Annotated in this window: 40 protein-coding genes; 24 read left to right on the forward strand and 16 right to left on the reverse strand. The window is 64.3% G+C overall.

Features of this window, described 5'->3' with window-relative positions; genetic code table 11:
- Positions 1 to 1,303: 1,303 nt before the first annotated feature.
- The gene (locus ACT9T4_RS22575; protein ID WP_499119040.1) at positions 1,304 to 3,346 is read right to left on the reverse strand and encodes a PhoX family protein; all 2,043 of its coding nucleotides are present in this window, start codon (positions 3,344 to 3,346) and stop codon (positions 1,304 to 1,306) included.
- Between the two features lie 242 nt (positions 3,347 to 3,588).
- Here ACT9T4_RS22575 and ACT9T4_RS22580 point away from each other — a divergent pair, with 242 nt between their 5' ends.
- The 12 genes from ACT9T4_RS22580 (at position 3,589) to ACT9T4_RS22635 (ending at position 14,493) form a co-directional block, all read left to right on the forward strand.
- Positions 3,589 to 5,220 carry a bifunctional UDP-sugar hydrolase/5'-nucleotidase gene (locus tag ACT9T4_RS22580; protein WP_042551974.1) on the forward strand — a complete coding sequence of 544 codons (1,632 nt, stop codon included), beginning with the start codon at positions 3,589 to 3,591 and terminating at the stop codon, positions 5,218 to 5,220.
- Positions 5,217 to 5,642 (forward strand): pilus assembly protein PilZ, encoded by a 426-nt coding sequence (locus tag ACT9T4_RS22585; RefSeq protein ID WP_042551973.1) that lies wholly within the window; start codon positions 5,217 to 5,219, stop codon positions 5,640 to 5,642. The genes ACT9T4_RS22580 and ACT9T4_RS22585 overlap by 4 nt, the downstream gene beginning before the upstream one ends.
- A 21-nt stretch (positions 5,643 to 5,663) precedes the next feature.
- On the forward strand, positions 5,664 to 7,598 hold the full coding sequence (gspD, locus tag ACT9T4_RS22590; RefSeq protein WP_373565153.1) for a type II secretion system secretin GspD: 1,935 nt from the start codon (positions 5,664 to 5,666) through the stop codon (positions 7,596 to 7,598).
- A gap of 5 nt (positions 7,599 to 7,603) precedes the next feature.
- Positions 7,604 to 9,052 carry a GspE/PulE family protein gene (locus ACT9T4_RS22595; protein ID WP_082045693.1) on the forward strand — a complete coding sequence of 483 codons (1,449 nt, stop codon included), beginning with the start codon at positions 7,604 to 7,606 and terminating at the stop codon, positions 9,050 to 9,052.
- Between the two features lie 2 nt (positions 9,053 to 9,054).
- Entirely contained in the window at positions 9,055 to 10,257 is a 1,203-nt protein-coding gene (gspF, locus tag ACT9T4_RS22600) for a type II secretion system inner membrane protein GspF (RefSeq protein WP_499119042.1), read from the forward strand.
- Between the two features lie 14 nt (positions 10,258 to 10,271).
- On the forward strand, positions 10,272 to 10,706 hold the full coding sequence (gene gspG, locus ACT9T4_RS22605; protein ID WP_499119044.1) for a type II secretion system major pseudopilin GspG: 435 nt from the start codon (positions 10,272 to 10,274) through the stop codon (positions 10,704 to 10,706).
- Between the two features lie 246 nt (positions 10,707 to 10,952).
- Entirely contained in the window at positions 10,953 to 11,402 is a 450-nt protein-coding gene (gspH, locus tag ACT9T4_RS22610) for a type II secretion system minor pseudopilin GspH (protein ID WP_042551968.1), read from the forward strand.
- Complete coding sequence (locus ACT9T4_RS22615; protein ID WP_499119046.1) at positions 11,399 to 11,764, forward strand: type II secretion system protein; 366 nt, start codon at positions 11,399 to 11,401, stop codon at positions 11,762 to 11,764. The genes gspH and ACT9T4_RS22615 overlap by 4 nt, the downstream gene beginning before the upstream one ends.
- Positions 11,761 to 12,351 (forward strand): prepilin-type N-terminal cleavage/methylation domain-containing protein, encoded by a 591-nt coding sequence (locus ACT9T4_RS22620; RefSeq protein WP_499119047.1) that lies wholly within the window; start codon positions 11,761 to 11,763, stop codon positions 12,349 to 12,351. Before ACT9T4_RS22615 ends, ACT9T4_RS22620 begins: the two co-directional genes overlap by 4 nt.
- Positions 12,348 to 13,454: a type II secretion system protein GspL gene (locus ACT9T4_RS22625; RefSeq protein WP_499119049.1), complete on the forward strand. Its 1,107-nt coding sequence runs from the start codon at positions 12,348 to 12,350 to the stop codon at positions 13,452 to 13,454. Before ACT9T4_RS22620 ends, ACT9T4_RS22625 begins: the two co-directional genes overlap by 4 nt.
- Entirely contained in the window at positions 13,451 to 13,837 is a 387-nt protein-coding gene (gspM, locus tag ACT9T4_RS22630; RefSeq protein ID WP_499119051.1) for a type II secretion system protein GspM, read from the forward strand. Before ACT9T4_RS22625 ends, gspM begins: the two co-directional genes overlap by 4 nt.
- Entirely contained in the window at positions 13,834 to 14,493 is a 660-nt protein-coding gene (locus ACT9T4_RS22635; protein ID WP_499119052.1) for a hypothetical protein, read from the forward strand. Before gspM ends, ACT9T4_RS22635 begins: the two co-directional genes overlap by 4 nt.
- Before the next feature lie 10 nt (positions 14,494 to 14,503).
- Here the strand turns inward: ACT9T4_RS22635 and ACT9T4_RS22640 are convergent, their stop codons facing one another.
- The 3 genes from ACT9T4_RS22640 to ACT9T4_RS22650 all read right to left on the reverse strand — a co-directional run bounded on the left by ACT9T4_RS22640 (position 14,504) and on the right by ACT9T4_RS22650 (position 16,976).
- The gene (locus ACT9T4_RS22640) at positions 14,504 to 15,007 is read right to left on the reverse strand and encodes a L,D-transpeptidase family protein (protein ID WP_042551962.1); all 504 of its coding nucleotides are present in this window, start codon (positions 15,005 to 15,007) and stop codon (positions 14,504 to 14,506) included.
- A gap of 229 nt (positions 15,008 to 15,236) precedes the next feature.
- Positions 15,237 to 15,959, reverse strand: coding sequence for a pirin family protein (locus ACT9T4_RS22645; RefSeq protein WP_179538774.1), 723 nt, complete (start codon positions 15,957 to 15,959; stop codon positions 15,237 to 15,239).
- Positions 15,960 to 16,088: 129 nt separating this feature from the next.
- A complete protein-coding gene (locus ACT9T4_RS22650; RefSeq protein WP_499119054.1) occupies positions 16,089 to 16,976 on the reverse strand; it encodes a LysR family transcriptional regulator in 888 nt (295 codons plus the stop codon).
- Between the two features lie 97 nt (positions 16,977 to 17,073).
- Here ACT9T4_RS22650 and ACT9T4_RS22655 point away from each other — a divergent pair, with 97 nt between their 5' ends.
- Positions 17,074 to 18,222: a pyridoxal phosphate-dependent aminotransferase gene (locus tag ACT9T4_RS22655; RefSeq protein ID WP_499119055.1), complete on the forward strand. Its 1,149-nt coding sequence runs from the start codon at positions 17,074 to 17,076 to the stop codon at positions 18,220 to 18,222.
- Between the two features lie 171 nt (positions 18,223 to 18,393).
- Entirely contained in the window at positions 18,394 to 19,176 is a 783-nt protein-coding gene (locus ACT9T4_RS22660) for an amidohydrolase (protein WP_499119056.1), read from the forward strand.
- 215 nt (positions 19,177 to 19,391) lie between these two features.
- Here ACT9T4_RS22660 and ACT9T4_RS22665 read toward each other — a convergent pair whose 3' ends face one another.
- The 3 genes from ACT9T4_RS22665 to ACT9T4_RS22675 all read right to left on the reverse strand — a co-directional run bounded on the left by ACT9T4_RS22665 (position 19,392) and on the right by ACT9T4_RS22675 (position 23,108).
- On the reverse strand, positions 19,392 to 20,339 hold the full coding sequence (locus ACT9T4_RS22665) for an aldo/keto reductase (protein WP_499119058.1): 948 nt from the start codon (positions 20,337 to 20,339) through the stop codon (positions 19,392 to 19,394).
- A 161-nt stretch (positions 20,340 to 20,500) separates the two neighbouring features.
- The gene (locus ACT9T4_RS22670; protein ID WP_499119060.1) at positions 20,501 to 21,565 is read right to left on the reverse strand and encodes an NAD(P)-dependent alcohol dehydrogenase; all 1,065 of its coding nucleotides are present in this window, start codon (positions 21,563 to 21,565) and stop codon (positions 20,501 to 20,503) included.
- Between the two features lie 652 nt (positions 21,566 to 22,217).
- Positions 22,218 to 23,108 (reverse strand): LysR family transcriptional regulator, encoded by an 891-nt coding sequence (locus ACT9T4_RS22675; RefSeq protein WP_179538768.1) that lies wholly within the window; start codon positions 23,106 to 23,108, stop codon positions 22,218 to 22,220.
- A gap of 143 nt (positions 23,109 to 23,251) precedes the next feature.
- On the opposite strand from ACT9T4_RS22675, the gene ACT9T4_RS22680 reads away from it, so the two are divergent.
- The 5 genes from ACT9T4_RS22680 (at position 23,252) to ACT9T4_RS22700 (ending at position 29,934) form a co-directional block, all read left to right on the forward strand.
- Complete coding sequence (locus ACT9T4_RS22680; RefSeq protein WP_042551954.1) at positions 23,252 to 24,634, forward strand: glutamine synthetase family protein; 1,383 nt, start codon at positions 23,252 to 23,254, stop codon at positions 24,632 to 24,634.
- Positions 24,635 to 24,647: 13 nt separating this feature from the next.
- Positions 24,648 to 26,141 (forward strand): aldehyde dehydrogenase, encoded by a 1,494-nt coding sequence (locus ACT9T4_RS22685; protein ID WP_499119062.1) that lies wholly within the window; start codon positions 24,648 to 24,650, stop codon positions 26,139 to 26,141.
- Positions 26,142 to 26,253: 112 nt separating this feature from the next.
- Positions 26,254 to 27,531, forward strand: coding sequence for an NAD(P)/FAD-dependent oxidoreductase (locus ACT9T4_RS22690; RefSeq protein WP_179538766.1), 1,278 nt, complete (start codon positions 26,254 to 26,256; stop codon positions 27,529 to 27,531).
- Positions 27,532 to 27,582: 51 nt separating this feature from the next.
- Entirely contained in the window at positions 27,583 to 28,338 is a 756-nt protein-coding gene (locus tag ACT9T4_RS22695) for a gamma-glutamyl-gamma-aminobutyrate hydrolase family protein (RefSeq protein ID WP_499119063.1), read from the forward strand.
- Positions 28,339 to 28,404: 66 nt separating this feature from the next.
- Positions 28,405 to 29,934 (forward strand): APC family permease, encoded by a 1,530-nt coding sequence (locus ACT9T4_RS22700; RefSeq protein ID WP_499119065.1) that lies wholly within the window; start codon positions 28,405 to 28,407, stop codon positions 29,932 to 29,934.
- Between the two features lie 70 nt (positions 29,935 to 30,004).
- On the opposite strand, the gene leuA is transcribed toward ACT9T4_RS22700, so the two are convergent.
- Complete coding sequence (gene leuA / locus ACT9T4_RS22705) at positions 30,005 to 31,681, reverse strand: 2-isopropylmalate synthase (RefSeq protein WP_499119067.1); 1,677 nt, start codon at positions 31,679 to 31,681, stop codon at positions 30,005 to 30,007.
- A 335-nt stretch (positions 31,682 to 32,016) separates the two neighbouring features.
- Positions 32,017 to 33,267, reverse strand: coding sequence for a mechanosensitive ion channel family protein (locus ACT9T4_RS22710; RefSeq protein WP_042551948.1), 1,251 nt, complete (start codon positions 33,265 to 33,267; stop codon positions 32,017 to 32,019).
- A 170-nt stretch (positions 33,268 to 33,437) separates the two neighbouring features.
- Between ACT9T4_RS22710 and ACT9T4_RS22715 the strand changes: the two genes are divergently transcribed.
- A complete protein-coding gene (locus tag ACT9T4_RS22715; RefSeq protein WP_499119068.1) occupies positions 33,438 to 33,845 on the forward strand; it encodes a DUF6491 family protein in 408 nt (135 codons plus the stop codon).
- 61 nt (positions 33,846 to 33,906) lie between these two features.
- On the opposite strand, the gene ACT9T4_RS22720 is transcribed toward ACT9T4_RS22715, so the two are convergent.
- From ACT9T4_RS22720 to xseA, 6 genes are all read right to left on the reverse strand, one after another.
- Positions 33,907 to 36,387 (reverse strand): TonB-dependent siderophore receptor, encoded by a 2,481-nt coding sequence (locus ACT9T4_RS22720; protein WP_499119070.1) that lies wholly within the window; start codon positions 36,385 to 36,387, stop codon positions 33,907 to 33,909.
- A 149-nt stretch (positions 36,388 to 36,536) separates the two neighbouring features.
- A complete protein-coding gene (locus ACT9T4_RS22725; RefSeq protein WP_499119071.1) occupies positions 36,537 to 37,508 on the reverse strand; it encodes a FecR domain-containing protein in 972 nt (323 codons plus the stop codon).
- On the reverse strand, positions 37,505 to 38,023 hold the full coding sequence (locus ACT9T4_RS22730; RefSeq protein WP_042551944.1) for a sigma-70 family RNA polymerase sigma factor: 519 nt from the start codon (positions 38,021 to 38,023) through the stop codon (positions 37,505 to 37,507). Before ACT9T4_RS22730 ends, ACT9T4_RS22725 begins: the two co-directional genes overlap by 4 nt.
- Before the next feature lie 175 nt (positions 38,024 to 38,198).
- A complete protein-coding gene (locus ACT9T4_RS22735; RefSeq protein WP_179538762.1) occupies positions 38,199 to 38,867 on the reverse strand; it encodes a glutathione S-transferase in 669 nt (222 codons plus the stop codon).
- A gap of 101 nt (positions 38,868 to 38,968) precedes the next feature.
- Positions 38,969 to 39,790 carry a peptidoglycan DD-metalloendopeptidase family protein gene (locus ACT9T4_RS22740; protein ID WP_499119074.1) on the reverse strand — a complete coding sequence of 274 codons (822 nt, stop codon included), beginning with the start codon at positions 39,788 to 39,790 and terminating at the stop codon, positions 38,969 to 38,971.
- Positions 39,791 to 39,965: 175 nt separating this feature from the next.
- Positions 39,966 to 41,345, reverse strand: coding sequence for an exodeoxyribonuclease VII large subunit (gene xseA, locus ACT9T4_RS22745; RefSeq protein ID WP_042552067.1), 1,380 nt, complete (start codon positions 41,343 to 41,345; stop codon positions 39,966 to 39,968).
- 183 nt (positions 41,346 to 41,528) lie between these two features.
- Here xseA and ACT9T4_RS22750 point away from each other — a divergent pair, with 183 nt between their 5' ends.
- Together ACT9T4_RS22750 and ACT9T4_RS22755 are read left to right on the forward strand one after the other, a co-directional pair.
- Positions 41,529 to 42,281: a response regulator transcription factor gene (locus ACT9T4_RS22750; RefSeq protein ID WP_042551941.1), complete on the forward strand. Its 753-nt coding sequence runs from the start codon at positions 41,529 to 41,531 to the stop codon at positions 42,279 to 42,281.
- A 29-nt stretch (positions 42,282 to 42,310) separates the two neighbouring features.
- On the forward strand, positions 42,311 to 43,636 hold the full coding sequence (locus ACT9T4_RS22755) for an ATP-binding protein (protein ID WP_499119079.1): 1,326 nt from the start codon (positions 42,311 to 42,313) through the stop codon (positions 43,634 to 43,636).
- 644 nt (positions 43,637 to 44,280) lie between these two features.
- Here ACT9T4_RS22755 and ACT9T4_RS22760 read toward each other — a convergent pair.
- Entirely contained in the window at positions 44,281 to 45,177 is an 897-nt protein-coding gene (locus ACT9T4_RS22760) for a LysR family transcriptional regulator (RefSeq protein ID WP_042551939.1), read from the reverse strand.
- A 181-nt stretch (positions 45,178 to 45,358) separates the two neighbouring features.
- Here ACT9T4_RS22760 and ACT9T4_RS22765 point away from each other — a divergent pair, with 181 nt between their 5' ends.
- Together ACT9T4_RS22765 and ACT9T4_RS22770 are read left to right on the forward strand one after the other, a co-directional pair.
- Positions 45,359 to 46,387, forward strand: a complete 1,029-nt coding sequence (locus ACT9T4_RS22765; RefSeq protein ID WP_499119081.1) for an SDR family oxidoreductase — start codon at positions 45,359 to 45,361, stop codon at positions 46,385 to 46,387.
- 22 nt (positions 46,388 to 46,409) lie between these two features.
- Positions 46,410 to 47,747, forward strand: coding sequence for an NTP/NDP exchange transporter (locus ACT9T4_RS22770; RefSeq protein ID WP_499119076.1), 1,338 nt, complete (start codon positions 46,410 to 46,412; stop codon positions 47,745 to 47,747).
- Positions 47,748 to 48,334 lie beyond the last annotated feature (587 nt).

A 48,334-nucleotide genomic window follows, 5' to 3' on the forward strand; every position in this document is an offset into this window, starting at 1 on the left:
TCGATCGCGGCCTGCGCACCGGGTATTCAGATGAATTGACGGCACGTCCGCGGATCGCCGGCAAGCCGGCTCCTACAAGATCGGTGTGCCTGCAAGCTGGGCGCCCGGCACTGCATTCGTAGGAGCCCGCTTGCGGGCGATGCGGTCGTGTTCATCCTGCGGATGGGCATGCCGTTGCCATCGATCGCGGCCTGCGCACCGGGTATTCAGATGAATTGACGGCACGTCCGCGGATCGCCGGCAAGCCGGCTCCTACAGGATCGGTATGCCTGCAAGCTGGGCGTCCGGCACTGCATCCGTAGGAGCGTCGCCCCCGGCGCGAATGCGCTGGTAGCCAGCTCTGACGATACGTGGTGATCTAATCCGTAGGAGCCCGCTTGCGGGCGATGCGGTCGTGGTCATTCAGCGGATGGGCATGCCGTTGCCATCAATCGCGGCCTGCGCACGGATATTCAGATGAATTGACGGTACGTCCGCGGATCGCCGGCAAGCCGGCTCCTACAAGATCGGTGTGCCTGCAAGCTGGGCGTCCGGCACTGCATCCGTAGGAGCGTCGCCCCCGGCGCGAATGCGCTGTTAGCCAGCTCTGACGATACGTGGTGATCTAACCCGTAGGAGCCCGCTTGCGGGCGATGCGGTCGTGCTCATCCAGCGGATGGCATGCCGTTGTCAGCAATCGCAGGCTACAAAGTGGCTGTTCAGATGAATTGACGGTACGTCCGCGGATCGCCGGCAAGCCGGCTCCTACGGGATCGGTGTGCCTGCAAGCTGGGCGCCCGGCACTGCATTCGTAGGAGCATCGCCCCCGGCGCGAATGCGCTGGTAGCCAGCTCTGACGATACGTGGTGATCTAATCCGTAGGAGCCCGCTTGCGGGCGATGCGGTCTTGCTCATCCAGCGGATGGCATGCCGTTGTCAGCAATCGCAGGCTACAAAGTGGCTGTTCAGATGAATTGACGGTACGCCCGCGGATCGCCGGCAAGCCGGCTCCTACAGGATCGGTGTGCCTGCAAGCTGGTCTTCCGGCACTGCATTCGTAGGAGCGTCGCCCCCGGCGCGAATGCGCTGTTAGCCAGCTCTGACGATACGTGGTGATCTAACCCGTAGGAGCCCGCTTGCGGGCGATGCGGTCCTGCTCACCCAGCGGATGGCATGCCGTTGTCAGCAATCGCAGGCTACGCACCGGGTGCTTTGGTAGCCGGTGTCGAGCGTGGCGATACACGGAAAGAAGGGCCTGGATGTCGCGGTGCTCGATCCAGGCTAAGAGATACGGCGCGAGATGACCCCGTGCCGCGTGGGCAGGTCAGACGCCGATTTCGCCGCCGTCGTTGCGCTGGATCACCACCGTGGAGGCGCGTGGGCGGACGCTGGTGCCGGCTGGCGTTTCGTCCGTGGCGACGTCGGTGGATGGCCAGTTACCCGGGTGCTGGATGTTGACGAAGATGGTCTTGTTGTCCGGCGTGAAGGCGATGCCGGTCACTTCGCTGCCGTTCGGGCCAACGAAGAAACGGCGCAGATCCACCTGATTCTGAGCGTTGACCGGTACCTGCTTGCCGCTGGCATCGACCAGGTTGGTGGGGATTACCGCCAGCATCTGGTCGTTGGTGTAGCTGGTCACGCTCGATTCGCCGTTGTCGGTCTGGATCCAGAGAATCCCGCGGCTGTCGAAGCTCATGCCATCCGGGCTGGCGAACTGGTTGAGTTCGGTCAGGCCGGAGCGGTTGATGTCGGGGGTGCCCGAGGCGTTGGCGCCGAACACGAAGATATCCCAGGCAAAGCTGAGCTGATCGTCGCTGTCATGCCAGCGGATCACGTGACCGTGACGGTTCGGGCCGCGTGGGTTGGCAGCGTCGACCGCGGCCGCAGTGCGCGCGCTGTTGTTGGTCAGGGTCAGGTAAACGTCGCCATTGAGCGGGTTGACGGCGGTCCACTCCGGGCGGTCCATCGGCGTCGCGCCGACGGCATCGGCCGCGCCGCGGGTGTTGAGGATGATCCCCGGCAGGTCGGTGAACTTGGTGCCCAGGGTGCTGCCGTCGGTGGTCTGGGTGGCCGCTACCAGAGGGATCCAGGCACCGGTGCCGTCGGCATCGAAGCGGGCGACGTACAGGGTGCCGCTGTCCATGTACTTGGCACCGGTGGCCAGGCGGTCGCTCGGGTTGGCATCGGCAGCGTCCCACACCGCGTCGGAGACGAACTTGTACAGGTACTCATTGTTCGAGTCATCACCGGTGTAGAACACCACCGGCTTGCCGACTACCGGCAGCGCCGGCCAGCAGCCTTCGTGGCGAATACGGCCCAGGGCGGTACGCTTCACGGCACGGGTGCTGGAATCGTACGGATCGATCTCGACGATGTAGCCATAGGTGCTGGCTTCGTTGCGGTAGTCGTCGGTCGCCGACGCACCGCTCGGGGTGATGTTGAAACGGGTGAATTCGTCGTTCTGTTCCGAGGCATCCCCGGCAGCGGTTTCCCAGCCATAGCGGCCAGTGCTGGTACCGACACCGATACGTGACTGATCGGCAGGACGGGGGGAGGTGTTGATGAAGATCGACGGCCAGTTCTCTTCGCAGGTCAGATACGTGCCCCACGGGGTGTAGCCGTTGCCGCAGTTGTTGTTGGTGCCGCGGGTTTCGGTGCCGTTGATCGAGAACTTGGTCTTGACGTGGTCGGTGCCGCGCAGCGGGCCGGAAATATCCATCACGGTGGCGGTGGTGAAGCGACGGTTCAGCGGATCGTTATCGACGACCTGCCAGCGGCCGCTGACCTTGCTGATGCGGATCACACCCGCGCCATGGGCGTTGATCTCCTTGCGCACTTCTTCGGCTGGGCGCCGGCCGTTGACCGTGGTCTGGCCGTTCGGGTGCAGGGCGTCTTCGTCGATGTATTCGTAGTTGATCGCCAGCAGGCCATCATCGGAGCTGCCGTTGATGGGGAAGAAGTGCATGCCGTCGTGGTGCATGCCTGCCGAGTTTTCCTGCTCGGTGGAGGTGTTGCTGCCATCCGCTTTCCAGGTGCCACCGGCGCTGTTGAACGGCGTTCCCCAAGGGGCCAGCACATAGGCGCTGTAACCGGCAGCTACCACGCAGGCATCGGTGCGCGAGCCGGCAATCGACTGGAAGCCGAGAGCCAGTTTCGGCTCGGCGGGTGGCTCGGTGGAAGGGCTGTCATTGCTGGAACCGCCGCTGTCGAAACAGCCGGTGAGGCCGGTGCCCGCGATCATGGCGATCGCGGCGCCCAGGCCACCGCGCATCACGCTGCGGCGGCTCAGGTACGAATCCAGAACCGATGCCATCGGCAGGTTGCCACTGGGGTTGCGGTCCAGGTTATCGCCGGTATCTCGACTCATCAGGTCATGTCCTTTTTCTGTTGAAGCGGCTTGAGGAAACCGGGACTTTAGAGACCGAATGTGATGATTTTCTGGCAGTTCTGTTAACGGCTATTGAAAGCTTTGTGACGCTACCTTTCTGATTTATCTGATTTTTTCGATTGATGACCGAGGTATGGCTGTCGAATAACCGCCATTAAACTGTCACATAAGCTGCCCAGTATCCCGCCCCGACAATGCATAAAGATGAGGCGAGCGGGGCGATGACGAACATCGGCAGACGTGAAGTGATGAGCTGGATGGGCATCGGTGCAATGGCCCCGATGCTCAGCGCCTGCTCGGGCTTCGCAACCCCGCGGCAGAATGGCCAATCCGAACTGGAATTGCTGTATTTCGCCGATACCCTGGATGCCCGCCAGCCGGGTCAACCGGTGGTGCCGGCCACTCGGCTGGGGCCGGTTTCCCACCTTGGGCGAGCGCCCTGGCTCAGTGGCAGCAATGCCCACCAGGCCCGCAGCGAACTCAATCCGCTGCTCGATGCGCGCCTGGCCGAAGGCGTCAGCACCGGTGGTTACGCCGTACTGGGTGCCTTGCTGGAAGAGCTGCGTCAGCGCCACGGCGTCGAGCGCTGCCTGACCCTGGAGAACGGCCAGGGCTGGAACGGCAGTGGGCTGGCCTATCTGACCCAGGGAGAGAGTGGCGCGCAGGGTAGCCAGTTGCTGGGCAGCGAGGTGCGGGTCAGCAGCGATGAGCGCGTGCTGTGGCCACAACGCTGTGCCGGCCTTTATCGGCATTTCGCTCGGCCCGTCGTCGGTGCCGGCCTTGCAGACGCCGAGGCGCTGGGTAGCGAGCCTTTCACCATCATCCGGCGCGCCGGGGTGCGGATCGCGGTAGTGGGGATTACCGACCCTTATGCCGGGGATCAGAATGCCTCACTGAAACAGTGGTACCAATCGCTGCTACCGGCCTTCAGGGAAGCACGTGCCCAGGCCGATCTGGTCATCGCCCTGGCCGATGTGGGGACCGGTCCCGGCCTGTGGCTGGCCGAACGACTGAGCGATGCCGATCTGCTGTTGTGTGCCCGTGGTCAGGACTTCTGGCCGGCGCCGATCGAGGTGCTGCAGAGCAGCGGCAGACGGGTGCCGGTGGTGCTGGGCGGCTGCCGGGCCAGCGGTGCCTTTCATATCGCTTGCCAGCGGCAGGCGGGGCAATGGACCTTCGTCGCGCGCTTTCACCCAGCGTTCGAACATCTGCTGTCCCCGGCAGGTCAGGCGCATGCGGCGCGCCTGCGGACGCAGTTGCAGGGCCAGCGAGCGCCTCACGCCGCCTGGCTCGATCAGCCCCTGGCCAAGGCGCCGCAGGCGCTGTGGCGTCGCGACACCCGGGGTGGCAGCTGGGACCGCCTGCTGCATCAGGCGCTCTCCGATGACGGCCAGATGCAGGTGTTGCTGCCTGGCCTGCGTTACGACAGCCCGGTAGCCGCTGGCCAGGCGATTACCCGAGAACAACTGATCAGCCTGACTGGCGGCTATCCGGCCCCCGTCGTGGAGGCGCCGGTAAAGCCGCTCGAAAGCGTGCTGGAAAACGCAGCCGATCAACTGTTCGGCGATCCCCTGTTGCTCGACAACAGCCAGGATCTGCCGCGCTGGCAGGGGCAGGCCTGGCAGGTCAACTACAGCCCGACCGGCAAGCGGGTTTCCGGTCTGGCTCCACTCGACGGCCTGTGCCGCAGCGTGTCACTGACCGATGACGCCAGCCCAGGCGAACCCCTCTGGCAGCGTGTGGAGGCCTGGCTGACCAGGCAGCCAAGCGACTGGCAGCTACCTGCGCTGCATCTGCCCAGCGTGCGTTACGTACAGGGCCATCCCGGCTGGCATCCCAGAGGCGTCAGTTGATCAGCGCACAGCGACTGTGGAGCGGCTTTTGGCTGACCCTCGGTGCCTGGCTGGCGGCGCAGTGCGTATTGCAGCTCAGCCGTGAACCGCAACCGGCCCGTGCCGCTGCCGTCGATGTGGCAGCGCCCCCTGGCCTGCTGGTGGGCCACTGGCAACTGAATGCCGATGGCGACGCACTGCCGCTCACGCGCCTGCCGATCCAGTACCTGGGCGGGCTGCGCGCGGTGCCGCTGAGCGCCACCGTGGTGGTGTTGCGCTACGGCGAGCAGGTCCGCAGCTTCAGCCGTGGGCAACGCCTGGGGCCCGGCATCGTGCTGCAGGACATCGACGAAACAGGGCTTATTTTCGATAACCAGGGGCGGCGCGAGCGCCTGCCCTGGCCGCCACGGCCTGCCGTGACCGGCTTCAAGCGGCAAGGATAAGAGATGATCGTTCGCTACTGCCTGGCCGCTCTGCTGGCCTTGGGCTCGACCCAGTCTCTGGCCGATGACGTGCTGGATCTGCCGGTCGCCGAGTCGCCGCTGTACGAGGTGAATTTCGTCGACACCGAGCTCAGCGAGTTCATCGACAGCGTGTCGCAGATCACCGGGACGACCTTTATCGTCGACCCGCGGGTCAAGGGCAAGGTCACCGTACGCACGGTCGAGCGCCATGACAGCGAAGCGATCTACGACATCTTCCTCGCGCAACTGCGTGCCCAGGGTTTCGCCGCGGTCAATCTGCCCAACGGCAGCGTGAAGATTCTCCCCGATCAGGCGGCGCGCCTGGAGCCGGTGCCCGTGGACCCCAGCGGCGGGCAGCAGGCGGGCGGCGATGGTATCGCCACCCGGGTATTCAGCGTACGCAACGCTGCCAGCGAACAGCTGCTCGGCATCCTCAAGCCGCTGATCGACCCTCGGGTGGGTGTCATCACACCGTATCCCGCCGCCAACCTGCTGGTGGTCACCGACTGGCGCAGCAATCTGGAACGTATCGATCGTCTATTGGCCGAGCTCGATCAGGTCAGTGACGAGCCGTTGCAGGTGATGCCCCTGCAGCATGCCAGCGCTGCCGACACCAGCGTGCTGATCACTCGCCTGCTGGCCAGCGAGAAGGGCGGCGACAGCGCCCAGGTGATCGCCGATCCGCGCAGCAACGCCTTGCTGGTACGAGGCAGTGCCGATAGCCGCGAAAGGGTGCGCGCCCTGCTGACACAACTGGATCGGCCGGGTGGCGAACTGCGCAGCTCCAATACCCAGGTGATCTACCTGCGCCATGCCAACGCCAGTGAGGTGGTGAAGGTGTTGCGCGGTCTCAGTCAGGAGGCCCCCCAGGCCCCCGGCGAGGGCACGGAGGGCGTCCAGGCTGCGCGCCTGCCGATCAGTGATTCGGGGGTACGCCTGGAGTACGAGGAGGGCACCAACGCAGTGGTGATGGTCGGCCCGGACAGCGAGCTGGCAGCCTACCGCTCCATCGTCGAACAACTGGACATCCGCCGTGCTCAAGTGGTGGTCGAGGCGATCATCGCCGAGGTCTCCGATTCCCGTGCCGAAGAGCTGGGCGTGCAGTGGCTGTTCGCCGACGAGAAACTTGGCGCCGGGGTGGTCAACTTCAGCGCGGGCGGCGCGAACATCGCGGGTATCGCCGGTGCGGCGGCCAGTGGTGACAATGCCGCCCTTGGTGAGCTGCTTTCGGGGGTCAACGGCGCGACCGCCGGCATCGGCCATTTCGGTGGCGGGTTCAATTTCGCCGTGCTGCTCAACGCGTTGAAGAGCAAGAGCGGCTTCAACCTGCTGTCCACGCCGACGCTGCTGACCCTGGACAACGCCGAGGCGTCGATTCTGGTTGGCCAGGAAGTGCCTTTCGTCACCGGTTCGGTGACCCAGAACAACAGCAACCCGTACCAGACCATCGAGCGCCGCGAGGTCGGTGTGAAGTTGCGCATCAAGCCGCAGATCAATATCGACAACAGCGTGCGTCTGGATATCGTTCAGGAAGTGTCTTCGATCGCCGACTACGCCTCGGCCAGCGATGTGATCACCAACAAGCGCGAGATCAAGACCAAGGTGATGGTCGAGGACAATGGCCTGATCATTCTCGGCGGGCTGATCAGCGATGAAGTCAGCAATACGGATCAGAAAGTACCGCTGCTCGGTGACATTCCCGGGCTCGGCCGGCTGTTTCGTTCCTCCGGCAAGAGCGGCGTCAAACAGAACCTGATGGTGTTCATTCGTCCGCGCATCCTGCGTGACGGGCCAAGCATCGCCAGTTTCAGTGCCGACAAATACCAGAATCTGCAGCGCGAGACGGCGCTCAAATTACCCGCGCTGGATGGCGATGCCCGGCTGCAGCAGCTCTTCCCGGCAAGCCGCGCACGCCTCGATGGGGGCGCCTGGTAATGAGCCTGTTGCCCTATCGTCTGGCCCGTCAGGCCGGCCTGGCCTGGGTGCCCAGCGAGGGTAGCTGGAGCCTGTGGCTGTGCGATGACGCCGACAGCGACCAGTTGCAGGAACTGTTGCGTGTCGAAGGTGCGCCCGGCGCGGTGTGTCACTTGCCGCGGGCCGAGTTCGAACGGCGTCTGGGCCAGCTGTACCAGGCCGGCGAGGGGGCGAATGCGGCGCTGATCGAGGGCATTGGCGAACAGGTCGATCTCGACAGCCTGATGAATGACATGCCACGCATCGAGGACCTGCTCGAGAGCGACGACGAGGCGCCGGTGATCCGCCTGATCAATGGCCTGTTCGCCCAGGCGCTGCAGTTGCAGGCCTCGGATATCCATATCGAGACCTTCGAGCAGAGCCTGGTGGTGCGCCTGCGCATCGACGGCCACCTGCGCGAGGTTCTGCGCCCGCCACGGGCGTTGTCAGCCATGCTGGTGTCGCGGATCAAGGTCATGGCACGGCTGGACATCGCCGAAAAACGCCAGCCCCAGGATGGCCGCATCACCCTGCGGGCCGCCGGCCGCGAGGTCGACGTGCGGGTTTCCACGCTGCCGGGCATTCATGGCGAGCGGGTGGTGATGCGCGTGCTCGACAAGCAGGCCAGCCTGCTGGCGCTGCCGAACCTGGGCATGCCGCCTGCCGTGGAGCAGGGCTTGCGTGCCTGTCTGGGCCGCCCCAACGGCATCGTGCTGAGCACCGGCCCGACCGGCTCGGGCAAGACCACCACCCTCTACGCCAGCCTCAACAGCCTGAATGACGGCAGCCGCAACATCCTCACCGTCGAAGACCCGGTGGAATACGCCATCACCGGTATCGGCCAGACCGCCATCAACCCGCGTGCCGGGCTGACATTCGCCAGTGGCCTGCGGGCGATCCTGCGCCAGGACCCGGACGTGATCATGCTTGGCGAAATCCGTGATCGGGAAACCGCGCAGATTGCCGTGCAGGCCAGCCTCACCGGGCATCTGGTGTTGTCGACCCTGCATACCAACAGTGCAGTGGGCGCCGTGACGCGGCTGCGCGACATGGGTATCGAGCCCTTCCTGATCGCCTCCTGCCTGCGTGGCGTGCTCGCCCAGCGCCTGGTGCGCCGCCTGTGCAGTTGCGCCGAGCGTAGACCCTTGCAGGCCGCCGAACGGCAGTTGATGCCGGAGCTGGCCGGCCTCGAGTACAGCTTTCATCCGGTCGGCTGCGAAGAGTGCCAGGGTTGCGGTTATCAGGGCCGCCTGGGGCTCTACGAATTCATCGAGCTGGATGCCGGGCTGATCGCGCTGCTGTACAGCGGCGCCAGCGAGGTGAGCATGCAGGCCTACCTCGAGGATCGTCGGCAGAGCCTTTCGGCCATGGCCTGCGACTGCCTGGCACGCGGCGACACCAGCCTCGCTGAAGTGCTGCGTGCGGTGCAGGGCTGAGTATGCCGACCTATCGCTATCAGGCCGTCGACCTGGCTGGCAAGCCGCACAAGGCCAGTCTGCAGGCGGACAGCGAGCGCCACGCCCGGCAGCTGCTGCGCGAGAGCGGCTTGTTCGCCCGCGAGTTGCATCGTCACGACCCGCAAAGCCGGCAGCCGCGCCGCCAGCGGGTCAGCCGTGCGCAACTGTGCGAGCTGACCCGGCAACTGGCGACCCTCACCGGCGCAGGCATTCCGCTGGTCGACGCACTGGGTACTCTGGAGCGGCAGCTGGTCCAGCCAGCGCTGCGCAGCCTGCTGGTGGCGGTGCGCGGCTCCCTCGCCGAGGGCGTTGGCCTGGCCCGCAGCCTGGCGCGTCAGGGCGGCGTGTTCTCGACGCTGTATTGCGCGCTGGTCGAGGCGGGCGAGCGCTCCGGTCGCCTGGCCCAGGTGCTCGAGCGCCTGGCCGAGCACCTGGAACAGGTCCAGCGGCAACAGCACAAGGCCCGCACCGCGCTGATCTATCCGGCCGTGCTGATGGGCGTTTCCCTGGCCGTGGTGATCGGCCTGATGACCTTCGTGGTGCCCAAGCTCACCGAACAGTTCACCCATGCCGGGCAGAGCCTGCCGTGGATCACCACGCTGCTGATCGGCATCAGCAATACGCTGGTGCTGCTCGGCCCCTGGCTGCTGGGAGCGGCACTGCTGGCGGCATTGGTCGGCAAGCTGCTGCTGCGCAAGGCGCACTGGTGCCTGCGCCGCGATGACCTGCTGCTGCGCCTGCCCCAGGTCGGCGTGCTCCTGCAGGTCCTGGAGAGTGCCCGGCTGTCGCGCAGCCTGGCGATCCTCGCCGGCAGTGGCGTGCCATTGCTCGAAGCCCTGCAAGTGGCGACCGCCACGGTCAACAACCGGCGCATCCGCCTGGCCCTGGAGCGGGTCGGCAGCGAGGTGAAGGGCGGCGTCAGCCTGCACCGCGCTCTGGAGGCCAGCGGCCATTTTCCACCGTTGCTGCTGAACATGGTCGCCAGTGGCGAAGCCAGCGGCACCCTGCCGGACATGCTCGAACGCGTGGCGGACAACCAGGAGCGTGGCTTCGCCCGCCAGGTGGACACCGCCATGGCGCTATTCGAACCCCTGATGATTCTGGTGATGGGCGGCGTGGTGCTGTTCATCGTAATGGCCGTGCTGCTGCCGATCATGCAGCTCAATCAGGGCCTGACACTTTGAAGAGGAAAGCCATCATGCGCAGCAATCGTTTCACTCAACGGGGCTTCACCCTGATGGAAATCATGGTGGTGATCTTCATCATGGGGCTGTTGATCGCCGTGGTTGCGCCCAGCGTGCTGGGTAGCCAGGACAAGGCCATGAAGCAGAAGGTGATGGCCGATCTTTCGACCTTCGAACAGGCCCTGGACATGTACCGCCTCGACAACCTGCGCTTCCCCAGTAACGAGCAGGGGCTGTCGGCCCTGGTGATCAAACCCACCGTCGAACCGCTGCCGCGCTCCTGGCGCGCTGACGGTTACATCCGCCGCTTGCCGCAGGACCCGTGGGGCAATTCCTACCAGTACCGCAGCCCGGGCGAGCATGGTCGGGTCGATGTCTATTCGTTGGGCGCCGATGGCATCGCGGGCGGCGAGGGCATCGATGCCGACCTGGGCAACTGGGAGCTTTGAGACGTTGCCATGAACCGGAATGACAGCGGGGTGGAAGGCCCTTACGTAGGATGGACAACGCCGTTTTTTTCCACCGTTGCGATCGTGAGCGGTGGACGGGTGAAGCGTCGTCCATCCTGCGTGGCTGATGCCATTGTGGATGAACCGGTACGTTGGGTGGACAACGCTCTTTTTGTCCACCATTGCGATCGTGAGCGGTGGGCGGGCAAAGCGTCGTCCACCCTACATGGCCGGGAGCTCTGGTAGGTGTCCAGGCAGCGCGGTTTCAGCCTGCTGGAGCTGCTGGTCGTGCTGTTCATCGCCGGCTTGCTGACCAGCCTCAGTGTGGCCTGGCTCGACAGCGGTCAGGCGCCGGCACAGCAGGCGCTGGAGCGCCTTGCCGCGGCCAGCCGCGCTCAGGCCGCAGTGGCGCTGCATGCCGGACAGATTCATGGCCTGCGCTGGAATGGCCAGCGCCCGGAGTTCGTGCGCCAGGTACGCGACAACGATCAACTGCACTGGCAGGTCGAGGCGGTCGCGCTGGGGGAGTGGCCGGCAATGTTGCGACCTGACTGGCCGGCTGCCGGTGAGCCGCGTCTGGTCTTCACGCCAAACGGGGTCGGTCGTCCGCAGGCACTGCGCTGGCATTGGCCCGATGGAGGCGAACGGTGGCAGTGGGACAGCGCCGGTCGCTTGCAGCGGACGTCGCTGCCATGAAGCGCCAACGGGGTTTCACCCTGCTTGAAGTGACGGTCGCCCTGGGTATCGCCGCCACGCTGGCGGTCATGACCAGCCAGGTGCTGCGCCAGCGCCTGGCCGTACAGCAGAGCGTCCAGCAGCATCAACTGGGGGCGTTGTGTGCTCGTGAGCTGGAGGCACGCTTCGCGGTCGAGCAGCTCTGGCCTGCGCAGAACAGCCTCGCTGGCGTTCTTGCCCAGGGCCACGAGAACTGCCACTGGCAACTGCAGATGCAGGGCACCGGTGTGCGGGACCTGCGGCGTGCCGAGTTGAGCCTGTTCGCTGATGGCGATCGCCGCGAGTCGCTGGGGCAGTATCAACTGTTTCTGGTGCGCCCATGAGGGGCAGGCAGTGCGGTTTGACCCTGGTGGAGCTGCTGGTCGCCCTGGCGCTGACGGCGTTGCTGGGTGTGCTTCTGGCGGCCCTGGTCAATGGCTGGATCAACGTTCGTGAGCGCTTGGCGCAAGGTTCTGCAGGGATGCCGGTTCTGGATTTCTGTCTGGCACTGGAGCGTCGTTTCGATACCACCGTGTTGCGTCAGCTCCATGAGCGGCGGTTACCGCTGGCCTTGAACTGGCTGGACTGGCGGCCGGACGAGCTGCAACTGCAGTGGGTCGCGCTGGGTGCCTGGCCGAGTGCCGAGAGCGGTGCCCGTCTGCAGCGTCAGCGTCTTGATTACGACCGCCGCAGCCAGCGTCTGCTGCTGCACACCTCCAGCGATCTGTACGCCGCAGCCGCACCTGTCTGGGCACTGCGCGAGCAGCTGGATCGGGTGGAAGCGGTGAGTTTTACCTTTCGTCAGGACAGCCGCTGGCTGGCCTGGCCATCGACGGACAGGTTGCGACCCGACAGGGGCGTGCGCCTGACTTTTCAGTGGGATGGAGCACCCTATGTCTGTACGTTCGCCCTGCCGTGGGGCCGTTCATGAAGCGTGAGCGCTGGCGCCGCCGCGCGGCACGGCCCTGGCTGTTATTGCGCCCGGGCGCGGATGCCCAGGCCTGGCAATGGGCGCGGGTAGAGCAGGGGCGCGTGCAGGCGTCAGGTTGTGGTGCGCCGCCGACGATCACGGGCGCACGGGTGGCGCTGGTGCTGCCGGGTGAGCTGTGCAGCCACTTTCAGGTGCCCGCGCCGCCTGGGCTGAAGCGTCACGAGTGGCCGTTGTTGCTCGAGGATCGCCTGCTGCAGAGCGCTCAGGATCTGGCCTGTGGCTGCCTGGCCCGCGAGCCCGGCTCCATGCAACTGGTCTGCGTCGAACAAACGCTGCTGGATGGCTGGCTGGCCCAGTGCGCCGAGTGGCAACTCGATGTGCAGCGTTGCTGGGCGCAGTTCCAGCTATTACCGGTGCCGGTCCCTGGCTCGGCATGGTGCTGGCGACAGGACGCCGGCGCGAGCCTGTTCGTCGGTCGCAGTGCCGAGGCGCGCCTGCACTGGCTGGCCTGGCCAGTCGCGCTTCAGGCGGCAACGCCTGCCGGTGTTTGGCGCGAACTCGAGATGCACACGGTCGAGGGCGATTGGCCCGAGCCTCTCGCCGCGCTGGATGGCATGCCCAGCCTGTTCGAACGGCGCCGGGGTAAACGTCAGGTCCGCCAGATGAGCCCTGGCCTCTGGCGCCTGCCTGCTGCCTGTCTGGCCGTGGCCGTGCTTTGGGCTGGCCTGTGGTCCAGCCAGCAGTGGCGGCAGCAGGGCGTCTATCAGGCGCAGGTGGAAGCGCTGGTCGGGCCGGTCGCATCATTGCGCGAAGCCGCGCAGCGGGTGAGGCAGCAGCGTCTGGGCGCGGATGAGCGACAGCTTCGTTTGCGGCAACTGGAACATCTGCAGACCGAACTCGATGGCTGGTTGCGGGCCAACGGGAGCTGGCAATTGAGCGCTGCGCGGTTCGATGGTCAGCGCTGGGCACTGCGTCTGCAGGGGCATGAGGTCATCGACGATGCACCCTGGCAAGCGATGGCCAGCGCCATAGGCGTGGCGGTGCAGGTGACTCAAGCAGGCGACGCGCTCAATCTGACCTTCGACCTGGGAGCCGCATCATGAGGCTGAATCTCGAAGGACGCGGCGTACGAATACTGGCGGTGGCGATCATCGCCGTGTTGCTGGGGCTGCTGGCCTGGCGTGAAGGCCAGCAGCGCTGGCAGACGTTTGGCCAATGGCAGGCGCTGGCCCAGTCGGCCCAGGCCCTGCGGGCCGCCAGGACACTGACCGTCGATGACCTGCAGCAGGCCGCCAAGGCCCGTGTAATCAGCATCGAAACGCTGGAGCCTGGCAGTGAAGAGTGGCTGGTGCGCGGGCGGTTGAAGGATGAGCGCGTGCTACAGGACTGGCTCCAGCAGTTGGAGCGAGAGGGCGCACGACCGTTGCGCTGGGGGCTGCGGCGTGACGACTCGGCGTTGCACTTCGAATTGGCGTTGCAACGATGACGCGGCGTCGTTGGCTGTGGGCATTGCTGGTCTTTGTCATGACGCTGCTGGTCGAGCTGCCCGCCCGCTGGCTGTTGGCGCCGCTGCCCGTCCCGCTGGCAGGCATCAGCGGCAGTATCTGGCAGGGGCAGGCCGAGCGCCTGGGCGATCTCGGCCCGTTGCGCTGGAATTGGCAACCCTGGCGGCTCAGCGCACAGGCGAGCGCTGGCTATCAGGGGCAGCGCTGGCAACTGCAGGTGTCCGGCTGGCCCTGGGCCTGGCATGCCTCGTTGCAACCCGCCAGCGATCCACATACGTTCGTGACCGGTTACCGCTTGGCAGGGCAATGGCAGGGCAGCATCGAGTTGAAAGGCCGTGGAACACGCTGCCTGTCAGCCAACGGGAATTTACAGGGTGATGGTCTGGCGCTGCTCGCACCCTGGCAGCTGGACCTGGGACGTGCGCGTGTGGCGCTCGATTGCAGCGCTGGCTGGAAATTGGCAGGGCAGTTGAGCCTGGCTGGGCAGCATCATGCCGACCTGGCGGCCGATCTGCTCGCCAGGCAAGCCAGGTTGACGGGGCGAGTCGAGCCTGGCGCGGCACTGCAACCAGTGCTGGTCAGTGCGCAGTGGCTGGCGCCTGGCGGCAGTGAGGTGGCGCGCAGTATCCGTTGGTAATCACGCCCTTTCAGGGACGAATCTCGATCAGCGTGCCGTCTTTCACCAGGCCCCAGACCTCGCGCATGTCGGCGTTCTTCATGGCGATGCAGCCTTCGGTCCAGTCCAGCGTGTGGAAGAACCACTCAGGGTATTCGTCGTCCACTGGCGTACCGTGGATCATGATCATGCTGCCCGGCTTCACCCCGGCGGCTTTGGCCTGGGCCTGATCGCGGGCGTTGGGGTAGGAGATGTGCATGGATAGCTGGTAGTTCTCGCTCTTGCGGCGCCAGTCGATCCAGTAGAAGCCTTCCGGCGTGCGCAGGTCGCCTTCGCGCTGCTTGGCACCGAGCGGCTGCTTGCCCAGGGAAATGCGATAGGACTTGAGCGTTTCACCCTGGCCGATCAGGTGCAGCCGACGCTGGGACTTTTCCACCAGGATCTTGTCGACGGTCGCGGCGGGGGAGGCAGGCGCGGTGGCAGCCTGACCAGCGAAGGTCAGAGAGAGCAGGGTGAAGGCGAGCAACCAACGCATGGGATTTCGACTGAGCGGATGGCCGGCGGGCGGCGGAGGCTCATTCTAAGGCAGGCGTATAGGGGCGCCTAGGGGATCGCGACAAGAGCCGCCATTGGTATCGGTAGCCTGGCGTAGAGCGAAGCGAAACCCGGGAGGCGGTATCTGGTCTGCCCAAGGCTACCGAAGCGGGCAGCGACACCCAGGGGAATCCCCCAGGTATCGCCGCTCGACGCCGGGCTACTGCCTGTCAGTACAGCGACGGCAGTTCGTTGGGGCGCAGATCGAACACCAGCACTTCGGCCTGTTCGCCGTTGCTCAGGTGCAGATCACGCACATCGCGCAGCCGTACGCCATCGCCTGCCTGCAGCGGCTGGCCGTTCAGTTCGACGCTGCCGCGAGCGACGTGAACGTAGGCATAGCGGTTCTCGTCGAGCTGCAACTGAGCCTGCTCGGCGCCGTCGAACAACCCGGCATACACCCGCGCACTCTGCCGCACGGTCAGCGAGCCATCGGCGCCGTCCGGCGAGATGATCAACTGCAGGCGGCCGCGTTTCTGCGCCTCGCTGAAGTGCTCCTGCTGGTAGCGTGGCTCGGCCTGGCGCTCGCTCGGCACTATCCAGATCTGCAGAAAGTGCACCGAGTCGCTGCGCGAGTGGTTGAACTCGCTGTGCGAAACACCGGTTCCTGCGCTCATCAGTTGCACGTCGCCAGGGCGGATCACCGAGCCGGTACCCAGGCTGTCCTTGTGCTCGAGAGCACCTTGCAGCACATAGGAGAAGATCTCCATGTTGCGGTGCGGATGCTCGCCGAAGCCCTGACCGGCAGCCACGGTGTCATCGTTGATGACCAGCAGGTCCGAGAAACCTCTTTCTTTCGGGTTGTTGTAACTGGCGAAAGAGAAGGTGTGAAAGGAGTTGAGCCAGCCATGGTTGGCGTGGCCACGATCGGTCGATTTACGGATAGCCAGCATGATGAATCCTCCTGTTGATGATCGCTGCCTGATTCGGCTGCATGGGGGAAGTCTACTGACTATCTGTGGATTGATTAACTTGCTGTAAATGGACTTATTGTCTTCTTTGGGTTGACTATTGCGTCAGGGTCAGCCGCCCATGTGCTGAATCTGTTCCTTGATGAAATCCGAGAACACCTGCACCGCTCTGGCAGTCTGCCGGTGTTGCGGGTACACCGCGTAGACCGCCGCCGGCGCCGGCCAATGCGTCTCGAGTATGGGAACCAGTGCGCCACTTTCCAGCGCCTGCCCGATGATGAAGGTGGGCAGGTAGGCGATGCCCATGCTGGCGATGGCTGCATCACGGATCAGTTCGCCGTTGTTGGCGCGCAGCTGACCACGCATGGTCAGGTTGCGAGCCTTGCCCTGATCGCGCAGGCGCCATTCGACATGCCGGCTATGGCCGTAGAGCAGGCAGGCATGCCGCTGCAGATCATCGAGGTTCTCCGGCGTGCCGTGCTCGTCGAGATAGGCCGGGCTGGCGCAGAGAATGGTCTGCATGTCGGTCAGGCGCTTGGCGATCAGGCTGGAATCTTCCAGGGTGCCGATGCGGATCGACATGTCGTAGCCGTCGGCGAGCAGGTCGACGGCGCGGTCATTGAGGTCGATTTCCAGATTGATGTGCGGATGCTGCTGCATGAACTGCGGCAACAGGTGGCTCAGATGCAGGGTCGCGAAGGTCATCGGCGCGCTGACCCGCAGGGTACCGCGCAGCGAAGCTCCCTGGGCCGACACCAGTTCCTGAGCGTCACGCAGGTCGGCCAGGATGGTGGTGGCCTTGTCATGCAGCAGCACGCCCAGCTCGGTGGCCTGCAAGCGCCGCGTGGTGCGGTTGAGCAAGCGCACGCCGAGCAGCGCCTCGAGCGCGGCGACACGGCGGCTGACGTACTGCTTGGTGACGCCGAGGGCATCGGCGGCTGCGGTGAAACTGCCGGTGTCGAGGGTGGTGACGAACAGGCGCAGGTCTTCGACGTTCATGGGCTTCTCATCGGTTGGCCTGCGATTATTACCGGGTGCGTGGGCTTCACGCCATCGGCTATCCTCGGCGTCTGCCTCAATTGCCCAGGACGCTGCGATGTTCACCAGCAAGTTGCCGTCGATCGGCACCACCATCTTCACCACCATGTCCCAGCTCGCCACCCAGACCGGCGCCATCAACCTGTCCCAGGGCTTTCCCGATTACGACGGCCCCGAGGCGCTGCGCGAGGCCGTCAACCGGCACATCGCTGCCGGGCACAATCAGTACGCGCCGATGACCGGCCTGCCGGCGCTGCGCGAGCAGATCGCCCTGAAGATCGCGCGCCTGTATGGCCGCCAGGTCGGTGTGGACAGTGAGGTGACCGTCACGCCCGGCGCGACCCAGGCGATCTTCTGCGCGATCCAGGCGCTGATTCATCCCGGCGACGAAGTGATCGTCTTCGACCCGAGCTACGACAGTTACGACCCGGGCGTCACCCTGGCCGGCGGCCGCTGCGTGCACGTCCCGCTGGCCAGCGGCGATTTCGCCATCGACTGGCAACGGCTGGAAGCGGCGCTGAGCCCGCGTACCCGGCTGATCATCCTCAATACACCGCACAACCCCAGCGGTGCGCTGATCAGCCGTGAAGAGCTGGATCGTTTGGCCGCGTTGATCCGCGACCGCGACATCTATCTGATCAGCGACGAAGTCTACGAGCACCTGGTGTTCGATGGTCGCCAGCACGCCAGTGTGCTGAGCCATGACGAACTCTATGCCCGCGCCTTCGTGGTCAGCTCGTTCGGCAAGACCTATCACGTCACCGGCTGGAAGACCGGTTACGTGGTGGCGCCAGCCGCGCTGAGCGCCGAGCTGCGCAAGGTTCATCAATACGTCAGTTTCTGCGGCGTGACCCCGCTGCAGTGGGCGCTGGCCGACTTCATGGCCGCCTGCCCCGAGCATGTGGACGAGCTCCCCGGCTTCTACCAGGCCAAGCGCGATCTGTTCTGCGACCTGCTGGGGGGCTCGCGCTTCACCTTCAGCCGCACGCCGGGCACCTATTTCCAACTGGCCGACTATTCGGCGATCCGCCCTGATCTGGACGACGTGGCCATGGCCCAATGGCTGACCCGTGAGCATGGCGTGGCGGCGATTCCCGTGTCGGTGTTCTGCCAGACGCCGGATCCGGCGCAGCGTCTGGTGCGTTTCTGTTTCGCCAAGCGTGAAGAGACCTTGCGCCAGGCAGCGGAAAAACTACGGCAGATATAGTTGCGCCGCGGGGAAGACGAACGGTAGGAGCGTCGCCCCCGGCGCGATGGTGGTGGCCATCACGCAGAATCGTGGGCGTGACGATAATCGCTGCGGGGTCGCAGCTCCTACAGCTGGGCAACGCAGCTTTATTCACATCGCACGGATCCGCATCCAGCAAGAGAGGCATTGATGAGCGAAGCAACCAATCTGCAACTGGCGCTGATCCAGAGCGACCTCGCCTGGCACGATCCCGAGGCCAATCGCGCACATTTCGAAGCGCAACTGCAGCAGGCTGCTGGCGCCGAACTGGTGATACTGCCGGAGATGTTCAGCACCGGGTTTTCCATGCAGTCGGCCGAGCTGGCCGAGCCGGAAGATGGCCCCACCAGCCGCTGGCTCAGCGAGCAGGCAAGGCGGATCGGCGCGGTGATCACCGGCAGCCTGATCATCCAGGCCGCCGATGGCAGCTATCGCAACCGCCTGCTGTGGGCGCGACCCGATGGTTCGCTGGCGCATTACGACAAGCGCCACCTGTTTCGCATGGCCGGTGAACACGAGCACTATGCGGCGGGTGACCGCCAGGTGGTGTTCGAGGTCAAGGGCTGGCGAGTGCGGCCACTGATCTGCTACGACCTGCGTTTCCCGGTCTGGAGCCGTGATCCCCAGGGCACCGACCTGCTGCTCTATACCGCCAACTGGCCCGCGGCGCGGCGCCTGCACTGGAACCGGCTACTGCCGGCCCGAGCCATCGAGAACCTGTGCTACGTGGCCGCGGTGAACCGCATCGGTGTGGATGGCAAGAATCACCCCTACAGCGGCGACTCCCAGGTGCTGGACTTCCAGGGCGACAGCCTGCTCGATGCTCACGACAAGGCCGGCGTGTTCCATCAGCGCCTGGATGGCGCCGCATTGGCTGCCTATCGCGAGCGTTTTCCAGCTCATCAGGATGCCGACCCGTTCGAGTTTCGCTGAATCAGGAAGGTTGCACGCAACGCCCGGAAATGGCTCCTGCGCAGAGCGTGGGAACGATCGTCAAAAGCGCATCGAATCGACCATCCGCAGGCTGGGTCGGGCCGCGTAGATCGAGTAGCGAAGCGACGATACCCATCAGGCCTTGCAAGTAGCCCTTGATGGGTATCGCTTCGCTCGACGTCATCCTACGGCAACGGCGCGTTTACTTTATTGCCTCAGTACGCGCTGGCCTGGTTGAGCATGGTCACTTCGTCGGCGCTCAAGTGCAGGCGGGTGGCGGCAACCAGATCGGCCAGTTGCCTGCTCGATGTGGCACTGGCGATGGGCGCGGTGATGCTCGGGCGGGCGATCAGCCAGGCGAGGGCAACCTGGGCCGGCGTCGCGTCACGGGCTGCGGCGACCTCATCGAGCGCGGAGAGGATGGTGACGCCGCGTTCATCCATGTAGCCCTTGACCATCTCGGCGCGGGCGCCAGCGATATCGTCGCGGGTGCGGTACTTGCCGGTGAGAAAGCCGCTGGCCAGGGAAAAGTAGCTGATCACCCCGATGCCGAGTTCCTGCACCACCGGCTCCAGTTCCTCTTCATAGGTCTTGCGTTCGTGCAGGTTGTAGTGCGGCTGCAGGCTCTGGTAGCTCGGCACGCCCAGGCGCTGCGCCACCTGATGCGCTTCGCGCAAGCGCTCGCCGCTGTAGTTGGAGGCGCCGATCACCCGCACCTTGCCTTGTTCGATCAGGCGGGAGAAGGCGCCCAGGGTTTCTTCCAGAGGGGTGTCGGCATCGTCCTGATGGGCCTGATACAGGTCGATGTAGTCGGTCTGCAGGCGCTTGAGCGAGTCCTCCACCGCTTTCTGGATGTAGTCCGCCTTGAGGCCTTTGCCGCCGTGGCCCATTTCCATCCCAACCTTGGTCGCCAGCACGATACGTTCGCGCTTGCCGCTGCGTTTCAGCCATTTGCCGATGATGCTTTCCGACTCGCCACCCTGATGGCCGGGGGCCCAGGCCGAGTACATGTCGGCGGTGTCGATGAAGTCCAGGCCGTTGTCGACGATGGCGTCGAGCATGGCGAAGGACTGGGCTTCGTCCAGCGTCCAGCCGAATACGTTGCCACCGAAGGCGATGGGCGAAACCTGCAGGCCGGACTGACCGAGAGTGCGTTTGGACATCGAATGCTCCTCGAGTTGATGGGGCGTCAGCGTGTGACCGCCCGACCGTCTGCGTGGTTCGCCTGGTAAACGCCCTGGCCGCACGCGCATACCGCAGAAACGCGACCGGCCCGGTTCGCGAGGGCGAAACCGGGCCGGTGGCGGGTGGCGATTGGCCTGTGTTACGCGGCGTGCTCGTCCTTGGCCAGGGAGGCCATGTCGATCACGAAGCGGTACTTCACGTCACTCTTGAGCATGCGCTCGTAGGCTTCGTTGATGTTCTGGATATCGATCATCTCGATTTCCGAAACGATGCCGTGTTCGGCGCAGAAATCCAGCATCTCCTGGGTCTCGGCGATGCCGCCGATCAACGAGCCGGCCAGGCGGCGGCGCTTGAAGATCAGCCCGAACACTTCCGGCGACGGGTGCGGTGAGTCGGGGGCGCCGACCAGGGTCATGGTGGCGTCGCGCTTGAGCAGCCCGAGGAAGGCGTCAAGGTTGTGCGGCGCGGCGACGGTGTTGAGGATGAAGTCGAAGCTGTTGGCGTGGGCGGCCATCTCGTCGGCGTTCTTCGACACCACCACTTCGGCCGCGCCAAGGCGCAGGGCATCTTCACGCTTGTTCGGCGAGGTGGTGAACAGCACCACATGAGCGCCCATGGCGGCAGCGATCTTCACGCCCATGTGGCCAAGACCACCAAGGCCGACCACACCGACCTTGTCGCCGGGCTGGACGTTCCACTGGCGCAGCGGCGAGTAAGTGGTGATGCCCGCGCACAGCAGCGGTGCGACCGCAGCCAGGTTGTCGCTGTGGCTGATGCGCAGGACGAATTTCTGGTCGACGACGATGTTGTCGGAGTAGCCACCAAAGGTGTTTTCGCCACCGAATACCGGGCCGTTGTAGGTGCCGGTGAAGCCGTTCTCGCAGTACTGCTCAAGGCCTTCGGAGCAGGACGAGCAGCTCTGGCAGCTGTCGACCATGCAGCCGACGCCAGCCAGATCACCGACCTTGAAGGTCGTTACCGCGCTGCCCACTGCGGTGACCTTGCCGACGATCTCGTGGCCCGGTACCGATGGGTAGAGGGTGTTCTTCCACTCGTTGCGCGCGGTGTGCAGGTCGGAGTGGCAGACGCCGCAGTAGAGGATGTCGATCTGCACGTCGTGGGTACCGACGGCGCGGCGCTGAAAGCGATGGGGCGCGAGAGGTTTGCTGGAGTCCTGGGCGGCGTAGCCGAGAATGGTGGTCATGGGCAATTCCTATCGTTTGCAATGCGGCTGCGTATGCTGCGGGGGGTGACAAGCGTAGCGCTGGACGCTCGAATGTCGATTGCACAATCCTGCTGCGCTCTGTCCTGATCCTCCATCGAATGCCGTTCGGATCGTTCCTCACGTGAGTATGGTTGCCCCGTTCTCGTTGGCGCGCCGCGCGCGCGAATCGCGGGCATGGCCCGCTCCCACAGAGTGGTTTGAGTTGTTGAGTGCGCGATATTCAATCCAGGCCGCGTCTTTGAAATCGGCGCGTTCCTTCCGCTCTGGATGGGAATGCCGCGTCCGGTAAGCGATATCCCGTGGCAAGGGCGAGGAGGGGGGAGATCGATAAAACCGTGTGGGCGCGCGCAGTGCGCGCGAATCGCGGGCATGGCCCGCTCCCACGGGATGGTTTGCGTTGCAGAGTGCGCGATATTCAATCCAGGCTGCGTCTTTTGCTTTGGTTCGTTCCTCCCGCTCTGGATGGGAATGCCGCGTCCGGTAAGCGATATCCCGTGGCAAGCGGAGGGGGTGGAGAGCGATAAAGCCGTGTGGGAGCGCGCCGTGCGCGCGAATCGCGGGCATGGCCCGCTCCCACGGGGTGGTTTACGTTGCCGAGTGCAGGGTTTCAACACGGGCTAGGTCTTTGGGTTTATCGCGTATTGAGCCGTGCGCGCAGCAGTGGGGTGAGTTGGTCGAACAGGGTCTGTACCGAGCGCAGGGCCAGGCAGTCGGGGCGGGTCAGCAGCCATAGGTCGGTGTCGCAGTCGGCCAAGGCGTCACTCAGGCGCTGCACGCCTTCCAGGCTGCGGGCCATGAAGTCGGGCAGGGCGGCGACACCCAGGCCTGCCTGTACCAGCGTGGCCACCGCCGACATGCTGCTGCAGCGGTAGCGCGGCACCAGGCTGGGGTGCACCTGATGCCGCCAGGCCACGGTGATGTGGTCGGGCATGGAGTCGTCGGGGGCGATCCACGGCACCGAGGTGGGTGCCTGCACGAATGCTTCGCGGTGCTCGGGACGGCCGCAGATGTAATAGGCGGTGTGCCCCAGTTGCCGACCAACCAGATGCTCGGGCGGTGCGTTGGACAGGCGCAGTGCGATGTCGGCGTCGCGGCGGCTGAGGTTGGCGAAGGTGTTGGTGGTCGCCAGCTCCAGCGCCAGCGCCGGATAACGCGGCATCAGCTCGGCCAGGCTGGGCAGTAGCAGGTTCTGCAGCACGGCGTCGGTGCAGGTCAGGCGAACGGTACCGCTGATCACCTTCTCGCCATGTTGCAGGGCGATGCGCGCCGCATCCAGGGCCTGTTCCGCACGTTCTGCCTGTTCCGCCAGGGCCTGGGCGCTCTGAGTCGGCATGTAACCGCGGCGGCTTTTCTCGAACAGCGCCACGCCCAGGCTGGCCTCCAGCTTGCGGATGGCGCGAAATACCGTTGATACGTCGACATGCAACTGCTCTGCGGCTCGCGCCAGGGAGCGTCCGCGCACTAGAGCGAGTACGAGAGCGAGGTCGGCATGGCTGATCTGGTATTGCGTCGATGCAATCATGAATTGTCTGAATGCCAGTATCGGTTGCGTATGCGCCCACTTATACTCAGGGCGTTGCCTAGAATCAATTACCCAGAATAATGAGGCGCCAGGCTCGTGAGATGTCTTCCGCGGGCGCGCCGAGCCAAAAGGAATGATTTTCCATGACTTCGGTAACCCCACGTGTCGTCCAGCTCAACGAGGCGAACACTTTCCTCAAGGATCATCCGGAGATCCAGTACGTCGATCTGCTGATCACCGACATGAACGGCATCGTGCGTGGCAAGCGTGTCGAACGCGCCAGCCTGCACAAGGTGTATGAGAAAGGCATCAACCTGCCTGCCTCGTTGTTCGCGCTGGACATCAATGGTTCGACCGTCGAAAGCACCGGCCTTGGCCTGGATATCGGCGACTCCGACCGCATCTGCTACCCGATCCCCGACACCCTGTGCAAGGAACCCTGGCAGAAGCGCCCGACCGCGCAACTGCTGATGACCATGCACGAACTGGACGGCAAGCCGTTCTTCGCCGACCCCCGTGAGGTATTGCGTCAGGTGGTGGAGAAGTTCGACGAACTGGGCCTGACCATCTGCGCCGCCTTCGAACTGGAGTTCTACCTGATCGACCAGGAGAACGTGAACGGCCGTCCGCAGCCACCGCGTTCGCCGATTTCCGGCAAGCGCCCGATCTCCACGCAGGTTTACCTGATCGACGACCTCGACGAGTACGTCGACTGCCTGCAGGACATGCTCGAAGCCGCCAAGGAGCAGGATCTGCCGGCCGATGCCATCGTCAAGGAAAGTGCCCCGGCGCAGTTCGAGGTCAACCTTCACCACGTCGAAGATGCCATCAAGGCCTGCGACTACGCCGTGCTGCTCAAGCGCCTGATCAAGAACATCGCCTACGACCACGAGATGGACTCGACCTTCATGGCCAAGCCCTACCCGGGCCAGGCGGGCAACGGTCTGCACGTGCACATCTCGCTGCTCGACAAGAAGACCGGCCAGAACATCTTCGCCACCGATGACCCGGAACAGCACGCACCGCTGCGCCATGCCATCGCCGGCATCCTGGAAACCATGCCGGCTTCGATGGCCTTCCTGTGCCCGAACGTCAACTCGTACCGCCGCTTCGGCGCCCAGTTCTACGTGCCGAATGCGCCGAGCTGGGGTCTGGACAACCGTACCGTGGCGGTACGCGTGCCGACCGGCAGCAGCGACGCCATCCGCATCGAGCACCGGGTAGCCGGCGCCGATGCCAACCCGTACTTGATGATGGCGTCGATCCTCGCCGGCATTCACCACGGCCTGACCAACCAGCTGGAGCCGGGCGAGCCGATCGAGGGCAACTCCTACGAGCAACTGGAGCAGAGCCTGCCGAACAACCTGCGTGATGCCCTGCGCCAGCTCGACGACAGCGAAGTGATGAACAAGTACATCCGCCCGGAGTACATCGACATCTTCGTCGCCTGCAAGGAAGCGGAAATGCACGAGTTCGAGACGACCATCTCCGACCTCGAATACAACTGGTACCTGCACACGGTCTGACGGAGCGGCGAGCATGACAATCACTACCCGCCAGGACTGGGAGCAGCGCTACCGCAGTCTGGACATCGAGGCGCGTGCCTTCATCGACGGCGCCTACCGCGACGCCGTGGGCGGCGCGACCTTCGACAGCGTCAGCCCGGTGGACGGTCGTCACCTGGCCCGCGTGGCCAGTTGCATGGCCGAGGACGCCGAGCTGGCCGTCAAGGCTGCCCGCGCGAGTTTCGAGCGTGGCGACTGGGCCCATCAGGCCCCGGCGCAGCGCAAGCGTGTGCTGATCGCCTTCGCCGACGCGTTGCTGGCCAATGCCGAGGAGCTGGCGCTGCTGGAAACCCTCGACATGGGCAAGCCGATCAGCGACTCGTTGAGCATCGACGTGCCGGCGGCGGCCAACGCCATCCGCTGGAGCGCCGAGGCGATCGACAAACTGTATGACGAGGTGGCGCCGACGCCCCGTGACCAGCTTGGTCTGGTTACCCGCGAAGCGGTCGGCGTGGTGGCGGCCATCGTGCCGTGGAATTTTCCGTTGATGATGGCCTGCTGGAAGCTAGGGCCAGCCTTGGCTACCGGTAACTCGGTGATTCTCAAACCGTCCGAGAAGTCGCCGCTGACCGCTATTCGTATCGCCCAGCTGGCGCTGCAAGCCGGTATTCCTGCTGGCGTGTTCAACGTGTTGCCCGGTTATGGCCATACGGTTGGCAAGGCGCTGGCGCTGCACATGGACGTCGACACCATCGTGTTCACCGGCTCCACGAAAATCGCCAAGCAACTGATGATCTACGCCGGCGAGTCGAACATGAAGCGCGTGTGGCTGGAGGCGGGCGGCAAGAGCCCGAACATCGTCTTCGCCGATGCACCGGATCTGCAGGTCGCCGCCGAGGCCGCTGCCGCTGGCATCGCCTTCAACCAGGGCGAAGTATGCGTGGCGGGCTCGCGGCTGCTGGTCGAGCGCTCGATCAAGGAGCGCTTCCTGCCGATGGTGGTCGAGGCCCTGCAACGCTGGAAGCCCGGCCATGCGCTGGATCCGCAGACGCGTGTCGGCGCCCTGGTCGATGACGGCCATCTGGACACCGTGCTCGGCTTCATCGAGGCCGGTCGCCAGCAAGGTGCGGTGATCATCAGCGGCGGTGAGCGTGCCCTGCAGGAAACCGGCGGCAGCTATGTGCAGCCAACGATCTTCGACGGCGTGGACAACGCCATGCGCATCGCCCAGGAAGAGATCTTCGGCCCCGTGCTGTCGGTGATCACCTTCGACAGCGACGAGGAAGCGGTACGCATCGCCAACGACACGCCTTATGGCCTGGCCGCTGCCGTTTGGACGCGCGACATCTCCCGGGCGCACCGCACCGCGCGGGCACTGCGGGCCGGCAGCGTGTGGGTGAACCAGTACGACGGTGGCGACATGACCGCACCGTTCGGTGGTTTCAAGCAATCGGGCAACGGGCGTGACAAGTCGCTGCATGCCTTCGACAAGTACACCGAACTTAAAGCCACCTGGATCAAGCTCTAGCGACCTCGGGTGACCTGCCTCGCGCCTGTTTCTGCAAACAGATGCGCTGGTATCGGCGCCCGATGGGATGGCTATGCGGAGCGGAAACTTTGGAGTTCCTAGGGAGTTTCACATGACTCAACACGTCGACAGTTACTACGCCGCCTCGCGCAATCCGCGAGTCGATTACCCCGCGCTCGGCGAATCCGTCGAGACGGATGTCTGCGTCATCGGCGCCGGTTATACCGGCCTGTCCACGGCGCTGTTCCTGCTCGAGCATGGTTTTCGCGTGATCGTGCTGGAAGCCGCCAAGGTCGGCTTCGGCGCCTCGGGGCGCAACGGTGGGCAGATCGTCAACAGCTACAGCCGCGATATCGACGTCATCGAACGCCAGGTCGGCGCACGCCAGGCACAGCTGCTCGGCGAGATGGCCTTCGAAGGCGGGCGCATCATCCGTGAGCGGGTCGCCAAGTACGGCATCCAGTGCGACCTGAAGGATGGTGGCGTGTTCGCCGCCATCACCGACAAGCAGATGGGCCATCTCGAGTCGCAGAAGAAGCTGTGGGAGCGCTACGGCCATACCCAGCTGGAGCTGATGGACGAGCGCCGCATTCGCGAAGTGGTCGGCACCGAGCGCTATGTCGGCGGCATGCTGGACATGAGCGGCGGTCATATCCATCCGCTCAACCTGGCTTTGGGTGAGGCCGCTGCGGTGGCATCCCTGGGCGGTGCGATCTACGAGCAGAGCCCGGCGACCCGCATCGACCGTGGCCCGCAGCCGGTGGTGCACACACCGAACGGGCAGGTGAAGGCCAGGTTCGTGGTGGTGGCGGGCAACGCCTACCTGGGCGGGCTGATGCCGGAACTGGCAGCCAAATCCATGCCCTGCGGCACTCAGGTGCTGACCACCGAGCCGCTGTCGGACGAGCTGGCCCATAGTCTGTTGCCGCAGGATTACTGCGTGGAAGACTGCAACTACCTGCTCGACTACTACCGCCTCAGCGCCGACAAGCGCCTGATCTACGGCGGCGGCGTGGTCTACGGCGCCCGCGACCCGGCGGACATCGAAGCGATCATCCGACCCAAGCTGCTCAAGACCTTCCCGCAGCTCAAGGACGTGAAGATCGATTACACCTGGACCGGCAACTTCCTGCTGACCCTGTCGCGCCTGCCGCAGGTCGGTCGCATCGGCGACAACATCTACTACTCCCAGGGGTGCAGTGGCCATGGCGTGACCTACACGCACCTGGCCGGCAAGGTGCTGGCCGAAGCACTGCGCGGCCAAGCCGAGCGTTTCGACGCGTTCGCCGGCCTGCCGCATTACCCGTTCCCAGGCGGGCAGCTGCTGCGGGTGCCGTTCACGGCCCTGGGCGCCGTTTATTACCAGTTGCGCGATCGCCTCGGTATCTGATGCTGCGCCTGCCGACGTGATCCGTCGGCAGGCTTTTCCGGAGAGAACAACATGACCCGCATGCCCCTGATCGGCGTTACTGCCTGCCGGCAGCAACTTGGCAAGTACGATTCGCACACCGTCGGCGACAAATACGTCGAGGCCGCGGCTTACGCCGGCCTGCCGCTGGTACTGCCAGCGCGCAGCACGCCGAGCGATCCGCATCAACTGCTCGCGCAACTGGACGGCATCCTGTTCACCGGTTCGCCTTCCAACGTCGAGCCCCGTCATTACCAGGGCACGCCGAGCATCGAGGGTACTCAGCACGATCCTCGTCGCGATGCCAATACCTTGCCGCTGCTGCGCCTGGCGATCGAGAAGGGCGTGCCGGTGTTCTGCATCTGCCGCGGCTTCCAGGAACTCAACGTGACCCTTGGCGGCACCCTGCACCAGCGGGTCCAGGACCTGCCGGGTTATCTGGACCATCGCGAGCCGCAGAGCGAATCGGTCGCCGAGCAGTACGCGCCACAGCATGCGGTCACCGTGCAGCCGGGCGGAGCGTTCGAGCGCATCGGCTTGCCGTCGCAGTTTCAGGTCAACTCCCTGCACAGCCAGGGCATCGACCGTCTGGCCGATAGTCTGCGCATCGAGGCCCAGGCGCCCGATGGCCTGGTCGAGGCGGTGTCGATACCGGGCTCAGCGGGCTTCCTGATCGGCGTGCAGTGGCACCCGGAGTGGCGGTTCACCGAAAACCCCGAGTCGCTGAAGCTGTTCCAGGCCTTTCGCGATGCCTGCCAGGTGTATGCGAAGACCCGCCAAACACGCTGAATCCGCCTGAACCCTGCCGGGTTCGAGGCGCTCTGACGAACAATTCTAAAATGATGGCAGAGGCTTATGAGTGAATCATCGACCGTTCAGGGAAGCCCGCTAGCGGCCACCGGAGCCTCTTCCAAGGGGCTGGCGCAAGGCAAGGTCGGGCTGCTGGCCTGCGTGGTGTTGGGCATTTCCACCATCGCGCCGGTCTATACGCTGACCGGCGCCCTCGGCCCCACCGTCCGCGAAGTCGGTGTTTACCTGCCGGCGGTATTCATCGTCGGTTTCCTGCCGATGCTGCTGGTGGCGCTGGGTTACCGGGAGCTCAACGCTGCCGAACCGGACAGCGGCACCTCGTTCACCTGGTCGGCACGGGCCTTCGGACCGATGATCGGCTGGATCGGTGGTTGGGGGCTGGTTACCGCCACGACCATCGTGCTTTCCAATCTGGCGGGCATCGCGGTGGACTTCTTCTACCTGTTTCTCGCCCAGTTGACCGGGCTGGATTGGCTGGCGAGTCTTACCCAGAACCTGCTGGTGAACATCGTCACCTGCTGCATCTTCATCGCCATGGCCGTGTGGGTCTGTTGCCGGGGCATCGGCATGACCATGGGTGTGCAGTACACGCTGGTGGCCCTGCAACTGGTGGTGCTGATCGGTTTTGCGCTGGCCGCCTTCGCCGCTGCGCCAGACAGCTCGCCAGTGGTCTTCCATCCCGAGTGGTTCAACCCGTTCAACATCGACTCGTTCTCTGCCTTCGCAGCGGGTCTGTCGCTGTCGATCTTCATCTTCTGGGGCTGGGATGTCTGCCTGACGGTCAGCGAAGAGTCGGTGGGCAGCGAGAAGGTGCCTGGGCGCGCGGCGACCATCACCGTGCTGCTGATCCTCGCCCTCTACCTGTTCACCGCGGCGGCTACCCTGCAGTTCGCCGGCACCGGCGATACCGGTCTGGGCCTGGGCAATGCGCAGATCCAGGAAAACGTCTTCGCCCACCTGGCTGGCCCGGTCATGGGGCCGCTGGCGATCCTGATGTCCATCGCGGTACTGGCGAGCACGGCGGCGTCGCTGCAATCCACCTTCATTTCACCGGCGCGTACGTTGCTGGCGATGGGGTATTACCGCGCGGTGCCGAAGCGCTTCGCCAGCGTGCATCCGCTTTCGCAGACGCCACGTTACGCGACCATCGCTGCGGGCATCGCCACGGCGGTGTTCTACGTGACCATGCGCACCCTCAGCGAGAACGTGCTGGCCGACACCATCACCGCCCTGGGCATGATGATTTGCTTCTACTACGCGCTGACCGCCTTCGCCTGCGTGTGGTATTTCCGCCACAGCCTGTTCGACAGCGTGCGCCACTTCTTCATGCGTGGGCTGTGCCCGTTGCTGGGGGCGGTGATGCTGTCGATCATCTTCTGGCAGACCACCTTCGACAGCATGTCACCCGACTTCGGCAGCGGCTCGCACATCGCCGGCCTCGGCCTGGTGTTCGTGATCGCCGTGGTGATTCTGCTGCTCGGCCTGGTGCTGATGTTCATCGCCCGCTGGCAGTCCCCGGCATTCTTCCTCGGCAACACCCTGCAGCGGCAGGTGAAACCGGCCAAAGCGCAATAGGCCACAGAACCATCACTCCAGAAACGACAAAGGGACGCCAGGCGTCCCTTTGTGCATTGGCGGCCGAGCGTCAGGCTGCCTGGGTTTTCCCTTCGGCCTGGCGAATGGCGCGGTTGAGTGCGCTGAACAGGGCGCGGAAGCTCGCGGTGGTGATGTTCTCGTCGATACCGATGCCGTGCAGTGGACGTTGGCCGTCGAGACGGATCTCGATGTAGCAGGCCGCCTTGGCGTTGGCGCCACCGCCGATGGCGTGCTCGTGGTAGTCCATGATTTCCACCGCCAACGGTACGCTCGACACCAGGGCTTCCAGTGCACCCTTGCCAGCACCGCTCCAGCGTTGCACGGCGCCGTCCACCTGCACTTGCACCTCGACGTTGCTGTCGCCGTTCTCTTCCTGCAGGCGATGGCCTTTCAGCTCATAAGGCGCCTTGGCTTGCAGGTACTCGCGCTCGAGCAGGCCGTGAATCTGTCCGGCCGTCATTTCCAGGCCCAGGCGATCGGTCTCGCCCTGAACCACCTGGCTGAACTCGATCTGCATGCGACGCGGCAGGTTGATGCCATATTCCTGCTCGAGCAGGAAGGTGATGCCACCTTTGCCGGACTGGCTGTTGACGCGAATCACCGCTTCGTAATCGCGGCCGATGTCGGCCGGGTCGATTGGCAGGTACGGGACTTCCCAGATCTGGCCTTCCTTCTGCTGGGCGAAGCCCTTGCGGATGGCGTCCTGGTGAGAGCCGGAGAAGGCGGTGTGCACCAGGTCACCGACATAGGGGTGACGCGGGTGCACCGGAATCTGGTTGCAGTCTTCGACCACCTTGCGCACGGCGTCGATGTCGGAGAAGTCCAGTTGCGGGTCGATGCCCTGGGTGTAGAGGTTCAGCGCCACGGTCACCAGGCAGACGTTGCCGGTGCGCTCGCCGTTGCCGAACAGGCAGCCTTCGACACGGTCGGCGCCCGCCATCAGGCCCAGCTCGGTAGCAGCCACACCCGTGCCACGGTCGTTGTGGGTGTGCAGGCTGATCAGCACGCTGTCGCGCTTGTCGACGTGCCGCCCGAACCACTCGATCTGGTCGGCGTAGTTGTTCGGCGTGGCGTTCTCGATGGTGGCCGGCAGGTTGAGGATCAGCTTGTTCGCCGGGGTTGGCTGGAACACGTCGATCACCGCGTTGCACACCTCGACGGCGAAGTCGATTTCGGTGGAGCTGAATACTTCAGGCGAGTACTCGAAACCCCACGCGGTTTCCGGTGCGGCCTCGGCCAGGCGCTTGATGGTGGTACCGGCCGCCACGGCGATGGCCTTGACGCCAGCCTTGTCCTGGTTGAAGACGATCTTGCGGAAGCTTGGCGCGCAGGCGTTGTAGTAGTGAACGATGGCCTTCTTGGCGCCCTTGAGCGATTCGAAGGTGCGCTCGATAAGGTCGTCGCGAGCCTGGGTCAGTACCTGGATGGTGACGTCATCCGGGATGTGGCCGCCTTCGATCAGTTCGCGCACGAAGTCGAAATCGGTCTGCGAGGCGGACGGGAAGCCCACTTCGATTTCCTTCAGGCCCACGGCGAGCAGGCACTTGAAGAAGCGCATCTTCTTCTCGGCATCCATCGGCTCGATCAGCGACTGGTTGCCATCGCGCAGGTCGGTGGACAGCCAGATCGGCGCCTGGTCGATGATCTTGTCCGGCCAGGTGCGATCCGGAATGTTGATCGGGGTGAAGGCGCGGTACTTGTTCGAGGGGTCTTTGAGCATGCTCATGGAAAATTCCTGAAGACGAAGGCCGGCAACGGCCGAACTGAAAACAAAAAGATGAAGAGGGATAAGCGGGGAGCGGGTTTGCCGACGTGCTTGGGCGCCAACAGACCCTAGCGCAGTCGCTGGGCGACCAGGCAGAGATTGGCGTGTTGCCGGAGGAGGATGAGGGTTTGCGAGACATTCATGTGGCTAACCCTAACCAGTGAGGGGAAAGCTGGCAAGCCTGTCTGGGAAATTGGTGAAAACCACCAAGGTACGACCCTTGGTGGTTTTTTATTGCGCTATCTGTGTTTTTTCAGCTGCTGCATTGCGTACCATGAGCAGGTGCGTCTTGCTGCTCAGTTTCCGGCATCGAGTACCGGACGCAGCTCGCGCATGTCGGCACCGCTCGGGTGCTGGAACACGCGTAGACCGAATTCCGGGAGGATCGCCAGCAGGTGATCGAAGATATCCGACTGATAGCCCTCGTACGGCACCCAGGCCACGGTGTTGGTGAAGCAGTAGAGCTCCAGCGGCAGGCCGTCGGCGGTGGGCTGCAACTGACGGACGATCTGCGTCATGTTCTGGTTGATGCCCGGGTGCTGACGCAGGTAATGCTCGACGTAAGCACGGAAGGTACCGAGGTTGGTGACCCGGCGTGTGTTGGCCGGCTCCTGGGCGGCCTCGGCCAGCTCGGTGTTCCAGCTCAGCAATTCGCTCTGCTTGCTGCTCAGGTATTGGCCGAGCAGCAGGAAGCGCTGCAGGTGAGCGATTTCGTCGGGGCTGAGAAAACGTACGCTGGTCTGGTCCAGATAGATGCTGCGCTTGATGCGACGGCCACCGGACTCCTGCATGCCGCGCCAGTTCTTGAACGGATCGCTGATGAAGCGCTTGGTCGGGATGGTGGTGATGGTCTTGTCCCAGTTCTGCACCTTGACGGTGTGCAGGGCGATGTCGATCACGTCGCCGTCGGCATTGAGCTGAGGCATCTCGATCCAGTCGCCGACACGGACGATATCGCTGGAGGAGATTTGTACGCTGGCCACCAGCGACAGCAGGGTGTCCTGGAAAATCAGCATCAGTACCGCAGCCATGGCTCCGAGACCGGAGAGCAGGATCAGCGGCGAGCGGTCGATCAGCGTCGCGACCATCAGAATCGCGGCGATGGCGTAGATGACGATGGTGACGACCTGGATGTAGCCCTTGACCGGCTTCAGGTGCGCATTCGGTCGGCGCTGGTAGAGGGTGTTGACCAGATTCAGCACGCCGCCGATGGCCAGGGCGATGGTCAGGATGATGAAGGCGCTGCAGACGTTGTTCACCACCGTGACCGCGGCAGCGGGCAGATGCGGGACCACCTTGATGCCACTGGCGAGGATCATCGCCGGCACGATGTTGGCCAGGCGTCGCACGACATGGGAGTCGGCCAGGGCCTTGTCCTGACCGACCGTGGTCGAGCGCAGTACCCGATAGAGGCCGCGCACGAGGATGCGCTTGACGATCCAGTTGGCGATCCAGGCGCCGAGGATCAGCAGGCTCAGGCTGATCAGGGTGTGCAGTTCGGGGTAGTTTTTCAGCCATTCGAGAGTGGCGTCGTAATGCTCTTTCATCGCGTTCCTCAGCTTTCAGTCAAACCCGCTGCGAGAGAGTGCCCTTGTGCAGCGGCGGCGTACCTTAGCAAAAGCGGATCACGATCAGGCGTTTCTGTCAGGTTTGTTCAATATTGAAGTGGCTGCGGCTATGCTCGACGCTGAGTCGACACCTCTCCAGGAACTCTCGTATGTCCCGAATCGGCTGTGGCGCTATCACGCTGCTGACGCTCCTGCTCGGTGCCTGTGCGCAATCGCCGGCGCGAGATGAAAATCTGCCGTTGGAGCAACGCCTGGCCAGCCTCGGCTACCGGCAGGGCGAAGTGGTGGATGCGCTGCAGCGCTTCGATATCGACGGATGGCAGTACCTGGACAAGACCCACATCATCCTCGGTGACGGGCCCGGACGATCCTATCTGGTCACCTTCTCGCGACCGTGCCGCAACCTGAACGTCAGCAATGGTCTGGGGTTCAGCACGACCGTGGGATTGCTGACACGCCTGGACCGCATCGTATCGAGCGACGGCAGCGGCTTTGCCGAACACTGCCTGATTGGCGAACTGCATAGTCTGGAAAAGGTGCCCAAACCGGACAAGTGACTCCGTAAGTACGGCTGCCAGGTGAGCCGCTCCCCTACCAGGGCACGAGAGCGGAGGGCGATCAGAACTCGCCGCGCAGGGTCACGGCGAAGTTGCGGGGTTCGCCGTAGTAGTAGTTGGCGCCGGTTACGCCAATCTTCTCGTAGTAATACTTGTCGAAAACGTTGTTGGCGTTGAGTTGTGCCGAGTAGTGCTCGTTGAAGCGGTAAGCGAGCATGGCGTTATACACCGCATAGCCTCCCTGTTCGGCACGGGCGGTTCTCGCTGTATTGGTTGCATAGGTGTCGCTTTGGGTCTGAACGCCGCCGCCTACCGTCCAGTTGGACAGTTGGCCCGGCAACTTGTACGAGGTGAACAGACGCATGAGGTGTTTGGGGTCGGTGGTGCGAAGGGCATTTCCGGTATTGGCGGCGCTATCCTTGAGATACTCGCTGGTGGTGTAAGTGTATCCGCCTGTGACTTGCCAGCCCGGCGCCACCTCGCCAGAAATTTCCAGTTCGACGCCTTCACTACGGCTTTTGCCCGATGCGCTCATGCAGGAACCCTGTGCAAACGTGGGCTGACAGGTAATGCCATTTGCGAGAGCTTCGGCGTCCTGCAGGCCTTTGCCTATGAGGTTGGTACGAAACACCGCGATGGAGCTGTTCAGGCGTCCTTCATAGAATTCGCCCTTCAGCCCAAGTTCGTAGACTTCACCCGTCATGGGCTCAAGCAGAGAACCCGAGGTGTCGTAGCTGGTTTGTGGCGCGAATATTTCGGTATAGCTGGTATAGGCACTGATGTTTGCGGTCAGGTCGTAGATCAGCGCGGCGTAGGGGACGACCTCTTGGGTGACCTTGTAGTCGCCCGTTGTGCTGTTCTGGTTATCGAAGTCGTACCAGTTCAACCGTGCGCCGATGATGGCATTCAGCGGGTCGGCCAGCGACAGGTTCAAGCTCGCGTAGGTGGCTTTCTGAGTCGTGATGGTATGCGCCTGAGGATTCACCGTCGGGTTGATACGGTCTTTGTTGACCGTCGACGGATTCCAATTGCGTACATCCACCCCGCGGGCGTTATAGCCCCACACGGACTCATTGCCGATGGCGTCCGCTTCGTTCCATTCCGCGCCGGCGGTGAGTCGATGTTCACGCCCGAGCACGTTGAATGGGCCATCCAGCACGGCCCCGAGGTTGCTGTAGTTGGTTCTGCCACCACCATCGCTGAAATTGTAGTTGACGTCCCACAGGTAAGGGTTGGTAGCGCCCACCGTTCTTGCCAGCGAGGTCTGCTGGAAACCGTGATCCTTGTAGGCGAGACGGCTGCGATTACCGTTCAGTTTGAGATTCCAGCCGCTGTCGAAGGCATGCTCGAGTTCGATGAAGGTATGTGCGTTGGTACGGTCCCAGCGTGCCCAGTTCGCGCCCAGAAAGGTCGAGCGCGAGAACGGCAATGGCGAACCATCGAAGTCAGGCACCAGGCCACCCCAGGCACCCGTTGCATCCATTTCCGTGTATTCGAAACCACCTGTCAGCGTGGTTCTGTCGGTGAGGTCTGCTGCCAGCACGGTATAGAGCACGTTCTTGCGCTCCATGCGTGCGTCCTGAAAGAAGTCCTTGTCGCTGTGCACCGCAATGACTCGTCCACGGATGGCGCCGCCCTCGGTCAATGGGCCGGAGATATCGGCGGTGTAGCGGTTCGCTTCCCAAGAGCCCGCCGTGTAACTCGCTGACCCCTGGAAGTCGCGTGTCGGGCGTTTGCGCACCATGTTCACGGTGCCGGACGGGTTGCCGGAGCCACGTAGCATGCCGCTGGCGCCACGCAGCACCTCCACGTGATCGAGCGTGGCGACATCCGGCTGGATGAAGTTGCCATTGCGCGAATCGATGTTCAGGGTGGCACCGTCGAACTGCAGGGCGTCTATCTGGTAGCCCCGGGAGTAGTAGTTCACCCGCTCGCTATCGGTCTGGTCGACTACCACGCCAGGTGTCTGCTCAAGCATCTCCTTGAGGTTGGTCAGGTTCTGATCCTTCATGCGCTGTTCGGTCAGTACCGTCACCGACTGCGGGGTGCGGCGCAGCGACTGCGGCGTCTTGCCGATGCTGACCGCCCCGGTGGTGTACGAGCCACTGCCTTCGGTCGTGCCGCCCAGGCCGGTGCTGCTGATTGCTGTCGCGCCCAGCTCCATGGCGCTGCCGACGTCCAGGCGTTGGCTGAGAATGAAGCTGCCATTGTCCTGGTTCAGGGCTTCCATATCGCTGCCTTGCAGCAACTGGTTCAGCCCTTCATGTGCCTCGTATTCGCCTTGCAGGCCCGGCGAGTTCTTGCCGGCGGTTTGCTGCGGGGTCGTGGCCAGGGTGATCCCGGCGGTACGGGCGAACTGGTTGAGGGCATCGGCCAGCGGGCCGGCAGCAATCGAATAACGCTTAACGCTGGCGGTGCTACCGGGCTCGTCCGCCAGCAGGGTGGCTGGGGCAGCGGCGAAGCCCAGAGCTGCCCCGAACAGGGCGTGGCGCAGGGCACGATTGAGCGGGGTGAGGCGGGCGGCGTTTAAGCGTGGTTGCATGGGGCTCACTGTCGACGGAACGGCTATGAATAGGAATGGTTCTGATTCCTTGCCGAACCGTGTCGGAAAAGCCGACAGTTTTTTCCAACTTTTTTCAGCGCGAGAACGACGCTCTTTTCAGCCTGCACGCAGATGCGAGGTGGCTGGCGTCAGGCCGCTTCCACCCGAACCCACCAGCGCGTCATGTACTGCACGCGAATCGGCAGGGTCTGCGCCATGACCCGCAACAGTTCATCCGTATCGCCGAGACGGAACACGCCGGACAGGCGCAGATCGGCAACGCTGCGGGTGTAGCCGAGATGACCGTTGCGGTAACGGCCGACCTCGTCGAGAAAATCCTGCAAACGCATGTCGCGGGTGATGATCAGCCCCTCGCGCCAGGCGGAGGGGTCCATATCGTCACGCTCGAACGCTGAAGCGCGGCCATCGGCGACCCGGTAACGATTTCCGGAAGTGGCCAGAAAGGTGGGCAGCCCGGCCACCGCGACCTGACCCTGTTCGACATGCAGGTTGATACCGCCATCACGCATGCGCAGGCCGAAGCGGGTGGCCGGCTCGGCTCCCGCCTGGGCCTCGAACGATCCGTACGGGGTACTGACTCGCAAGGGACGCTGGCTGTTGGCTGTGCAGCTGACGAACAGTTCGCCCTGACGCAGGACGATCAGGCGCTGTCTGTCGTCGAGGCGTACATCCACGGCGGTGTCGGTGTTGAGGTCGAGTTCGTCACCGTGGCCGAGGGCCAGGTGGCGATGTTCGCCCACGGCGGTTGCCTGGTCCGCCAGTAGCGGCTGGACGATGGACAGATCCTTGGCCAGCCAGGCACTGCCACCTGCCACGGCAGTCAGCGACAGCAGCTTGAGTGCCTGTCGACGGCGCAGACGCATGGCCGAGTTTTCCAGCGTATCGACGGTGCCTGCCGGCAGGGTCCGCAGATCCTGGCTCAACTCGGCATGCATGCCGCTGACCCGCTGCCAGGCGCGTTCGTGGCCGGCATCCTCGCGTCGCCACTGCTCGCACTGGCGACGCAGCGCGGGGGCGTCGTCCTGCTGCAGGCGCATCAGCCAGCCGATCGCCTGCTTGACCCGGCGTGCTTCGGCATCCTTGTTGGTCAGGTCGCTCATGCATCTTCGCCATAGCGCAGCAGATAGCAGTGATACAGCGCGTCGGCGATATAGCGCTCTACGGAGCGAACCGATACACCCAGACGCTCGGCGATTTCCCGGTACGACAGGCCTTCGCACTGGGCAAGCAGAAAGGCGGTGCGAACCCGGGGTTTGAGGCCGTCGAGCATCAACGCGATGCGTTCGAGCAGCTCCAGCACCAACTCCCGGGATTCCGGCGAGGGCGCTTCCGCGTCCGAAAGGTGCGCGATGCTCTCCAGCCAGGCGCGCTGCAGCTCTTCACGGCGCCAGTGATCGATCACCAGGCCGCGGGCGACGGTACGCAGAAACGCGCGGGGCGTATCGATGGCGCTCAGGTCGCAGCGCTGGATGACCCGCACAAAGGTATCGTGGGCGAAATCCGCGGCATCGCTGGCATTGCCGAGGCGGCCGCGCAACCACGTCTTCAGCCAACCATGATGGTCGCTGTAGAGAGTGTGGATGACGGTGCGCTGAGGTGAGTCGAGGGCTGACATGAAGAGCCAGGAGTGAGTCTGATAATTCCTCGCATTGTCATTCCCGCGGCGGTTCTTTGCAATGCCGCGGGTTGCCAGATGATAAGCGGCACCCATCAATCACCCAGGTCAGGCGGGTTCGGTTCGACCCTGATTCCGACTGCCTGCACTACCCCGAGCCGCCGACCGGCGTGCCTCAGTTGGCGTAGGCGTATTCTCCGCCTCGTTGCAGGGCGCGTTGGTAGGCGGGGCGGGCATGGATACGTTCGAGGAAAGCCTTCAGCCGAGGGCGGCTGGCATCCAGCCCGCCTCGCGAAGTGGCCGCCTCCAGTGGAAAGCTCATCTGGATATCGGCCACGCTGAATTGCTCACCGGCGAACCAGGTGCTCTTGCCAAGCTCGCCTTCCAGATAGTCCAGATGCAGTTTCAATTGTGGGTTGATCAGCAGGTTCTTGACCTTCTGCGCAATGCCGCGGGCGACGGGTTTGACGAAGAATGGCATGGGGCTGTTTTCCACCTTGTCGAATACCAGCTTGAGCAGCAGAGGCGGCATCGCCGAGCCTTCCGCATAATGCAGCCAGTAGTTGCAGCGCAGACGCTCGGGGCTGTCTGCTGGCGGTAACAGGGCCGGGCCATGACGGTTGGCCAGGTAGTCGATGATGGCGCCGGACTCGGCCAGGGTCAGGTCGCCGTCGGTAACCACCGGCGACTTGCCCAAGGGGTGCACGGCGCGCAGCTCCGGCGGGGCCAGCATGGTCTTGGAGTCGCGCTCGTAGCGCTTGATCTGATACTCCACGCCCAGTTCTTCGAGCAGCCAGAGGATGCGCTGCGAGCGCGAATTGTTCAGGTGATGGACGGTGATCATCGTGGCTCCTGGTCGTGAGGGGGCGATAGCCATCCATGAAGCGCTGCGTTCAGGGCGATCAGCCAGTGATCGCCACTCTACACGTCAATGCCCGGCGCTGGCTAAGGCTTGAACGCACCAATGAAGATCGCCGGATCGACCCGTGCATCGTTGAGGCTGACGTTCCAGTGCAGGTGCGGCCCGGTGGCGCGTCCGGTGGCGCCGACCTTGCCGAGCACGCCGCCGCGGGGTAGCTCGTCGCCGACCTTCACGCCGACCTCCGACAGGTGGCAGAACATGCTGATCAGGCCCTGGCCGTGGTCGACGAAAACGGTCTTGCCGTTGAAGAAGTAGTCGCCCACCAGAATCACCTTGCCGGCCGCGGGTGCCTTGATCGGTGTGCCGCGATTGGCGGCGAAGTCCAGCCCGGAGTGCGGGTTGCGCTCCTCGCCATTGAAGAACCGGCGCAGCCCGAAGGGGCTCGACAGCGGGCCGTTGACCGGCTTGTCGAACATCAGGTTGCTCGGTTGCCGTGGGCTGAACTGCTGGTAGGCACGGGTCTGCTCGGCCAGTTCCCGCTCGATGCGCGCGAGGTTCTTGGCGTTGGGGTTGACCTGCTGCTGGTTCTTGATGGTGATGCGCTGCTCGACGTAGGTCTTGCTGCCCACCTGAAAGCTCAGACGCTGGCCGCCCGTTTCGATCTGCTGGGTGCCGGGTTTGACGCTCAACGGAATGCCGACGATGGCGATCCAGCGCTGCTGATCTTCATGCACCACCAAGACCGGCTTGCCCTGGTAGGTGGCGCTGGGTGCACTGGCCGAGGCACCGAGGTCGACCACGGCGACGCCACCCGGTACCGGCTTGTTCAGCAGGCGGCTGATGAAGCCTTCGGCGTGAGCGGGCAGGGCGAGACAGAGGGTGAGCAGCAACAGCAGGGAGCGCATTGATTTTCCTTTTTTATCGAGGCTTGAGAGGGGCTCTTTCAGGGTGAGGGGCGTTCTGCGAAACCGCGATACGGCCACCAATCGCCTTCAAGGGCCAGGCGCCCCGGACTTCCACGTGAGTTTTCGGCAACCTGTAGGAGCCCGCTTGCGGGCGATGCGAGCGTGGCCATGATCTTCAGTCCAGCAGCGAAAGCGTGACGGGCGCGACATGATTGTCCTCGACGCGTACGTCCAGCTCGCCTTCACCAAGGCGCGCCTTGAGGCGCTGCCCCGGTTGGGTGGCGGCAGCGCTGCGGATGGCCTGGCCACGGTCGTCGAGCAGGATGCTGTAACCGCGTCCGAGGGTCGCCAGGGGGCTGACCACGTGGAGCGTCTGCATCTGACTCTGCAGCAGCAGGCGGCGGGCCTTGAGGCCTTCCTTCATGGCCCTAGGCAGACGTTCGGCGAGGCTGTCGAGACGCTGGCGCAGCAGCTTGAGGTGACGTCCCGGATGCTGCCCGGCCAGGCGCGCCTGCAACTGCGCGAGCTTGTGGGCACGCTGATTGACCTGATGCGTATAGGCACGGCGCAGACGCATGTCGAGATCGTCGAGGCGCTGGGCTTGCTGACGCAGCCGTTCGCCGGGATGGCGCATGCGCCGGGTAAGGCCCTCGAGGCGCATGCGTTCACGGGCCAGGCGGCCGTTGATGGCCAGGGTCAGACGGCGTTGCAGCACCGTGACCCGCTGCACCAGGTCATCGCTATGGGGCGCCAGCAGTTCCGCCGCGGCTGACGGCGTGGGAGCGCGCACGTCGGCGACGAAATCGCTGATCGACACATCGGTTTCATGACCGACCGCACTGACGATGGGCGTGACGCAGGCGTCCACGGCGCGTGCCACGGCTTCTTCGTTGAAGCACCAGAGATCCTCCAGCGAGCCGCCGCCACGGGCGAGGATCAGCGCATCGAAGCCCTGGGCGTCAGCCAGCTTCAAGGCCCGAACGATCTGTGCCGTGGCCTCGCGGCCCTGTACGGCGGTGGGGATCAGGCTCAGTTCGACCTGCGGAGCACGGCGACGAAACACGCTGATGATGTCGCGGATCACTGCGCCGGTGGGCGAGCTGATGATGCCGATACGCCGCGGGTGAGCCGGCAGAGGGCGCTTGCGTTCGGCGGCGAACAGGCCTTCTGCACCGAGCTTCTCCTTCAAGGCCTCGAAGGCCAGGCGCAGGGCACCGTCACCGGCCGGCTCCACGGCGTCGAGAATCAGCTGATAGTCGCCACGGCCCTCGAACAGCGAGACCTTGCCGCGCACCTTGACCGCCAGACCATCACGCAGCGCCTGGCGTACCCGTGCGGCGTTCTGCCGGAACAGCGCACAGCGCACCTGAGCCTGGCTGTCCTTGAGGGTGAAGTAGACATGCCCGGAGGCTGGCCGTGCGAGGTTGGAAATCTCCCCCTCGACCCAGATGCCGCCGAAGACATCTTCGAGCAGCAGGCGCGCACGGTTGTTGAGCTGGCTGACGCTGAGCACCTCGCGGTCGAGGTTCAGACGTTGAAACGGGTCTTTGATCATGGACGGCATCATAAGCCGAGGCGCGTGTGGCCGAAACCGTGCGTCATCAAATGAAGCAGATACGCCAGCCTGCGACGCGACGCCGCTGCAGTTGCAGCGGGCTCTGGCGTATCATCGGCATGCAAATGATAATCCTCCGCACAGACGGCCTGTTGGTTCAGGCTGCGACTGCCCCGAGCCATCATGAATCCGACTTCTCCACTCTCCGCACCGCGCGTTCTGGTGGTCGACGACCATCGCAAGATTCGCGAGCCGCTGGCCGTTTATCTGCGCAAGCACGCCTTCGACGTGCGTACCGCGGAGAGCGCCGAGGGCATGTGGCAGTTGCTCGACGCCCAGCGGTTCGACGTGGTGGTGCTGGATGTGATGCTGCCGGACGGCGATGGCTTCGAGCTGTGCAGCCGCCTGCACCGGCGCAACGGCGTGCCGGTGATACTGCTGACCGCCCGCGATACCACCCGCGACCGCATCCGTGGGCTGGACCTGGGCGCCGATGATTACCTGACCAAACCCTTCGAACCCCGGGAGCTGGTGGCGCGCATCAACAGCGTGCTGCGTCGGCGCGGCCCGCTCAGCGCCGAGCCTGCGCTGTTCGAACCGACGCCGCAGCCGCTGCTGCGCCATTACCAGTTCGCCGGCCTGGCGTTCGCCAGCGGCAGTGGCAGCCTGAGCGACAGCAGCGGGCAGTCGACCCGTCTGAGCACGGCGGAAGCGCGTTTGCTGCAGGTCTTTCTCGACCATCCGAACCAGGTACTGGATCGCGCCCGACTGATCGACCTGACGGCTCGCCCGGACAGCGATGTGTTCGATCGCACCATCGACCGCCAGGTCAGCCGCCTGCGCCGCAAACTGATCGACAGCGCCGGCTGTGAGGACCTGCTGCGCACCGTATGGGGCGGCGGCTACATGCTGGTCGCGGAGGTGACGCGCTCATGAGGTGGCTGGCGCGCCTGTGGCCGCAGCGTTTGATTCATCAATTGGCGGTGTTGCTGATCCTCGCGCTTCTGGCTTCCCACGGCATTGCCGTCCTGCTGCTGCAGCGCACCGGCGCGCTGGTGCATCCGCTGTCCCGTGCCCAGGTACTGGAGCGTCTGGGTACCGCTTACCACGCGGCCGTGGAATTGAATCAGGACGATGGCGAGCGCCTGTTGATATCGATGGGCGGCGTCGAGGCGCGCTTCTGGATCGCCGCCGAGGCGGATGTCCCCAGTTTCGAGATGCACCCGGAAGAGCTACGCCTGACCGCCGAGTTGGCCAAGGAGCTGCAGGCCCAAGCAGGCCTGATCCACATGCAGCTCGAACGCATCGGCGGCGGGCCCGCGCGCGAAGACGTGCTTAGCCCTGCCGGCTGGGAGCCGTTACGCCTGCGCAGCAGTATCAGGCTGCCGTCGGGGCGGTACCTCAATGCCCTGCAGCATCCATCCGGTGCCTATGAATGGAGCCGCCTGCTGGCATATGCCTTGCCGGTGAGCATCGTGCCGATTCTGTTGATCCTGCTGTTTTTCATGGCCCGGGTGGTGCGCCCGTTCAGGACGCTGGCCGCGGCCACCGAACGCATCAGCCGGGGCGAGCGCATCGCCCCCCTGTCGCTGTCGGGCCCGCGCGAGGCTCAGGAGCTGAGCCGAGCCTTCAACCTGATGCAGGAGCGCCTGGCTCGCCATGTGGAGGGGCGCACGCGAATGCTCGCAGCGCTGAGCCACGACCTCAATACACCCTTGACCGAGCTGCGCTTGCAGCTCGAACTGCTCGATGACGGCCCCTTGCGCGAGGACCTGCTCGACAGCCTCGACGAGCTCCGCGCGATGGTCGCCGAGACGCTGGACTTCATCCGCGACGATGCCGTGCAGGAACCGACGGTGCGCCTGTCGTTGACCGCGCTGCTCGATGACCTGGCGCGACGTTATCGCACCTTGGGGCAACCGGTCAGTTGGCAGAGCGGGCCCGAGGTCTTCTGTCGTTGCCGACCGTTGGCGCTCAAACGCGCGCTTACCAACCTGATCGACAACGCCCTGCAGCATGGTGGGGATGCCGTGATCAGCTTGGGGCTTACCGCAACGGGCGAGATAAGCCTGGAGGTCCTCGATCATGGGCCGGGCATTGATCCCGCGCGACTGGAGCAGGTGTTCGAGCCGTTCGTGCAGTTGAATGCGGAGAACGGCGCGAGCGGGCTAGGGCTCGGCCTGGCCATAGCGCGTGCGTGCGTGCAGGCCCACGGTGGTGAACTGACCCTGGAAAACCGCCCGCCCACTGGCCTCTGCGCGGTAGTGCGTTTGCCGGTCGGGGGCCCTTGAGTTGCGCCGCCCGGCAGTGCTCCTATCGTTCCTCACGCTTCGCGTGGAATGCCTGCGCAGGACGCTCAGCCCGTAGGGTGGGCTTCAGCCCACCACCACAACGGCCACAGCCCGAAGCACTGAACCGCATGTTCTGAACCTACAGCCAACATCGGCGTTGAATGGCTTTGGTGGGCTAAAGCGCCACCCTACGGTTGATGCCTCTGGGAGTAGGGTGGGCTTCAGCCCACCACCCAAAGCGCCCACAGCCCGAAGCACTGAACCGCATGCTCTGAAACTCCAGCCACCATGGCATTGAATGGCTTTGGTGGGCTAAAGCCCCACCCTACGGTTCATGCCTCTGGGAGTACGGTGGGCTTCAGCCCACCACCACAACGGCCACAGCCCGAAGCACTGAACCGCATGTTCTGAACCTACAGCCAACATCGGTGTTGAATGGCTTTGGTGGGCTAAAGCGCCACCCTACGGTTGATGCCCCTGGGGGTAGGGTGGGCTTCAGCCCACCAAATCCAAGCGCTCAACCCTCCGATCGTTCCTCACGCTCCGTGTGGGAATGCCTGCGTAGGACGCTCTGCGTCCAATCCGGGTGCAGTGGCGGGCGCGGAGCGCCCAGGGCCGAATTCCCACGCGGAGCGTGGGAGCGATCAAACTGTTTCGGCCTTGAGAAAATCCACGAATGCTCTGAGCGGCGAGGGCACGTGGCGGCGGTCGTTGTAATACAGGTAGGGGCCATCGAATGCCTGCCACCAGTCCTCCAGTACCGGTATCAGTGCTCCCTGTGCGAACAGTGGGCCGAGGTATTCCTCGAAGGTGTAGATGAGGCCAACGCCACCGATGGCGGCACCCACTTCAAGATCCTGGGACGAGGAGAGCAGCGGGCCCTGTGGCGGTACGCGCACGATGGCGCCGTCTTTTTCGAACTCCCAAACACCCAGCTTGCCGCTCTCGAAACGATGGCCGATCAGGCGATGCTCGAGCAGGTCGCGGGGATGTAGCGGCATACCGTTTTTCTCCAGATAAGCAGGCGATGCGGCTGCCACGAAGCGCTGCCGACGAGGCCCGATGGGTACCGCGATCATGTCTTTGGCGACACTTTCTTCGTAGCGCACTCCCGCGTCGTAGCCGGCAGCGATCACGTCGATGAAGGTGTTGTCCATCGTCACTTCCACGCTCACGCCGGGATAGCGCTCCAGAAAAGTGGGGATCAGCTGCGGCAGCACGAAGCGGGCAATCGGCACCGGGACATTGAGGCGCAGCGTGCCGACCGGGTGTCGCGCATCGTTATCGAGGTCGCTGAAGGCAGCGCCTATCTCGTCGAGGGCAGGGCGCAGCCGCTCCAGCAGGCGAGCACCGACTTCCGTCGGAAATACGCTGCGAGTGGTGCGGTTGAGCAACCTGACGCCCAAGTCGCTCTCCAACCGGCGCACGCAATCGCTGATCGATGACGCCGACATGCCGCGTTTCTGCGCCGCCACCCGGAAGCCGCCGGCTTCCACGACCGCTGCAAACAGGGCGACATCCGTCAGGTTGGGCTGGCGCATGGCCGAACTCCAGAAAGGAAAACTGGATTGTACGAATGGGCGTACATAGCGTCCATTTTTGTGCGGCTTATCACCGGTAATTCAACGGTGAACAATGCCTCACGTCGACGTGCCGCCTTGCCGCGGTCCGTCAGATCATTCCCTACGTGAGGATCGAACCATGACAGACACAACCCTGCAGATGGACCCCACAAACGCTGCCAGCGCGGCCTGGCGCAAAGGCCTGGCAACCATCGGTCTGGCCCTGAGTTGCGTGCTGGAATCCGGCGTGTCCAGTGCCCAGAGTCAGCCGAAGCCTGACTGGAGCCTGTCGGATATGCCATCGCAGAGCGGGCGTATCTTTCTGGTCACCGGTGGCACCAGCGGCATGGGTTATGAGGATGCCAAGGCGCTTGCAGCGGCTGGTGCCGAGGTGGTGATTGCCGCACGCAATCCACAGCGCGGCAAGGAAACCATCGCTCGCATCAAGCAGGAAGTCCGTGGTGCCCAGGTGCAGTTCGAAGCGGTCGACCTGGCTGACCTGGCGTCGGTCAAGGCGTTGGGCGAACGCCTCAATGCCACCTTGCCGCGCCTCGATGGGCTGATCAACAACGCCGCGGTAATGGCGCCGCCAGAACGTGGCACGTCGGCCGATGGCTTCGAGCTGCAATTGGCCACCAACTATCTTGGGCATTTCGCGTTGACCGGCCATGTGCTGCCGCTGTTGCGCAAGAGCAGCTCGCCTCGGGTCATCACGCTCTCCAGCATCGCGGTCGCACGGGGCAGCATCAACTTCGAGGACCTGCAATCCGAGCAGGCCTACAACCCCTATGCGTCCTACGCGCAGTCCAAGCTGGCCGTGCTGATGTGGGCTTTCGAGCTGCAGCGCCGCAGCCAGGCGCAGGGGTGGGGTATCCAGAGCATCGCCGCGCACCCGGGGGTTGCCGTAACCGAGCTGATCAAGCGCGGCCCTGGCCTGGAAAGCGACTTCGGACGTGACTGGGCCAAGGATCGTGAGCGCTACCACTCCGCTGCCCAGGGGGCATTGCCGACCCTGTACGCGGCCACCGCGCCAGACGCGCAGGGCGGTGCCTACTATGGGCCAATCGGCGAAGAGGAGAAGCGCGGGCCGCTTGGCCTGGCCAGCGTGCCAGCCGCGGCGAAGGACATCGACGCAGCGGCTCGTCTGTGGCAGGTTGCCGAGCGGTTGACCGGTGTCAGCTACCGTTGAGCCTCGTGGCAGGAGTGTCATCATGCTCTCAGCAACCCTGACGCAGCGTCTCGGCGCTGCCATCAACGCCGAACGCCACGAACTGAATCCCGCGCTTGCGGGGTTCGCCCTGTTTTTCTGTCTGCTCTCCGGCTATTTCATGCTGCGGCCCATCCGCGAGTCGATGGGCATCATGGCCGGTATCGAGAACCTGCAATGGCTGTTCACCGCCACCTTTGTGGTCATGCTGGTGGCTGTGCCGTCGTTCGCCTGGCTCAGCTCTCGGGTGCCGCGTATCCACTTCGTGGATTGGGTCTACGGGTTCTTTTGCGTGAACCTGCTGGCATTCGCCGGGCTGTTTCAGCTCGGTGACGACAACGTCTGGCTGGCGCGGGTGTTCTACGTGTGGATCTCGGTCTACAACCTGTTCGTGGTGTCGGTGGCCTGGAGCCTGATGGCCGATGTGTTCGACGGGCACCAGGCCAAGCGGTTGTTCGCCTTCATCGCGGCCGGCGCCAGTGTCGGCGGCCTGGTCGGGCCGGCCATGAGCGCGCTGCTGGTCGGCATCGTCGGCCAGTCCGGCTTGGTCCTGCTGGCGGGTGTACTGCTCGGCATCGCCCTGGCGCTCAAGGCGCCGTTGATGCGCTGGCGGGAAGTCGGCGGCGCTGGCAGGCCGGGCGCTGCATCGACCGAGAGCACTCGCAAGCCGGTGACGGGGAATCCATTCAGTGGTCTGACGCGGGTCCTGCAATCACCTTATCTGCTGGCGATTGCCGGATTCGTGGTGCTGCTCGCGACCGTGACGACCTTTCTGTACTTCGAGCAGGCGCGCCTGGTGGCCGAACGCTTTCCCGACCGCGAGTCGCAGATCCGGGTATTCGGCATCATCGATGTGGTCGTGCAGGCCGGTGCCTTGCTGTCGCAGGTGTTCATCACCGGGCGCATCGCGCAGAAAATGGGCGTGCGCATGCTGCTGGCGATCGTGCCGATATTGGTCTGCGTTGGCTTTATCGGGCTTGCCCTGGCGCCGACGTTCGCCATGCTGGCAGCGCTGATGGTCGTCAGGCGCATCGGTGAGTACGCCTTCGTCAGGCCCGGCCGGGAAATGCTCTTCGCACCGCTGGATGCCGAGAGCAAGTACAAGGCGAAGGGGTTTATCGACACGGTCGTCTACCGGGCAGGTGACGCAATCAGTGGCTGGTTGAAGAGTGGCCTGGACATGCTCGGCCAGGGTGCGGTGCTGGTGGCGACCGTGGGTGCGCTCTGCGCATTGGTATGGGGAGTGCTCGGCTGGTACCTGGGTAAGCAGGCCGACAAGATGAGCACGCGCGCCACGCCGGAGGCGAAAGAGGGGACGAGGGTGGTGCTGGCCAGTCACTAGTGATCGTTCCTCACGCTCCGCGTGGGAATGCCTTTGCAGGACGCTCCGCGTCCAACTCAGGTGCGGTAGCGGGCGCGGAGCGCCCAGGGCTGCGTTCCTACGCGGAGCGTGGGAACGATCGAATAGCCAGCCACCATCGGCGTTGAATGCCTTTGGTGGGCTAAAGCCCCACCCTACGGTTCATGCCCCTGGGGAGTAGGGTGGGCTTCAGCCCACCACCTCGATCGTTCCTCACGCTCCGCATGGGAATAATTTCGCAGGACGCTCTGCGTCCGACTCAGGTGCGGTAGCGGGCGCGGAGCGGTTCCTACGCGGAGCGTGGGAATGATCGAATAGCCAGCCACCATCGGCGTTGAATGGCTTTGGTGGGCTAAAGCCCCACCCTACGGTTCATGCCTCTGGGGAGTAGGGTGGGCTTCAGCCCACCACATCGATCGTTCCTCACGCTCCGCGTGGGAGTGATTTTGCAGGACGCTCTGCGTCCGACTCAGGTGCGGTAGCGGGCGCTCCGCGTGGGAATGATCGAATAGCCAGCCACCATCGGCGTTGAATGGCTTTGGTGGGCTAAAGCCCCACCCTACGGTTCA

The organism is Pseudomonas sp. SZ40 (genome assembly GCF_052958135.1).

Coding starts and splice junctions, on each gene's coding strand:
- ACT9T4_RS22690 (WP_179538766.1), top strand. CDS start 26,254: ATGACTCAACACGTCGACAGTTACTACGCCGCCTCGCGCAATCCGCGA.
- ACT9T4_RS22665 (WP_499119058.1), bottom strand. CDS start 20,339: ATGTCCAAACGCACTCTCGGTCAGTCCGGCCTGCAGGTTTCGCCCATC.
- ACT9T4_RS22640 (WP_042551962.1), bottom strand. CDS start 15,007: ATGCGTTGGTTGCTCGCCTTCACCCTGCTCTCTCTGACCTTCGCTGGT.
- gspM (WP_499119051.1), top strand. CDS start 13,451: ATGAGGCTGAATCTCGAAGGACGCGGCGTACGAATACTGGCGGTGGCG.
- gspF (WP_499119042.1), top strand. CDS start 9,055: ATGCCGACCTATCGCTATCAGGCCGTCGACCTGGCTGGCAAGCCGCAC.
- ACT9T4_RS22720 (WP_499119070.1), bottom strand. CDS start 36,387: ATGCAACCACGCTTAAACGCCGCCCGCCTCACCCCGCTCAATCGTGCC.
- xseA (WP_042552067.1), bottom strand. CDS start 41,345: ATGATCAAAGACCCGTTTCAACGTCTGAACCTCGACCGCGAGGTGCTC.
- ACT9T4_RS22635 (WP_499119052.1), top strand. CDS start 13,834: ATGACGCGGCGTCGTTGGCTGTGGGCATTGCTGGTCTTTGTCATGACG.
- leuA (WP_499119067.1), bottom strand. CDS start 31,681: ATGAGCATGCTCAAAGACCCCTCGAACAAGTACCGCGCCTTCACCCCG.
- ACT9T4_RS22695 (WP_499119063.1), top strand. CDS start 27,583: ATGACCCGCATGCCCCTGATCGGCGTTACTGCCTGCCGGCAGCAACTT.
- ACT9T4_RS22650 (WP_499119054.1), bottom strand. CDS start 16,976: ATGAACGTCGAAGACCTGCGCCTGTTCGTCACCACCCTCGACACCGGC.
- ACT9T4_RS22615 (WP_499119046.1), top strand. CDS start 11,399: ATGAAGCGCCAACGGGGTTTCACCCTGCTTGAAGTGACGGTCGCCCTG.
- ACT9T4_RS22670 (WP_499119060.1), bottom strand. CDS start 21,565: ATGACCACCATTCTCGGCTACGCCGCCCAGGACTCCAGCAAACCTCTC.
- ACT9T4_RS22730 (WP_042551944.1), bottom strand. CDS start 38,023: ATGTCAGCCCTCGACTCACCTCAGCGCACCGTCATCCACACTCTCTAC.
- ACT9T4_RS22740 (WP_499119074.1), bottom strand. CDS start 39,790: ATGCGCTCCCTGCTGTTGCTGCTCACCCTCTGTCTCGCCCTGCCCGCT.
- ACT9T4_RS22675 (WP_179538768.1), bottom strand. CDS start 23,108: ATGATTGCATCGACGCAATACCAGATCAGCCATGCCGACCTCGCTCTC.
- ACT9T4_RS22575 (WP_499119040.1), bottom strand. CDS start 3,346: ATGAGTCGAGATACCGGCGATAACCTGGACCGCAACCCCAGTGGCAAC.
- ACT9T4_RS22725 (WP_499119071.1), bottom strand. CDS start 37,508: ATGAGCGACCTGACCAACAAGGATGCCGAAGCACGCCGGGTCAAGCAG.
- ACT9T4_RS22765 (WP_499119081.1), top strand. CDS start 45,359: ATGGACCCCACAAACGCTGCCAGCGCGGCCTGGCGCAAAGGCCTGGCA.
- ACT9T4_RS22625 (WP_499119049.1), top strand. CDS start 12,348: ATGAAGCGTGAGCGCTGGCGCCGCCGCGCGGCACGGCCCTGGCTGTTA.
- ACT9T4_RS22700 (WP_499119065.1), top strand. CDS start 28,405: ATGAGTGAATCATCGACCGTTCAGGGAAGCCCGCTAGCGGCCACCGGA.
- ACT9T4_RS22655 (WP_499119055.1), top strand. CDS start 17,074: ATGTTCACCAGCAAGTTGCCGTCGATCGGCACCACCATCTTCACCACC.
- ACT9T4_RS22620 (WP_499119047.1), top strand. CDS start 11,761: ATGAGGGGCAGGCAGTGCGGTTTGACCCTGGTGGAGCTGCTGGTCGCC.
- ACT9T4_RS22735 (WP_179538762.1), bottom strand. CDS start 38,867: ATGATCACCGTCCATCACCTGAACAATTCGCGCTCGCAGCGCATCCTC.
- ACT9T4_RS22760 (WP_042551939.1), bottom strand. CDS start 45,177: ATGCGCCAGCCCAACCTGACGGATGTCGCCCTGTTTGCAGCGGTCGTG.
- ACT9T4_RS22580 (WP_042551974.1), top strand. CDS start 3,589: ATGACGAACATCGGCAGACGTGAAGTGATGAGCTGGATGGGCATCGGT.
- gspG (WP_499119044.1), top strand. CDS start 10,272: ATGCGCAGCAATCGTTTCACTCAACGGGGCTTCACCCTGATGGAAATC.
- ACT9T4_RS22750 (WP_042551941.1), top strand. CDS start 41,529: ATGAATCCGACTTCTCCACTCTCCGCACCGCGCGTTCTGGTGGTCGAC.
- ACT9T4_RS22645 (WP_179538774.1), bottom strand. CDS start 15,959: ATGCTGGCTATCCGTAAATCGACCGATCGTGGCCACGCCAACCATGGC.
- ACT9T4_RS22770 (WP_499119076.1), top strand. CDS start 46,410: ATGCTCTCAGCAACCCTGACGCAGCGTCTCGGCGCTGCCATCAACGCC.
- ACT9T4_RS22710 (WP_042551948.1), bottom strand. CDS start 33,267: ATGAAAGAGCATTACGACGCCACTCTCGAATGGCTGAAAAACTACCCC.
- ACT9T4_RS22685 (WP_499119062.1), top strand. CDS start 24,648: ATGACAATCACTACCCGCCAGGACTGGGAGCAGCGCTACCGCAGTCTG.
- ACT9T4_RS22715 (WP_499119068.1), top strand. CDS start 33,438: ATGTCCCGAATCGGCTGTGGCGCTATCACGCTGCTGACGCTCCTGCTC.
- ACT9T4_RS22680 (WP_042551954.1), top strand. CDS start 23,252: ATGACTTCGGTAACCCCACGTGTCGTCCAGCTCAACGAGGCGAACACT.
- ACT9T4_RS22660 (WP_499119056.1), top strand. CDS start 18,394: ATGAGCGAAGCAACCAATCTGCAACTGGCGCTGATCCAGAGCGACCTC.